This is a genomic window from Rhodoferax ferrireducens (assembly GCF_003347515.1).
Lineage (GTDB): Bacteria > Pseudomonadota > Gammaproteobacteria > Burkholderiales > Burkholderiaceae_C > Rhodoferax.
Map to the genome: position 1 here is coordinate 55539 of NZ_QEII01000284.1, position 54211 is coordinate 109749.

Annotated in this window: 57 protein-coding genes, 1 tRNA gene, 1 other RNA gene and 1 pseudogene (2 of these 60 only partly in view); 42 read left to right on the forward strand and 18 right to left on the reverse strand. The window is 59.5% G+C overall.

All coding sequences use genetic code 11. The features are described 5' to 3' along the window. The 14 genes from C5P05_RS16965 to C5P05_RS17030 form a co-directional block, all read left to right on the forward strand. Positions 1-545, forward strand: the 3' end of a protein-coding gene (locus C5P05_RS16965; protein ID WP_114971025.1) for a TrbI/VirB10 family protein. The gene continues 775 nt to the left of window position 1, outside the view; only the last 545 of its 1320 coding nucleotides appear in the window; its start codon lies off the left edge, out of view; the stop codon is at positions 543-545. Continuing rightward, positions 542-811, forward strand: coding sequence for a DUF2274 domain-containing protein (locus C5P05_RS16970; RefSeq protein WP_114971026.1), 270 nt, complete (start codon positions 542-544; stop codon positions 809-811). Before C5P05_RS16965 ends, C5P05_RS16970 begins: the two co-directional genes overlap by 4 nt. A gap of 357 nt (positions 812-1168) precedes the next feature. Further along, entirely contained in the window at positions 1169-1891 is a 723-nt protein-coding gene (gene ubiG / locus C5P05_RS16975) for a bifunctional 2-polyprenyl-6-hydroxyphenol methylase/3-demethylubiquinol 3-O-methyltransferase UbiG (protein WP_114971027.1), read from the forward strand. 14 nt (positions 1892-1905) lie between these two features. After that, positions 1906-2571: an HAD family hydrolase gene (locus tag C5P05_RS16980; RefSeq protein ID WP_114971099.1), complete on the forward strand. Its 666-nt coding sequence runs from the start codon at positions 1906-1908 to the stop codon at positions 2569-2571. Between the two features lie 12 nt (positions 2572-2583). After that, positions 2584-2970, forward strand: a transfer-messenger RNA (tmRNA) gene (ssrA, locus tag C5P05_RS16985). Positions 2971-3047: 77 nt separating this feature from the next. Next, complete coding sequence (locus tag C5P05_RS16990; protein ID WP_114971028.1) at positions 3048-4088, forward strand: adenosine deaminase; 1041 nt, start codon at positions 3048-3050, stop codon at positions 4086-4088. A gap of 108 nt (positions 4089-4196) precedes the next feature. Next, positions 4197-5291 carry a BMP family ABC transporter substrate-binding protein gene (locus tag C5P05_RS16995; RefSeq protein ID WP_114971029.1) on the forward strand — a complete coding sequence of 365 codons (1095 nt, stop codon included), beginning with the start codon at positions 4197-4199 and terminating at the stop codon, positions 5289-5291. A gap of 105 nt (positions 5292-5396) precedes the next feature. Beyond that, the gene (gene guaD / locus C5P05_RS17000; protein WP_114971030.1) at positions 5397-6734 is read left to right on the forward strand and encodes a guanine deaminase; all 1338 of its coding nucleotides are present in this window, start codon (positions 5397-5399) and stop codon (positions 6732-6734) included. A gap of 92 nt (positions 6735-6826) precedes the next feature. Next, positions 6827-7393 carry a dCTP deaminase gene (gene dcd, locus C5P05_RS17005; RefSeq protein ID WP_114971031.1) on the forward strand — a complete coding sequence of 189 codons (567 nt, stop codon included), beginning with the start codon at positions 6827-6829 and terminating at the stop codon, positions 7391-7393. 84 nt (positions 7394-7477) lie between these two features. Then, a complete protein-coding gene (locus tag C5P05_RS17010; protein ID WP_114971032.1) occupies positions 7478-8728 on the forward strand; it encodes a DnaB-like helicase C-terminal domain-containing protein in 1251 nt (416 codons plus the stop codon). A gap of 166 nt (positions 8729-8894) precedes the next feature. Then, entirely contained in the window at positions 8895-9185 is a 291-nt protein-coding gene (locus tag C5P05_RS17015; protein WP_114971033.1) for a nucleotidyltransferase family protein, read from the forward strand. Further along, complete coding sequence (locus C5P05_RS17020) at positions 9182-9541, forward strand: DUF86 domain-containing protein (RefSeq protein ID WP_114971034.1); 360 nt, start codon at positions 9182-9184, stop codon at positions 9539-9541. The genes C5P05_RS17015 and C5P05_RS17020 overlap by 4 nt, the downstream gene beginning before the upstream one ends. Before the next feature lie 48 nt (positions 9542-9589). Next, complete coding sequence (locus C5P05_RS17025) at positions 9590-10468, forward strand: neutral zinc metallopeptidase (protein WP_114971035.1); 879 nt, start codon at positions 9590-9592, stop codon at positions 10466-10468. 82 nt (positions 10469-10550) lie between these two features. Then, positions 10551-12092 (forward strand): DEAD/DEAH box helicase, encoded by a 1542-nt coding sequence (locus C5P05_RS17030; protein ID WP_420130758.1) that lies wholly within the window; start codon positions 10551-10553, stop codon positions 12090-12092. A gap of 33 nt (positions 12093-12125) precedes the next feature. Here C5P05_RS17030 and C5P05_RS17035 read toward each other — a convergent pair whose 3' ends face one another. Continuing rightward, the gene (locus tag C5P05_RS17035; RefSeq protein WP_114971036.1) at positions 12126-12980 is read right to left on the reverse strand and encodes a symmetrical bis(5'-nucleosyl)-tetraphosphatase; all 855 of its coding nucleotides are present in this window, start codon (positions 12978-12980) and stop codon (positions 12126-12128) included. Positions 12981-13004: 24 nt separating this feature from the next. Between C5P05_RS17035 and C5P05_RS17040 the strand changes: the two genes are divergently transcribed. Next, entirely contained in the window at positions 13005-14309 is a 1305-nt protein-coding gene (locus C5P05_RS17040) for a hemolysin family protein (RefSeq protein WP_114971037.1), read from the forward strand. 1 nt (position 14310) lies between these two features. Here the strand turns inward: C5P05_RS17040 and C5P05_RS17045 are convergent, their stop codons facing one another. Both C5P05_RS17045 and C5P05_RS17050 read right to left on the reverse strand, forming a co-directional pair. After that, the gene (locus C5P05_RS17045) at positions 14311-15843 is read right to left on the reverse strand and encodes a diguanylate cyclase (protein WP_114971038.1); all 1533 of its coding nucleotides are present in this window, start codon (positions 15841-15843) and stop codon (positions 14311-14313) included. A 447-nt stretch (positions 15844-16290) separates the two neighbouring features. Beyond that, on the reverse strand, positions 16291-16605 hold the full coding sequence (locus C5P05_RS17050; RefSeq protein WP_114971039.1) for a DUF805 domain-containing protein: 315 nt from the start codon (positions 16603-16605) through the stop codon (positions 16291-16293). 184 nt (positions 16606-16789) lie between these two features. Between C5P05_RS17050 and C5P05_RS17055 the strand changes: the two genes are divergently transcribed. From C5P05_RS17055 to C5P05_RS17070, 4 genes are all read left to right on the forward strand, one after another. Further along, positions 16790-17323, forward strand: a complete 534-nt coding sequence (locus C5P05_RS17055) for a glycine zipper 2TM domain-containing protein (protein ID WP_114971040.1) — start codon at positions 16790-16792, stop codon at positions 17321-17323. Positions 17324-17396: 73 nt separating this feature from the next. Next, on the forward strand, positions 17397-17621 hold the full coding sequence (locus tag C5P05_RS17060; protein WP_232834544.1) for a PepSY domain-containing protein: 225 nt from the start codon (positions 17397-17399) through the stop codon (positions 17619-17621). 23 nt (positions 17622-17644) lie between these two features. Continuing rightward, entirely contained in the window at positions 17645-18316 is a 672-nt protein-coding gene (locus C5P05_RS17065) for a response regulator transcription factor (RefSeq protein WP_114971042.1), read from the forward strand. Further along, entirely contained in the window at positions 18313-19674 is a 1362-nt protein-coding gene (locus C5P05_RS17070) for an ATP-binding protein (protein ID WP_114971043.1), read from the forward strand. The genes C5P05_RS17065 and C5P05_RS17070 overlap by 4 nt, the downstream gene beginning before the upstream one ends. Positions 19675-19831: 157 nt before the next feature. Here C5P05_RS17070 and C5P05_RS17075 read toward each other — a convergent pair whose 3' ends face one another. After that, positions 19832-20617, reverse strand: a complete 786-nt coding sequence (locus C5P05_RS17075; protein ID WP_114971044.1) for an IclR family transcriptional regulator domain-containing protein — start codon at positions 20615-20617, stop codon at positions 19832-19834. Positions 20618-20731: 114 nt separating this feature from the next. Here C5P05_RS17075 and C5P05_RS17080 point away from each other — a divergent pair, with 114 nt between their 5' ends. The 7 genes and pseudogenes from C5P05_RS17080 (at position 20732) to C5P05_RS17115 (ending at position 25531) form a co-directional block, all read left to right on the forward strand. Beyond that, complete coding sequence (locus C5P05_RS17080; protein WP_114971045.1) at positions 20732-21433, forward strand: 3-oxoacid CoA-transferase subunit A; 702 nt, start codon at positions 20732-20734, stop codon at positions 21431-21433. A gap of 2 nt (positions 21434-21435) precedes the next feature. Continuing rightward, positions 21436-22077, forward strand: a complete 642-nt coding sequence (locus C5P05_RS17085) for a 3-oxoacid CoA-transferase subunit B (RefSeq protein ID WP_114971046.1) — start codon at positions 21436-21438, stop codon at positions 22075-22077. A 38-nt stretch (positions 22078-22115) separates the two neighbouring features. Beyond that, positions 22116-23318 carry a 3-oxoadipyl-CoA thiolase gene (gene pcaF / locus C5P05_RS17090; protein WP_114971047.1) on the forward strand — a complete coding sequence of 401 codons (1203 nt, stop codon included), beginning with the start codon at positions 22116-22118 and terminating at the stop codon, positions 23316-23318. Between the two features lie 65 nt (positions 23319-23383). Further along, the gene (locus C5P05_RS17095) at positions 23384-23665 is read left to right on the forward strand and encodes a BrnT family toxin (RefSeq protein WP_114971048.1); all 282 of its coding nucleotides are present in this window, start codon (positions 23384-23386) and stop codon (positions 23663-23665) included. Further along, on the forward strand, positions 23649-23945 hold the full coding sequence (locus C5P05_RS17100; protein WP_114971049.1) for a BrnA antitoxin family protein: 297 nt from the start codon (positions 23649-23651) through the stop codon (positions 23943-23945). The genes C5P05_RS17095 and C5P05_RS17100 overlap by 17 nt, the downstream gene beginning before the upstream one ends. A 311-nt stretch (positions 23946-24256) precedes the next feature. Further along, complete coding sequence (locus C5P05_RS17105) at positions 24257-24568, forward strand: helix-turn-helix domain-containing protein (protein ID WP_114971050.1); 312 nt, start codon at positions 24257-24259, stop codon at positions 24566-24568. Positions 24569-24959: 391 nt separating this feature from the next. Next, a pseudogene (locus C5P05_RS17115) lies at positions 24960-25531 on the forward strand (hypothetical protein). Between the two features lie 184 nt (positions 25532-25715). Here C5P05_RS17115 and C5P05_RS17120 read toward each other — a convergent pair. From C5P05_RS17120 to prfB, 5 genes are all read right to left on the reverse strand, one after another. Next, positions 25716-25791, reverse strand: a tRNA-Thr gene (locus tag C5P05_RS17120). A gap of 25 nt (positions 25792-25816) precedes the next feature. Then, positions 25817-26824: a class 1 fructose-bisphosphatase gene (locus tag C5P05_RS17125; RefSeq protein WP_114971052.1), complete on the reverse strand. Its 1008-nt coding sequence runs from the start codon at positions 26822-26824 to the stop codon at positions 25817-25819. A gap of 84 nt (positions 26825-26908) precedes the next feature. Beyond that, complete coding sequence (pepN, locus tag C5P05_RS17130) at positions 26909-29644, reverse strand: aminopeptidase N (protein ID WP_114971053.1); 2736 nt, start codon at positions 29642-29644, stop codon at positions 26909-26911. Beyond that, a complete protein-coding gene (locus tag C5P05_RS17135) occupies positions 29628-30302 on the reverse strand; it encodes an HAD family hydrolase (RefSeq protein WP_114971054.1) in 675 nt (224 codons plus the stop codon). Before C5P05_RS17135 ends, pepN begins: the two co-directional genes overlap by 17 nt. Further along, positions 30302-31406, reverse strand: a protein-coding gene (gene prfB, locus C5P05_RS17140) for a peptide chain release factor 2 (protein ID WP_114971055.1) whose coding sequence is annotated in 2 segments (ribosomal slippage) — positions 30302-31324 and positions 31326-31406 — 1104 coding nt in all. Because the reading frame shifts where the segments join, the coding sequence is not laid out codon by codon here. Before prfB ends, C5P05_RS17135 begins: the two co-directional genes overlap by 1 nt. A gap of 434 nt (positions 31407-31840) precedes the next feature. Between prfB and C5P05_RS17145 the strand changes: the two genes are divergently transcribed. Continuing rightward, positions 31841-32191, forward strand: coding sequence for a putative quinol monooxygenase (locus tag C5P05_RS17145; protein ID WP_232834545.1), 351 nt, complete (start codon positions 31841-31843; stop codon positions 32189-32191). 49 nt (positions 32192-32240) lie between these two features. Here C5P05_RS17145 and C5P05_RS17150 read toward each other — a convergent pair whose 3' ends face one another. After that, positions 32241-33143, reverse strand: coding sequence for an alpha/beta fold hydrolase (locus tag C5P05_RS17150; RefSeq protein ID WP_114971101.1), 903 nt, complete (start codon positions 33141-33143; stop codon positions 32241-32243). A gap of 4 nt (positions 33144-33147) precedes the next feature. Between C5P05_RS17150 and C5P05_RS17155 the strand changes: the two genes are divergently transcribed. The 5 genes from C5P05_RS17155 (at position 33148) to C5P05_RS17175 (ending at position 38100) form a co-directional block, all read left to right on the forward strand. After that, a complete protein-coding gene (locus tag C5P05_RS17155) occupies positions 33148-34950 on the forward strand; it encodes an AMP-binding protein (RefSeq protein WP_114971057.1) in 1803 nt (600 codons plus the stop codon). Between the two features lie 74 nt (positions 34951-35024). Next, the gene (locus tag C5P05_RS17160; RefSeq protein WP_114971058.1) at positions 35025-36089 is read left to right on the forward strand and encodes an aldo/keto reductase; all 1065 of its coding nucleotides are present in this window, start codon (positions 35025-35027) and stop codon (positions 36087-36089) included. A gap of 17 nt (positions 36090-36106) precedes the next feature. Continuing rightward, a complete protein-coding gene (ybaK, locus tag C5P05_RS17165) occupies positions 36107-36592 on the forward strand; it encodes a Cys-tRNA(Pro) deacylase (protein ID WP_114971059.1) in 486 nt (161 codons plus the stop codon). Between the two features lie 92 nt (positions 36593-36684). Next, positions 36685-37386, forward strand: coding sequence for a glycerol-3-phosphate 1-O-acyltransferase PlsY (plsY, locus tag C5P05_RS17170; RefSeq protein ID WP_114971060.1), 702 nt, complete (start codon positions 36685-36687; stop codon positions 37384-37386). Between the two features lie 9 nt (positions 37387-37395). Then, positions 37396-38100 carry an amidotransferase gene (locus C5P05_RS17175; protein ID WP_114971061.1) on the forward strand — a complete coding sequence of 235 codons (705 nt, stop codon included), beginning with the start codon at positions 37396-37398 and terminating at the stop codon, positions 38098-38100. Positions 38101-38186: 86 nt separating this feature from the next. Here the strand turns inward: C5P05_RS17175 and C5P05_RS17180 are convergent, their stop codons facing one another. After that, entirely contained in the window at positions 38187-38675 is a 489-nt protein-coding gene (locus C5P05_RS17180) for a HugZ family protein (protein ID WP_114971062.1), read from the reverse strand. Positions 38676-38748: 73 nt separating this feature from the next. Between C5P05_RS17180 and C5P05_RS17185 the strand changes: the two genes are divergently transcribed. From C5P05_RS17185 to C5P05_RS17205, 5 genes are all read left to right on the forward strand, one after another. Continuing rightward, entirely contained in the window at positions 38749-39015 is a 267-nt protein-coding gene (locus C5P05_RS17185; protein ID WP_114971063.1) for a helix-turn-helix transcriptional regulator, read from the forward strand. Between the two features lie 3 nt (positions 39016-39018). Beyond that, positions 39019-40353, forward strand: a complete 1335-nt coding sequence (locus tag C5P05_RS17190) for a type II toxin-antitoxin system HipA family toxin (protein WP_114971064.1) — start codon at positions 39019-39021, stop codon at positions 40351-40353. A gap of 267 nt (positions 40354-40620) precedes the next feature. Further along, positions 40621-41085, forward strand: a complete 465-nt coding sequence (locus C5P05_RS17195) for an Lrp/AsnC family transcriptional regulator (protein WP_114971065.1) — start codon at positions 40621-40623, stop codon at positions 41083-41085. Positions 41086-41191: 106 nt separating this feature from the next. Continuing rightward, complete coding sequence (locus tag C5P05_RS17200; protein ID WP_114971066.1) at positions 41192-41440, forward strand: type II toxin-antitoxin system Phd/YefM family antitoxin; 249 nt, start codon at positions 41192-41194, stop codon at positions 41438-41440. After that, positions 41437-41868 (forward strand): type II toxin-antitoxin system VapC family toxin, encoded by a 432-nt coding sequence (locus C5P05_RS17205; RefSeq protein WP_114971067.1) that lies wholly within the window; start codon positions 41437-41439, stop codon positions 41866-41868. The genes C5P05_RS17200 and C5P05_RS17205 overlap by 4 nt, the downstream gene beginning before the upstream one ends. A gap of 142 nt (positions 41869-42010) precedes the next feature. Here C5P05_RS17205 and C5P05_RS17210 read toward each other — a convergent pair whose 3' ends face one another. Continuing rightward, positions 42011-43039, reverse strand: a complete 1029-nt coding sequence (locus C5P05_RS17210) for a nucleotidyl transferase AbiEii/AbiGii toxin family protein (RefSeq protein ID WP_198674760.1) — start codon at positions 43037-43039, stop codon at positions 42011-42013. Beyond that, positions 43032-43622 (reverse strand): DUF6088 family protein, encoded by a 591-nt coding sequence (locus C5P05_RS34045; protein ID WP_198674761.1) that lies wholly within the window; start codon positions 43620-43622, stop codon positions 43032-43034. Before C5P05_RS34045 ends, C5P05_RS17210 begins: the two co-directional genes overlap by 8 nt. 152 nt (positions 43623-43774) lie before the next feature. Between C5P05_RS34045 and C5P05_RS17215 the strand changes: the two genes are divergently transcribed. The 3 genes from C5P05_RS17215 to C5P05_RS17225 all read left to right on the forward strand — a co-directional run bounded on the left by C5P05_RS17215 (position 43775) and on the right by C5P05_RS17225 (position 47902). After that, a complete protein-coding gene (locus C5P05_RS17215; RefSeq protein WP_114971069.1) occupies positions 43775-44224 on the forward strand; it encodes a hypothetical protein in 450 nt (149 codons plus the stop codon). Next, complete coding sequence (locus C5P05_RS17220) at positions 44221-44517, forward strand: type II toxin-antitoxin system RelE/ParE family toxin (RefSeq protein WP_114971070.1); 297 nt, start codon at positions 44221-44223, stop codon at positions 44515-44517. The genes C5P05_RS17215 and C5P05_RS17220 overlap by 4 nt, the downstream gene beginning before the upstream one ends. Positions 44518-44773: 256 nt before the next feature. Further along, positions 44774-47902, forward strand: a complete 3129-nt coding sequence (locus tag C5P05_RS17225; protein WP_114971071.1) for a DUF3427 domain-containing protein — start codon at positions 44774-44776, stop codon at positions 47900-47902. Positions 47903-47924: 22 nt separating this feature from the next. On the opposite strand, the gene C5P05_RS17230 is transcribed toward C5P05_RS17225, so the two are convergent. The 4 genes from C5P05_RS17230 to C5P05_RS17245 form a co-directional block, all read right to left on the reverse strand. Further along, positions 47925-48362, reverse strand: coding sequence for a hypothetical protein (locus C5P05_RS17230; RefSeq protein ID WP_114971072.1), 438 nt, complete (start codon positions 48360-48362; stop codon positions 47925-47927). Positions 48363-48512: 150 nt separating this feature from the next. Beyond that, on the reverse strand, positions 48513-49472 hold the full coding sequence (locus C5P05_RS17235) for an HD-GYP domain-containing protein (RefSeq protein ID WP_114971073.1): 960 nt from the start codon (positions 49470-49472) through the stop codon (positions 48513-48515). 9 nt (positions 49473-49481) lie between these two features. Beyond that, positions 49482-50126, reverse strand: coding sequence for a retropepsin-like aspartic protease family protein (locus C5P05_RS17240; RefSeq protein WP_232834549.1), 645 nt, complete (start codon positions 50124-50126; stop codon positions 49482-49484). Beyond that, on the reverse strand, positions 50126-50611 hold the full coding sequence (locus C5P05_RS17245) for a YajQ family cyclic di-GMP-binding protein (RefSeq protein WP_114971103.1): 486 nt from the start codon (positions 50609-50611) through the stop codon (positions 50126-50128). Before C5P05_RS17245 ends, C5P05_RS17240 begins: the two co-directional genes overlap by 1 nt. A gap of 125 nt (positions 50612-50736) precedes the next feature. Between C5P05_RS17245 and murB the strand changes: the two genes are divergently transcribed. Both murB and C5P05_RS17255 read left to right on the forward strand, forming a co-directional pair. Further along, the gene (gene murB, locus C5P05_RS17250) at positions 50737-51795 is read left to right on the forward strand and encodes a UDP-N-acetylmuramate dehydrogenase (protein WP_114971074.1); all 1059 of its coding nucleotides are present in this window, start codon (positions 50737-50739) and stop codon (positions 51793-51795) included. Between the two features lie 54 nt (positions 51796-51849). Next, positions 51850-52863: a complex I NDUFA9 subunit family protein gene (locus C5P05_RS17255; protein WP_114971075.1), complete on the forward strand. Its 1014-nt coding sequence runs from the start codon at positions 51850-51852 to the stop codon at positions 52861-52863. An 11-nt stretch (positions 52864-52874) separates the two neighbouring features. On the opposite strand, the gene argG is transcribed toward C5P05_RS17255, so the two are convergent. Then, positions 52875-54211, reverse strand: partial view of an argininosuccinate synthase gene (gene argG, locus C5P05_RS17260; RefSeq protein WP_114971076.1) — the 3' portion only. The gene runs 7 nt beyond the window's last position; the window shows 1337 of its 1344 coding nt (coding positions 8-1344); its start codon lies beyond the right edge, outside the window; it ends in the stop codon at positions 52875-52877.

Genomic DNA, 54211 nt, shown 5'->3' on the forward strand with positions numbered 1-54211 from the left:
TCAAGTCCGACCTGCCGGGCGATGTGATCGCCACGGTGACGGAGCCGGTCTACGACACGGCCACTGGCAAGTACGTGCTGATCCCGCAGGGCTCGCGCCTGCTGGGCAAGTACAACAGCCAGGTGAGCTATGGGCAGAGCCGCGTGCAGGTGGTGTGGAGTCGGGTGATCCTGCCGGATACTTCCTCGTTCCAGCTCGACAAGCTGGTCGGCACCGATCCGGCGGGTTATGCGGGTCTGGAAGACGGGGTGGACTGGCACTGGGATCGCGTGTTCGCCGGTGCTGCGCTCACCACCTTGCTGGGCATCGGCGCCGAGCTGGCCGCACCGGAGAATCGCAATGGCGGCGATCGCGTGATCATCGCCGGACGCGACAGCCTGAAGGATTCTGTGAACCAGGTAGGCCAGGAGATGACCCGGCGCAATATGAACATGCAGCCGACGCTGACCGAGCGACCGGGTCTGCCGGTGCGCGTCATCGTTAATCGGGATCTGGTGCTGCGGCCTTACCAGCCACTTTTCTTTGTGCGTGGGGGATTGCGATGAGTACGCCTACAAAGAAGCTGAGACTCGGGCCGCTGCCATCCAGTACCAGCACCAAGCTGACCTTCACATGCCCGGCCAGCTTGAAGGCCGACCTCGACCACTATGCGGCGCTGCACGCCCAAGCCTACGGCGAAACAGTGGATGCGGCGACGTTGATTCCGCACATGCTGGAAGCGTTCATGGCTGGAGACCGGGGATTCAAGAAGAGGGACGCATCAAAGCCGACGTTGCAGAAGTCACCCCAGCGAGAAGCAACGCCTCCGTAGGCAAAGTCACAGCCAAGCACCCTTGAACGCGCAGTCTCCGAACTGCGCGTTCGCATTTTGGGGATCAGCCTTATGTATTGCTCGAATATGATTGCGGAGGAAGTGGCCGACGCCTGCATCTATGTTGCCCGCCCTGGCACGCCAAGACCCGCAACCGCAAGGCTCCTATGTGGCCCCCAGCCGGCAAACCTACAGCAGGCCAAAGTCCCCAGGAAATACCCTAAACTGTTGCTGTATATAGGGTTTTCGCGTCGTGTCCGCCATCAAAAAAGGCTTGACAGCGGACATTTTTTATTTCCGTCGATTTTGTACCGCCTGTCTTAGCAACGGGCTTTATGTTTTGCCGATAATCACCCCATGACCTCAACATTGAACGCTGATCCGGCCGAACTGGCTAAATTTTCTGACCTCGCTCACCGTTGGTGGGACATGAATGGTGAGTTTCGTCCACTGCATCAAATCAATCCCTTGCGGCTGGACTGGATCAACGGTATTTGCCCGGTGACAGGCCAGCAGATTCTTGACGTCGGTTGTGGCGGGGGTATTTTGGCGGACGCCATGGCGCGCCTGGGTGCCCATGTGACGGGTATTGATCTGTCCACCAAGGCGCTACGGGTAGCCCAGTTACACGCCCTTGAGGCGCAGACCCCGAATGTGCAATACCGTGAAGTCAGCGTCGAAGCCTTGGCCGTGCAGCAGCCTGGCGGCTTTGACGCAGTCACCTGCATGGAAATGCTGGAACATGTGCCAGACCCGGCCTCGGTGGTGCGGGCCTGCGCCGCATTGGTCAGGCCGGGTGGTTGGGTATTTTTTTCGACCCTCAACCGCAGCCCTAAATCGTTTTTGTTGGCCATTGTGGGCGCCGAGTACGTGCTCAATCTGCTACCGCGTGGAACGCATGAATATGCCAAGATGATCCGGCCCAGCGAGCTGGCCGGTTACTGCCGAGTCGCCGACCTTGATTTGCGGCACACGCGGGGCATGGAATACAACCCGCTCACCAAGCGTTACTGGTTGAGCGCGGACACCAGCGTCAACTACCTCTTTGCACTTCAAAAACCGGCGGATGCGGTCCTGTGAGCGGGGATTTCGATATGTTTACGGACGTGCAGGCCGTACTTTTCGATTTGGACGGCACCTTGATAGACAGCGCGCCAGACTTGGGTGCCGCTGCGGACAAAATGCGGGTGGATCGGGGCCTGCCTTCGTTGCCACCGGAGCGCTATCGTCCTATGGCTGGCGCAGGGGCGCGAGGGATGATTGGCGTGGCGTTCGGGCTGACGCCCGAGCACGCAGATTTTGCCGCTTTGCGCGAAGAATTCTTCACAAATTACGAACAATGCATGACGCAAAGCACCTACGTCTTTGAGGGTGTGCAGGAATTGATTGCCCATTTGGTGGCTGCTGACCTGCCCTGGGGCGTTGTGACCAATAAATCGGCTCGTTTTACCGATCCCCTGACGCGTGCCATGCCGCTGTTTGTGTCGGCCCGGACGGTGGTCAGTGGTGATACCACCCCCCACGCCAAGCCGCACCCCGAGCCCTTGTTTGAAGCGGCGCGGCGGCTCGCCGTTGCGCCGGCACACTGTGTCTATGTAGGGGACGACGAACGAGATATCGTGGCCGGCTTGGCTGCCGGCATGCGCACGGTGGCTGCCACCTATGGTTATCTCGGCCAAAAGGCTGATCCGCTCCAGTGGGGCGCACACGCCATCATTAATTCTCCGGGGGCCCTATTGCAATTGCTGGAGAAGGCCTAAAATAGCGGACATGGGGCTGCACTGGTTTCGACGTGGGTTCGGACGCGGTGTGGTGCATGTCGAGCTGAATGCGCTCGTAAAACAGATTCAAACAAACTAACTGCAAACGACGAACGTTTCGCACTCGCTGCTTAATTGCCAGTGAGCTTTACAACAGCAGGCCGATGGGCTGGGCAAGGGGTTTTTAGCGCAAGTTAGAGGCTCCCGGCTGTAAAGATAATTTTATCGGCTGGCTCCGGGCTGGGTACCTTAACCCGGGGCAAGAAAATAGGGTGCTGGCGTCCTGTGTAGCGTGTGGCTGCGCGACACAGGTGGCGAGACTCAAATCAGACCACTAAACATGTAGATCTGCCCGAACAAGGCTTGCGGACGGGGGTTCAAATCCCCCCAGCTCCACCATACCGCATGAAAAAGGCCTCCAAGTAGCGATACTCGGAGGCCTTTTTCTTTGCAAATTCCGATTAACAGGAGCGACCATGCTGAAAGTAAAACCCATCTCTGCCGACCGCTTGCCCGATCTGTTGCGACTCATGCCCAAGGCGGAGTTGCACATCCACATTGAGGGCTCGCTGGAGCCGGAGCTGATGTTTGCACTGGGGCAGCGCAACAGCGTGGCCATGGCCTATCCCGATGTGGAATCGCTGCGCAGCGCCTATGTGTTTGACAACCTGCAGGACTTCCTGGACATCTACCACGCTGGCACCCTGGTACTGCGCACTGAGCAGGATTTCTATGACATGACGCATGCGTATCTGGCCCGCGCGGCGGCAGACAATGTGGTTCATGCCGAGATCTTTTTCGATACCCAGACGCATACCGGCCACGGTTTAAGTACAGACATCGTCATCAACGGGCTGCACCGCGCCTGCGTCGATGCCCGTGCCGAATTTGGCATGAGCGCCTCGCTGATTCTGTGCTTTTTGCGTCACTTGAGCGAGGATGAGGCGTTTGAATGCCTGGAGCAAGCCCTGCCGCTGCGTGACAAGCTGGTTGGCGTCGGTCTGGCGTCGAGTGAAATGGGCCATCCGCCTGAGAAGTTTGCCCGGGTCTTTGCCCGCGCGCGCGAGTTGGGTCTGCGGTTGGTGGGCCATGCCGGCGAAGAGGGCCCGCCGGCTTACATCTGGAGTGCGCTGGATGTGCTCAAGGTCGAGCGCATTGATCATGGCGTGCAGGCCCTGAAAGACCCGGCGCTGATGGCGCGTCTGGCCAAGGACCGGATTCCGCTCACGGTTTGCCCGCTCTCGAATCTGAAGCTGCGTGTCTTCCCGACCCTGGCGGCACACAATCTGGGGCGCATGCTGGACGCAGGCATCGTGGCGACGGTCAACTCGGACGATCCGGCTTACTTCGGTGGCTACATCAACCAGAACTTCACCCAGACCTTCGCCGCCCTGGGTCTGACGGCCCAGCATGCCTATCAGCTGGCCCACAACAGTTTCGAGGCGAGTTTCATTGATGACACGCTGAGACGGCAGTACGTCGACCGATTGACGGCCACATTCGAGTCGTTCAACTGAGAGCGTTTCACTGACGGGCCGCAACCCGTGCCCCGTTAAAATCAGTCGCAAGGCCCGCTGCTCCGGCGGGCCTTGTTTTTATGTTTCGGAGCCATGTAGAGGACCACCATGTACAAAAACCTCGTAGCCGCGCTTGCGGCCGCCTGTTTTATTTCCCCCGTTTCTTCGCAAAATTCCTCGCCAGCCGTGACTGCCAAGGAGCCACTCAAAGTCGGCTTTGTGTACGTGGCGCCGCTGACCGATGCCGGCTGGGTGCGCCAGCATGACGAGGGCCGTCGGGCCGTTGAGGCGGCCTTGGGTGCCAGAGTCAAAACCACCTATGTCGAGAATGTGGCCGAAGGCGCTGATTCGGAGCGCGTGATTCGCGATCTCGCCGCCACCGGCCACCAACTGATCTTCACGCCCAGCTTCGGCTACATGGAGCCCACGCTCAAGGTGGCGCAGGAATTTCCCGACGTCAAATTCGAATCCATCACCGGTTACAAGACAGCGCCCAATGTGGCCGTGGCTAACGCGCGCTATTTTGAGGGTCGTTATCTGGCGGGCATCGCCGCCGGGCGCATGACGCACACGAATGTCGCCGGCTATGTGGCGGGTTTCCCCATTCCGGAAGTGCTGCAGGGCATCAATGCCTTTGCGCTCGGCATGCGTTCGGTCAATCCGAAGGCCGAGGTCAAAGTGGTCTGGCTCAATGTCTGGTTCGATCCGACGCGTGAGCGCGACGCCGCCATGACGCTGTTCAACCAAAACGTGGACGTGATTGCCTTTCACACCGGTTCATCGGCCGTGATGGTCGCGGCGCAGGAACGCGGCAAACTGGCCGTGGCCTACCACTCCGACATGCGAAAAATTGCACCTGACGCGCAGATCGTGGCCGTCACCCACCAATGGGGCCAGTACTACACGCAACGTGCGCAAGCCGTGCTGGATGGAAGCTGGAAGAGTGGTCACGTCTGGGGTGGTGTGCGTGAAGGCATGATTAAGGTCGATGGCTTTGGCTCCAAAGTGCCCAAGGCCGTGCAAGACGAGGTACTGGCGCGGCAAAAAGACATTGCCGCCGGCAAGTTGCACCCCTTCCACGCCGGACAAGCGGTGCTGGATAACGAAGGCCGGCAAGTGATTGCCAAAGGCCAGACCTTGATCGACGAACAGATTCTCAAGATGAACTGGCTGGTGCAAGGCGTGCAAGGCAAGTTGCCCTGATTTTTTACCTTCCTCCCGGCCTGAGTCGGGATGACACGGCGCGAATAGTGCTTATTCGGCACCTTGTATGCGCTTGATAGCGGCAAGCGGTTAAGCTCATTTCCCATGAAAGCTTACCGCGCCGCCATCCTTCGCTTCGCCCCTGGGCGTGAGCCGCGCCGCTCGGCCATTTTTGAGGAAGACGGCTTGCTGGTGGTGGGGCCAAACGCCACCGGCATGCAGGTGGTGCAAGCCGTGGGCCCGTATCGCGATCTGAAGGATACGTTCCCCAGTGTGGCGATAGAACACCTGCCGGGGCGCATTATCGCCCCCGGCTTTGTGGACATGCACATCCACTTCCCGCAGACGGATGTGATCGGCTCACCTGCCGACGGTTTGCTGCCGTGGCTGGAAAACTACACATTTCCTGAGGAAAAACGCTTCTCAGCCATCGAATACAGTGCGCAGGCTGCTACTTTTTTTGTAGCGGAATTGCTGCGCAATGGCGTCACCACGGCGCTGGCTTTTGCCACCTCGCACCGCGAGTCGGTCGACGCCCTGTTCACCGAGGCGCAGACCCAGCGCATGCGCCTGATCACCGGCCTGTGCCTGATGGACCGCAACGCCCCGGCTGATGTGCTTAATCGGGCCGCGCCCGACGGATCGTCGGATGCCACCGAACAGAGCCTGATCGATTCCGAGGACTTGCTGCGAAAGTGGCACGGCACGGGCCGTCTGGGTTACGCCATCACGCCGCGATTTGCGCCCAGTTGCAGTGACGCCCAGCTGCGCGGCGCGGGCGAGCTGGCCGCCAGATACCCCGAGGCGTGGATTCAGTCGCATGTGGCGGAAAACATGGATGAAATTGCCTGGGCGCGGCAGCTGTTTCCGGCCTCCCGGAGCTACCTAGCCACTTACGATGACTTCGGCTTGATGCGCGAGCGCGCCATCTACGCCCATTGCATTCATTTTGACGACGACGACCGCGCCCTGATGCGCGCTACCGGCGCGGCCGCCGCCGTCAGTCCCACCAGTAACCTGTTTCTGGGCAGTGGCTTTTTTGACTATGCGGGCGCGGACCGCGTCGGCTTCCACTACGGACTTGCCAGCGACGTGGGTGGGGGCACCAGTTTCAGTCCATTTCACACCATGCTGGCAGCCTATTACGTAGGACGCGAGGGGCAGACCAAACCGGGGCTGTCGTTGTCGCCGCAGCACCTGTGGTGGCAGCACACAGCGGGCGCGGCGCAGGCGCTGGGTCTGGATGGCCAGAACGGTCGTCCGGCGGTGGGCAATCTGCAGCCGGGTTGTGAAGCTGATTTTGTGGTCTTGAACCCGCAGGCCACGCCCTTGCTGGCGCGCCGAACGGCCCGTGCCAACAGCCTGGACGAACTGCTATTTGCGATGATCGTGCTGGGCGATGACCGGTTAATTGAAAAGACCGTTATTTCTCAAGCCTTTTAGGCCTCTAGCCCCCGTCTATATTGCGCAAGTAGCTATTTAATTGATAGCGTTTGTAGCGCTTACAATCTGGCCAACCCAGGAGTTCCGTTCCCATGACTATCAAAAGTGACAAATGGATTCGCCACATGGCCGAGACCACCGGCATGATCGAGCCCTTCGAGCCGCGCCAGGTGCGCGAGCGCGACGGCAACAAGATCATCAGTTATGGCACCAGCAGCTACGGCTATGACATTCGCTGCGCTCCCGAATTCAAGGTCTTTACCAACATTCACAGCACGGTGGTGGACCCGAAAAACTTCGACGAAAAGAGCTTTGTCGATTTCCACGGCGACAGCTGCATCATCCCGCCCAACAGCTTTGCCCTGGCCCGCACCATGGAGTACTTTCGCATTCCGCGCAACGTGTTGACCATCTGCCTGGGCAAAAGCACCTACGCCCGCTGCGGCATCATCGTCAACGTGACGCCGTTTGAGCCGGAATGGGAAGGTTATGTGACGCTGGAATTTTCGAACACCACGCCACTGCCCGCCAAGATCTATGCGGGCGAGGGGTGTGCGCAGGTGCTGTTCTTCGAGAGCGACGAGGTCTGCGAGACCTCGTACAAGGACCGCGGCGGCAAGTACCAGGGGCAGGTTGGGGTGACGTTGCCGAAGGCTTGAAAAAACGCAGTATGACCAAACCAGTCAACTGTTTCGTCTCGTATGCCCATGCAGACGAGGCCTTTGTCCAGTCATTTTTGAAACATGCCAGCCTTGCTGGAACGCGACGGTACGCTTTGTGTTTGGCATGACCGTAAGATCCCCGCCGGTCAATCGCTGGATGATTCCATTGATCAGAACCTGCGAGACGCTGAAATTGTGCTTTTTTTCATAAGCGCTGATTTCTTGGCCTCTGAATATTGCGTTGGTATTGAGCTCAAGAAGGCTCTTGAAAGTCATGCGCTGGGTCTTATCAGCGTGGTTCCGATAATCGTTCGACCATGTGATTGGATTCGGTCACCCCTTGGGAAATTGATGGCGCTTCCACAAGATGCCAAAGCTGTTGCAAGTTGGCCAAGTCAAGACGACGCATGGACTGATGTCATCAAGGGGTTGGTTCGTGTTCTTGTGGGTTTGCCAAAAATTGCAGGCGAGCAAGCAGATCTGCACGTTACTGGACTTGATGAGGGAATAGTTGCTGAATTGGATAGGTTGGTGGAAAGGACCGATTCGGCGTACACGACCGCGGGGCTGCCAACTGGTTTGCATGAGTTAGATATGCTGACTGACGGGTTTGCAGTTGGTGATTTGGTGGTCGTTTCATCTGCCTCAAATATTGACCGGTTTGACTTGGCGCTCACGTTCTCGCGGCATTCCGCAGTAATTGAGCGTTTGCCAGTTCTTATTTTTACGCCAGAACCGACAGATTCTGTATTCAGGCGTCTGATTGCCCAAGTTGGAAGAATTTCGCCGGAAAGTATAAAACGTGGGTGCTTAACTGATGAAGAGTGGCCGAGACTGACGGAGTCGGTTGAGATGCTTCGCGAAGGTGTCGTTGATATCGTTGATTCGTTTGATGCGACGCTGCCTCAAGTTGAGAAAGCGATGCGGGAGTTTTCGTCGAAATACGGTGTAATTGGCATATGCATTGTTGACTGCCTTGATCAGTTGCGCGGCACCGACTTTCGGGAGAAACTGAAAGGATTGAAAAAATTGGCGAGGGACCACAAAACGGTTGTGCTTGCTACTCATTCACTGTTTAAAGACCCGCTGCTCAAAATTGACCCTCGACCTGTTATCTCGGAGTTGTATCTGAATGCGGATTTACAAGAATTGCTTGATTGGGTCATTTTTATCCATGTAGATTCGCTTTGGAAAATGGATGACGAGGCCAACGCTGAATTGATCCTTCGAGGGAAGTACAACAGGCTCGTCACCACGATAAATGTGATGTACGACCGTCGTGTTCGTTCCTTTGGAAATGTGATTAAGCACAAGAAAGACATTGTTGAGTGAGTTTATTTTGGCCAAAACTTCAAAATCAACCTCGGATAGTTCCAGATAAATTGCAAACAATAACGGGACTGCCGGGGCACTTTGACAATGGCAGTCCCTGTAATCGTCAGCCAAAGAAAATTGAAGTCCCAGTCCGTTTAGCACCCGTCGTAAACTCGCCATCAACATGAAACCTTCTGTACTTCTGAACAAATACCGCCACCAAGTGCGCGACATCGCGCTGCGCCATCGGGTGGCCAGTGTGAAGGTATTTGGTTCGGTGCTGCATGGCGAGGACACAGACGGCAGTGATCTGGATTTGCTGGTAGAGCCCACGTCGCAGACCACAATGTTTGACATTGGTGGCATCCAGTTCGAGGTGTCCGAGTTGCTGGGTATCCATGTTGATGTGTTAACGCCCCGCGCATTGCCCGAGTCGTTTAGGGCTCAAGTGCTAGCGGAGGCTAGGCCACTATGAACAAGGCCCTGCGTGTGCAGGATTATCTGGGGCACATTCTCCAGGCTATAGACCGCATTGATGGATTTTCAGCTGGTTTGAACGAAGTCAGTTTCATGGCTGACCTCAAGACGCAGGATGCGGTGATCCGTAACCTGGAAGTGATCGGCGAGGCCTGTAGCAATATTCGAAAGTTGGCCCCTGCGTTTACCAAGGCTCATCCCGAAGTGCCGTGGGGCAGCGCGATAGGCAATCGCAATGCGCTGTCGCACGGGTACTTCTCTGTTGATCTCAGTTTGATTTGGGCAACGATGCAGAACGATTTGCCTGCTCTTAAGGCGTCCGTGGAACGTCTCGATGGGCAGGACGGTAGGTGAACAATTGTCTTATCCGCGTTTGAACAACAGTTCACCAGGAGTCACGTCATGAAATGGGAAGGCAATCGCGAATCTGACAATGTGGAAGATCGCCGGGATGAGGGCGGTTCTTCTGGCGGGGGCGGCGGCTTTGGCGGGCGCGGCATTGGCATCGGGTCGATTGCCATAGCCCTGGTGGCATCCTACTTTCTGGGCGTCAACCCCATGACGGTGCTCAGCCTGCTCAGCGGCGGCAGCCCGGCGCCGCAGTCCCAGCAGGCCCCGGCCCACAAACCGCCAGCGGATGATCAAATGGCCAAGTTCGTGTCCACCGTGTTGGCTGATACTGAAGACGTGTGGAAAGACGTGTTCAGCAAGGGTGGGTCCACCTACCAGGAGCCCAAGCTGGTGCTGTTTCGCGGTGCCATCCCGACGGCGTGCGGACAGGGGCAGGCGGCGATGGGACCGTTTTATTGCCCTGGCGACCAAAAGGTTTATATCGACCTTGATTTTTACAAAACGCTCAAAGACCGGCTTGGTGCGCCGGGCGACTTTGCCCAGGCCTATGTGATCGCCCACGAGGTCGGCCACCATGTGCAGAATCTGCTGGGCATCAGCGCCAAGATGGACCAGATGCGGGGGCGCGTCAGTCAGACCGAATTCAACGGCTTGAGTGTGCGGCTGGAGTTGCAGGCCGACTGTTTTGCCGGCGTGTGGGCTAACCACGCGCAGGCAGCCCGGCAGTTGCTGGAGCAGGGTGATGTGGAAGAGGCCATGAACGCGGCCGCCAAGATTGGCGATGACGCTTTGCAGCGCGCTGGTGGCGGTGCCGTGGTGCCCGACAGCTTCACCCATGGCACCAGCGCGCAGCGCCAGCGTTGGTTCGATAACGGCCTGAAAAATGGCAGCATCAAGCGCTGCGACACGTTTTCCGCACGTCAATTGTGATATATGGGGGATAATAGGGGTTTGCCCCAGTCCGTGGGGTGCAATTAGCTATCGAATTGATAGCATTTGACCTTGGCTATGAATGACCGATTTAAACTCTGACCTTACCGCTGATTTGACCCTTGATACCTTGCCCATGGCCTTTGCCCAGCTGCAATTGGCTGCACCACTGGCCCGCGCCGTGGCTGACATGGGCTACGAGTCCATGACTCCCATCCAGGCTCAAGCCATTCCGGTGGTCTTGCAGGGTCGTGATGTGATGGGCGCCGCCCAAACCGGTACCGGTAAGACGGCCGCTTTCGCACTGCCTCTGTTGCAGCGCATGCTCCGCCACGAGAGCAGCTCGACCTCACCCGCCCGTCATCCCGTGCGCGCACTGGTGTTGCTGCCTACGCGCGAACTGGCTGACCAGGTTGCGCAGGCCATCAAGGATTACGCCAAATACACCCAGTTGCGCAGTGCCGTGGTGTTCGGTGGCATGGACATGAAGCCCCAGACCATCGAGCTGAAAAAGGGCGTGGAAATTCTGGTCGCCACACCGGGCCGTTTGCTGGATCACATTGAAGCCAAGAATGCCGTGCTCAACCAGGTCGAATATGTCGTTCTGGACGAGGCCGACCGCATGCTGGACATCGGTTTCCTGCCTGATTTGCAGCGCATCCTGAGCTACCTGCCCAAGCAGCGCATCACGCTTTTGTTCTCGGCCACGTTCTCGTCCGAGATCAAACGTCTGGCCAGCAGCTACCTGCAGGACCCGGTAACCATTGAAGTGGCGCGTTCCAACGCCACCGCCTCCACCGTGGAGCAGCACTTCTACAGCGTGGGCGACGACGACAAACGTCACGCTCTGCACCAGATACTGAAACAACGCGGCATGAAGCAGGCCTTTGTGTTTGTCAACAGCAAACTGGGCTGCGCCCGCCTGGCCCGTTCGCTGGAGCGTGAAGGCCTAAAAACCACCGCACTGCACGGTGACAAGAGCCAGGATGAGCGGTTAAAGGCCCTCGACTCCTTCAAGAAAGGGGAGGTCGATTTGTTGGTGTGCACTGACGTGGCCGCCCGCGGGCTGGACATCAAGGACGTGCCTGCGGTGTTCAACTTCGATGTGCCCTTCAATGCCGAAGATTACGTCCACCGCATTGGGCGCACGGGGCGCGCCGGTGCAGCAGGTCTGGCGGTCACATTCGTTTCCAAGAGCGATGCCCGACTGGTGGGCGACATCGAGAAGCTCATCAAAACCAAGATTGAGCTTGAGGCCGTCGAGTTTGACGAAGATGTGCCTGACATCCGCAAGCAGGGCCGCATCAACGACGGTCGTCGCATGTATGCCGAAGGTGCGCAAGACGACTCTCGCGCCGGTGGGCAGCGGTTGAGCGCCGTTCGGGATGTGGCGCATGAAGGGCAGTTTGCCCGCCAGGAGCGTCCCCCGCGTCGTGATTACTCGCGTCCCGCCCCAGCGTCGCGCGATCCGTTCTTTGACAAGCCGTACGAACCGGCACCTGCTGCCGCGACTGCCCCTTCCTGGGAAGCGACCGCAGCCCATCACGGCACGCGCAGCATCTCGGCCAACATCAAGCCGAAGCGCCGGGTGGCCGCCTTGTTCAAGGCCGAACTGACGTCTTGATGTGAAAGCTGGCCCGGCTAACGCGCCGGGACCTTAACCCGGTTTTTGGGCTTGTTCACACTTCACTTGAATCAGCTCTTGCGTTAGTGTGGCGCCGGTCTTGGTGCCACCCAAGCGCAGCGCGCTCAGACAGCCACCCCAAACGCAACCGGTGTCCAGTGACAGGACATCGGGCCGATTCAGCCAGCCCAGTGTCGACCAATGACCGAATGCCACGGTGATGTCGGCCGTCTTCCGCCCTGCAATGTCAAACCACGGCAGGTAGCCCTCAGGTGCCGAGTTGGCGCCATCCGTAGTGGTGAACTCCATTTGTCCATCCGGTGTGCAAAAACGCAACCGGGTGAGTGCGTTCACCACCGCACGCAGCCGGGCGGCACCCGTCAGCGAGTCATCCCAGCGGTCTGACTCGTTGCCATACATCTGGAGCAGGAAGTCGCCCAGGTCCGGGCTGCGCAACACTGCCTCCACCTCGGCGGCAAGCGCTATTGTTTTGGTAGCTGTCCACGCAGGCAGGACGCCGGCATGGACCATTAATACCTCATGACCGGCCACGTCTTGCAGAATCGCCATGCGTTGCCAGCGCAACCAGTCCAGCATCGCCTGCCGGTCGGGGGCGTCCAGAATGCCATTCAAGGTGTCTTTTCGACTCAGTTTACGCACGCCATGGGCAATGGCCAGCAGGTGCAGGTCGTGGTTGCCCAGCACACACTGCACTGCCGCACCGTAGCCCATCACGCGGCGCAGCACGCCAGCCGAGTCCGGTCCGCGGTTGACCAGATCACCGAGCAGGTAAAGCGTGTCCCGGCTCGCCGAGAATGAAATTTCGTCCAGCAGCCGCTGCAGGGCGCTGTCGCAACCCTGTACGTCGCCAATAAGGTAGAGTGCCATGGTGTTTATTTTCGCTTCTGTTTCATGGAATTTTTGCTGATTGTTTTTCTCACCCTGCTCAATGGTGTGTTTGCGATGTCGGAACTGGCCCTGGCCGCGAGCCGCAAAGCGCGGCTCAACGGCATGGCCGAGACCGGTGACAAAGGGGCGCAAGCGGCGCTGACGCTGCTGGGTAATCCCAACCAGTTTTTATCAACGGTGCAGGTCGGCATTACCTCCATCGGCGTGCTCAATGGCATTGTGGGTGAGGCTGCATTCAGTCCCGGCGTAGCAGCGTTGCTGCACGGAATAGGCTTGACCGAAAAGATGGCCGCTATTTCCGCCACCGCCATCGTGGTCACGTTGATCACCTATACGACCATTATTTTTGGTGAATTGGTCCCCAAACGCATCGGCCAGCTCTATCCCGAGCCGGTAGCCCGCTTAATGGCGCGGCCCATGTTGTGGTTGGCCACGGGTGCCAAACCATTTGTGAAATTATTGTCGGGTTCCACTGCGGCGGTTCTCAAGTTGCTGCGCATTGACACCACGGCGGTCCGCACCATGACGGAAGAGGAGATCACGGCCAGCCTGGAAGAAGGCGTGGATGCGGGCGTGATTGAGCAGCATGAGCACCAGATGGTGCAAAACGTGTTTCAGCTCGATGATCGGCCACTGACCTCGCTGATGGTGCCTCGGTCCGATGTGGAATGGCTCGATGCGACAAATACTGTAGTCCAAAGCTTAAAAATAGCGGGCTCAGGGGGTCGAAATGGGGCCCATTCCTGGTACCCGGTTTGCCGTGGCTCGCTCGATGACGTCGTTGGAAAGATCAGTATTGGGCGCTTGCTGGAATTGGGCCCCGAGACGCCGGGCTCGATTGAGGCTTACGTCACACCGGCTTCTTTTGTACCTGAGACCCTGAGCGGCATGGAATTGCTGGAGCAGTTTCGCGCCAAGGCAGGCCGGTTTGTGCTGGTCGTGGATGAATATGGCGTGGTGCAGGGCTTGCTGACGCCGCGAGACTTGCTGGAGGCCATTACCGGTGAGTTGCAGCCGGGGGCACAGATTGATGCCTGGGCCACGCAGCGCGAAGATGGCTCGTGGCTGCTGGATGGCGTCATGCCGGTGGGCGAACTCAAGGTGCGCCTCGATATTGAAGATCTGCCCGAGGAAGACCGTGGCCGCTACAACACGGTGGCGGGTCTACTCATGTCGGTCTCGGGTCATCTGCCATCCATCGGTGAGCGCATCGAGTGCGAGGGCTGGCTGTTCGAGGTCGTTGACCTGGACGGCAAGCGCATTGACAAGGTGCTGGCGACCCCGCTTGCCGGGCTGGGCGCGGCCTGATTCAAACGCGCGTGATCACGCAGTTGCGCCCGCTGTTTTTGGCGTCATAGAGTGCCTCGTCGGCTTCCTTGATCAGTGCTTCTGCGTTGGCCGGAACGCTGAGCTGGGACACACCGGCGGAAAAAGTGGCGTCAAACCAGGTGTCCCCAAGGGCGTACTGGATCAGGCTGAAATCGCGACGAATGAGGTCGAGCCTCTCAAAGGCCTGATCGGCGCTGGAGCCTGGCAAAATCACCAGGAACTCCTCGCCGCCATAGCGACCCACGAGATCAGTCTTGCGTAGGCGCTGCTTCAGGATCCAGGCCAGGCTTCGGATCACCTGATCGCCCATGGGGTGACCGTATTTGTCATTGACGGCTTTGAAATGATCAATATCGATCATGGCCACCGCCAGCTGTCCCTTGGTGGCGCTGGCAGCATTGACAGCTGCCGCCAGTCGTTCTTTGACGGTGCGGTGGTTGAGCAGGCCGGTCAGCCCGTCATGCAGCATGGAACGGCGCAGCGCCCGGTAGCGTTCTATCTTGCTCTTCACAACCGCGTTCAGGAACACCGGGTTGAACGGTTTGGTGAGAAAGTGATCCCCGCCCATGCGCATCGCGTCCACCTGCAGCGCCATATCGCCATCGCCGGACAGATAGATGACGGGCGTTGACAGAAACTCGGCATGCTGGCGGATTACGCGCGTGGCTTCCACGCCGGTACAGTCCGGCATGTACATGTCCATCAGGATCAGGTCCGGCTGAAAGCTTCGCAGTCCGGTCAGGACCTCGGCCGGGTTTGTCACGGCAAGCGATTCAATCCCACTCTGGCTCAGCGTGCGCTGAATGGACTTGCTGGCCGTCAAGGAGTCCTCCACCACCAGTACGCGGTAGGGTGGCTCTTCCTCATTGCTGCACAACTCGATGATCTTGGCCAGGATGACCGCCTGGGGCGTGGCGACCGCAAAGCAGAAGTCGCAACCCGCCTTCAGCGCGGCCTTGAGGCTGTTGAAATCAGTGAGGAACTTGGCGGCAATCAGCTTGCTGGCCGCGAAGCGGGTGCGCGTGGCCTTGATGTGCTCGCACGCTTCGTCCAGCGTCATGCCTTGCGTGTCCAACAGCACGATAGTCGGCTCTTCGGCATTGGGCGGGACCCTTTGCCAAGGGTAAGCCTCGGCCCGGATGCTGAAGTATTCAAGCTGAGTCATCAGGGCGCGCCATTGGCTGGCCATGTTGCCGACCACCCAGACCCGGTGGGTTGGCGTCAGATCGGACGAAATTTCAGTCTCATGGCGTGCACGCCGATGCTCGATCGGACGGCTGTTGCTGCCAATGAACTGGATGACCCGCTCGGTGAGCCCTTCGATCTGGCTGCGCAAACCGTCCAGCGTGCCTGGCGCTATCTGGTGCCTGTCGGCATCATCAAACAGCGCCAGCACTTCCTGCTCCAGGCGGTGTGACATTCGGTACAGGCCCGACAAGCCCTTACCCTGCAGAAACTCGGAGAAGCTGGACAGACAAACCGCGAACTCGACAAACAGCTCAAAGCTGGGCAACGCAATATAGGTCCGCCATTTGAGGTGAAGTTCATCGCTTTTTTTCTGGAGCTCAGCGGGGGGGGCATGCCATTGGTTTTTATTGTCCAGACGTTAAGCGGTGAATTATGGCAGTGCCTTGATCAGGCCCGCCTGGCAACAAGATCACAACTCCAGTCAGTGGCTGGGTGGCGAACGAAGCAGTTTGGAGGCGAGAAACATGGGAATAGATTCTCGCTGAATTAGCTGCCTTGAATCGGGCAGATCATTGCGTCAGGTCAACGGACCCCCGCGATCGTTCTGACCCAGGCAATTTAGACGGGGTGGTGGGTGCATAAACTCCCTCCCACCGACCCCTCGCCGAGACGCAATAGAAATGCGTCATGACTGTGTACAGTATTGGTGAAACCTCCGGCTCACAAGATGCGAAAACTCAAAAGTCCATCAACTTTCAGGTGTGATCTGGCATTACGTTTCAGTTCCAGCTTGCCCCTCTTGGGCCAACAAGAACAGCAAGACAATGAAGCCAACCAAAGGCACGAGTACAAGCAATTGCCACCAGCCAGTCCGGTTGGTGTCGTGCAGTCTTCGGGTTGCCGCTGCAATGGAAGGAAGCAACGTCGCCAGCGTAAACAGGGCACTCAGTTTGGGACTGATCACGGAAGCTGCCGCACTGACCAGGAAAATGAAGAGAACAAACCACCAGTATTCGGAGCGGGACGCTCGACCGCTGAAATCAGCGTACTTTGCGAAGCAGACCTTCACGGATTCTTGGAATGTCATGGCGTCTCTTTGGTGAATTTGCGTTGTTGATATTCGTGCCAGTTTAACGATAGCGCATTGCATTGTGGTGACGCAACCGAGCAAGGGTCGGTCCGCTGGACAGGCAGACTATCTCGATTCTGTTCAGCCTCGGTTCATACAGGCACGCGCAAACTGCGTTCCATACCAACCCAAGGAGCTATTCATGAAACGTCTTGTCATTGCCAGTTTGTTTGCTACCAGTCTGCTCGGCGCCCACGCTGAAACCTATGTCGACAATGCGCGAGTTCGCAGTGCTGAACCCCAGTACGAAAACATCAATGTCCCGCGCGAAGAGTGTCGCAGTCATTGGATCAATGAACAAAGCAGCCGTCACGAAGAGCCGCAGGCTCGTCAATATGGCGGTGCCATTGTTGGTGGCCTGGCCGGTGGTGTTCTGGGGCATCAAGTCGGCGGGGGTCGCGGCAAAGACGCCGCAACCGCGTTGGGCGTGGTGCTGGGCGCCATCACGGGCGACCAGTTTCAAAACCGGGATCAGCGTGCCCAATATGACAATGCCCAGTACGAAAATGTTCAACGGGAAGTCAAGCGCTGCCGTACCGTCAACGAAACGCAATCACGCATCACCGGCTACCGCGTGGCCTATGAATACCGGGGCCAGAACTACACCACCTTCATGCGTAGCAACCCCGGCAACAGCTTGCCGGTACGCGTGACGGTTGATCCGGTTCTGCAATAGTCAGCGATGGAGAGGGCAGAGTACCATTGCCTCAACCTGCTCCTTCTGACCTCACCACACCATGAAAATGTTTATGACCCTGATCAGCGCCTTCCTGATGGCGCTGGCCCTGCCTGCTTGGGCGGACGTCAGCCGCGATGACGCAGCGAGCAAGGCGCAGCAAGCCAGTGGCGGGCGCGTCCTGGCGGTAGAGAAAGCAGAGCGCGATGGTCGCCCGCTCTGGCGCGTGAAGGTGCTCACCCCAAAGGGTGAAGTCAAAGTGATCCTGATCGACGCCGCCAGCGGGCGCTCGCTCTAGGCGAGTCCGGGGCCAGAGGTTTTATGCGCTTGCTAGTGATTGAGGACGATGCGGTGTTGCGACTTGGCCTGAAGCGCCAACTCGAAGCGGACGGCTACCGTGTCGATATGGCCGCCGACGGCGAGGACGGTTTGTTTCAGGCCCGCGAATACCCTTTGGATCTCGCCATCGTGGACTTGGGTCTGCCCAAGGTGAACGGCTTGACGGTGGTGCAGACCCTGCGCGCCGAAGGCCGAACCCTGCCGATCTTGATCCTGACCGCACGCGGCAGCTGGCAGGACAAAGTGCAGGGTCTCGAAGCGGGCGCCGACGACTATCTGGTCAAACCGTTTGAGTACCCGGAATTGGCGGCTCGCGTCAAGGCATTGCTGCGGCGCTCGCTCAAAGCCACATCGGATGTACTCAAGCTGGGCGCTTTGAGCATTGATTTTTCGGCCCAAACCGCCCGGCTCCATGAGCTGGCTCTTGAACTGACCACCTTCGAATACCGGGTGCTGGAATACCTGGTGCGTGAGCGCGCCAGGGTGGTGAGCAAGCAAGAGCTGTCGGACTACCTGTACCCGCACGACGAAGACCGTGACAGCAATGTGCTGGAAGTTCTGGTGGGGCGGCTGCGGCGCAAGCTCGATCCCGAGGGCACGCTTGTGCCGATTGAAACGCTGCGCGGGCGCGGTTACCGCTTCGTGCTGCAGTGAAGGCCCCACTCTCCATCCGCGCGCGCCTGGTTTGGGGTGGATTTCTGGTGTTGCTGGCCTTTCTGGCCGGGGCCGGCTGGGCTGTGCAACAGGCTTACATTGACAGCGTACGCGCAGCCCGCTTTGCCCGTTTGCAAACCACGGTTTATCTGCTGATGGCCGGTACCGAACTCAATGCAAAGGGTTCGCTGGTCATGCCCGCGACGCTGGCCGAGCCGCGCCTGTCCTTGCCTGCCTCAGGCTTGTACGCCAACATTGCCAACGTGGACAAAAATGAAGAGTGGCAATCCTCGTCCACACTGGGGCTCAATCTACCGTTTCAGCGCCAGCAGGCGGCGGGCCAATGGCACTTTGACACCGTCGTCGCGCCCCAAGCGCAGAGCGCCGACCAAGGCAAAACAGGCCGCGCATTTCTGGCCGCAAGTTACGCCGTCAAGTGGTCTGTCAACGACCGGGTGGCACCCCTGGTTTTTTCCGTGCTGGAAGACGCGACCGAGTTTGATCGCGAACTGCAAGCCTTCGCGCGCACGCTATGGAGCTGGCTGGGCGGCACCGGGCTGCTGCTGTTACTCACCCAGGCTTTGCTGCTGCGCTGGGGTCTGGCTCCCTTGAGGCGGATGACACGGGAGATCCAGCACATTGAGAAAGGCGAGCAGGCCAAGGTCGAGGGCTCATACCCGAGCGAACTCGCCGGACTCACCCACAACCTCAATGTCCTGATGGACCAGGAGCGGGCGCGGCAAACACGCTACAAAGATGCGCTTGACGACCTCGCCCACAGCCTCAAAACACCGCTCGCGGTATTGCGCGCCGCGCTCAACGAACCCGGCGAATTGCCCAGCATGGTGGCGCAACAAATCACCCGCATGGATGACATCGTCGTGCACCAGCTGGGCCGGGCTGGCGCCAGTGGCGCTGCGCGCTTTGCGCCGCATCTGGCGCTGGCGCCCATCCTGAATCGGATACGCGACACGCTGGCCAAGGTCTACGTTGAAAAGAACCTGGTCTTTACCGTGGATTGCCCGGCGGAGTTGACTTGGCGGATCGACGAAGGAGATGCCTTCGAAATCCTGGGCAACGTGCTCGACAACGCGGCCAAGTGGGCCAGACAACATGTGTCGGCGCACATCTGGCTTGACAACAAGCGCCTGTGCATCCGCGTCTCGGACGATGGTCCGGGGTTTATCGATCCACAGGCCGTGCTGCAGCGGCGTGTGCGGCTGGATGAGCGGGTACCCGGTCATGGCATCGGTCTGGCCGTGGTCAGAGACCTGGTCGCCAGCCATCAAGGCGAACTAGCGATTTCGCACGCCGAAGCGGGTGGCGCACAGCTGGACATTGTCTTGCCAGCGGCATGAACTGGTCGCTATGTGCGCTGGCGTCCAGACTTGAATTGTGATGGCAGCTACATTTCAAACGGGTCTCCAATCCCCCGCCTTTGTTCCTCTGTCAAAAGCGTGGCCCGAAAGGGCTTAAGTCCAGTCTGAACCGCTGGACTTTTTTTTTGTCTTGGCTTTAGTTCAACATCCGCGAGATGCGGCGGGCACTTGCGAGCAAGGCGGGCAGTAGGCTGTCCTGGGCCTCTTGGGCATTGGTACGATTGGCTTGCCCGCTGACATTGATGGCCGCAATCGTGCGCCCGGCGCGGTTGGTAATGGGCGCTGCAATCGAAATCAGGCCTTCTTCGAGCTCCTGATCGACCAGGCACCAGCCCTGCTGGCGCGTTTGCTGGATTTTGGCCAGCACCGCATCGAGTGCGGTGACGGTGTAGCGGGTGAGGGGTCGCCGGTCAGACGCTTGCAGGCGCACCATCAGCTCATCGTCCGGCAAACCGGCCAGCAACACCCGGCCCAGTGAGGTGCAATAGGCCGGCAGGCGCGAACCCACCCCCAGGGTGTTGCGCATGATCTTGTGGGTTGGCACGCGCAGCACGTAAACAATGTCGCTGCCGTCCAGCACGGCGGCGGAGCAAGACTCCTTGACCAGTTCCACCAACTCTTCCATCACCGGCTCGGCCAGGTTCCAGATCGGCATGGATGACAGGTAGGCAAAGCCCAGATCCAGAATCCGCGCGGTGAGCCGAAACAGCTTGCCATCGCTTTCCACATAACCCAGTGTTTGCAGCGTCAGCAGGATGCGGCGTGCGCCGGCACGACTCAGGCCGCTGCGCTCGGCCACCTGGGTCAGGGTTTGCTGCGGCGCCTGCGCGCTGAACGAGCGGATCACCTCCAGCCCGCGCGCGAAGGACTGCACATAGCTGTCGCCAGGTTGGGGCGAGGGCGGGTTGGCGAGGGTTTGCATGGTGTTTTTAAAATCGTTTAAAATTCATTATACGAACATTTGTTCTTTAGGTGAACAAATGTTTGCCACTTAGCCAGTCCGCTGGCGTCAAGTCGAACCCTCTGGAGACTGTGCATGATCAACAAAATCGCCACCTCGGTGGCCGACGCGCTGGCCGACGTCAAGGACGGCGCCACCGTCATGATTGGCGGCTTCGGCACTGCCGGAATTCCCAATGAGCTTATCGACGGACTGATCGCGCAGGGGGCGACCGACCTCACCGTGGTGAACAACAACGCCGGCAACGGCGACGCCGGGCTGGCGGCGCTGCTCAAGGCCGGGCGCGTGCGCAAGATCATCTGCAGCTTTCCGCGCCAGGCCGACAGCCAGGTGTTCGACGCGCTGTACCGCAGCGGCCAGCTGGAGCTGGAACTGGTGCCGCAAGGCAATCTGGCCGAGCGCATCCGGGCGGCGGGCGCCGGCATTGGCGCCTTCTTCACGCCGACCGGCTACGGGACCGAGTTGGCGCGGGACAAGGAAACGCGCGAAATCAATGGCAAGCACTACGTGCTGGAGCACCCAATTTACGGCGATGTGGCCCTCATCAAGGCCGAGTGCGGCGACCGCTGGGGCAACCTGACGTACCGCATGGCAGCGCGCAATTTTGGCCCGGTAATGGCCATGGCCTGCAAGAAAACGGTGGCCACGGTGCATGAGATTTCAGAATTGGGCGAACTCAATCCCGAGCACATCGTGACCCCCGGCATCTTCGTCCACCAGATCGTCAAGATCGAACGCCAGGCCACGCAGGCCGGTGGTTTCAAAAAGGCGGCCTGAGCATGAGCTACCAGAAACGAAGCAAAGACCAACTCGCCGCGCGTGTTGCGCAGGACATTCACGAGGGCGCCACCGTCAACCTCGGCATCGGCATGCCCACGCTGGTGGCCAATCACATTCCCGCCAGCCGCGAGGTGCTGCTGCACAGCGAAAACGGCATTCTGGGCATGGGCCCGGCCCCCGCTGCCGGCGAAGAAGATTACGACTTGATCAACGCCGGCAAGCAGCCGGTGACCCTGCTCAAGGGCGGCTCCTACTTTCACCACGCCGACAGCTTTGCCATGATGCGCGGCGGCCATCTGGACATCTGCGTGCTGGGTGCCTTTCAAGTGTCGGCCACCGGCGATCTGGCCAACTGGCACACCGGCGAGAAAGACGCGATTCCCGCCGTGGGCGGCGCGATGGATCTGGCGGTGGGCGCCAAACAGACCTGGGTGATGATGGATCTGCTGACCAAGGCGGGCGCGAGCAAGGTGGTGTCGGCCTGCACCTATCCGCTGACCGGCATCGCTTGTGTCAAGCGCATCTATTCCGATCTGGCCACGCTGGCATGCACACCACAAGGGTTGAGGCTCATCGACAAGGTGGACGGGCTGGAACTCGCCGAACTGGAACAGCTGCTGGGCCTGCCGATCGGCCTTTGAAGTCACGCAACACATACTCACAACGAAACGAGGACCTTATGAACCAAGCTTTTATCTGCGACGCCATTCGCACCCCCTTCGGCCGCTACGGTGGCGCCCTGAGCAGCGTACGGGCCGACGACCTTGGCGCCATTCCGTTGAGGGCCTTGATGGCGCGCAACCCGAACGTTGACTGGCAGGCCGTGACCGACGTGATTTATGGCTGCGCCAACCAGGCCGGCGAGGACAACCGCAATGTCGCGCGCATGTCCGCCTTGCTGGCGGGGCTGCCGCTGGAGGTGCCCGGGTCAACTGTCAACCGCCTGTGCGGCTCGGGCCTGGATACCCTGGGCACGGCGGCGCGCGCCATCAAGGCGGGTGAGGCGACCTTGATGATCGCCGGCGGCGTCGAGAGCATGAGCCGCGCGCCCTTTGTCATGCCCAAAGCCGAGAGCGCTTTCAGCCGCGCCAATGCGGTCTATGACACCACCATCGGCTGGCGTTTCGTCAACAAGTTGATGAAGGCCCAGTACGGCGTGGACAGCATGCCAGAGACGGCGGAGAACGTGGCGACCGAGTTCAAGATTGAACGCGAAGCGCAAGACTTGATGGCATTCAACAGCCAGTCGCGCGCAGTTGCAGCGCAAAAGGCCGGCCACCTGGCGCGCGAAATCACAGCGGTGAGCATCGCGCAGAAAAAGGGCGAAGCCCTGATCGTGGACCAAGACGAACATCCGCGCGCCACCAGCCTGGACGTGCTGGCCAAGCTCAAGCCCATCGTGCGCCCTGACGGCACGGTGACCGCCGGCAATGCCAGCGGCGTCAACGACGGCGCCTGCGCCTTGCTGCTGGCCGATGAGGCCACCGCCGCCAAAAATGGCCTGACGCCAAGAGCCCGCGTGGTCGGCATGGCCACGGCCGGCGTGGCCCCGCGCATCATGGGCATCGGCCCGGCACCCGCAACGCAAAAGGTGCTGGCGCTCACCGGCCTGACAATTGACCAAATGGACGTGATCGAACTCAACGAAGCTTTTGCGGCGCAGGGCTTGGCGGTGCTGCGCATGCTCGGCCTGCGGGACGACGACCCGCGCGTCAACGCCTGGGGCGGCGCGATTGCGCTGGGCCATCCACTGGGGGCCTCCGGCGCCCGGCTGGCCACCACGGCCATCAACCGCTTGCACGCCACTGGCGGGCGCTACGCCCTGTGCACCATGTGCATTGGCGTGGGACAGGGCATTGCCGTCATTCTGGAGCGGGTGTGACGAGTATGAAATATCGTAACTACAAATAAGCCTTGCATTCTTAATAATCGTAACTACAATAAATCATGAATGTGACGTTCGACCCGGCCAAAGATGCAGCGAATCTGGCAAAGCATGGCTTTTCCTTGCTGGATGCTGCTGATTTTGAATGGGAGGCTGCTTTAGTGTGGCCTGACGAGCGCCGGGACTATAACGAGGCCCGCATGGTTGGCTTGGTTCCTATCAATGACAGACTATTTTGCGTCGTGTTTGTCGACCGCCCGCCAGAGCAGCCGACTGAACGCCGCATTATCAGTTTGAGAAAAGCCAATATCCGAGAGGTGAAACGATATGCAAACAACGACTAAGACCCGCAGCGGGCGCGTGCTCATCTTGCCGACGCCTGCGGAGGATGCTGCAATCACTGCCGCCGCAATGTCTGACCCGGACGCTGTGCCGTTCACGGATGCCGAATGGGCGCAAGTCAAGCCACTGGTGCGCCGTGGCCGCCCGCTTGGCAGTGGTACCAAGACACAAGTAACGCTACGCCTGGATGTGGACGTGGTGGATAAATTCAGAGCAACGGGCGAAGGTTGGCAAACCCGTATCAATGACGCTTTGAAAAGCTGGGTGCAGACACACGCATGAAATAAGGCGAAGCCTTGACGCGATTCACACGGCAAAAAATACGGGGCTGGTAGGTGGTTGAACACCGCGTCAACCCTTGACAGAAGCTGCCGCCGAATTTCTGGAGGAAACCAGCCGCACGCGGACGCACGAATTGGACGAGTCCATGTTGCGCTAATTACCGCTCGCGCAGTGTGGATGCGTTGAGGCCATACCGTACGTTGATTGAAGTGAAATTTTTGGAACAGGCCGGGATTGTGTTTGATACCACGGCCCCGCCAAGTGCACTGCGTGTGGCAGCTTCATAACTTCGCAACAAGTGAAAAAACTCAATGACATACAAGCAACGATTCACCAGCGTTTGGGATGCGCTGGAAGACACCCCGCAACAGGCGGGCAGTACGCGTGCACGTTCTGAATTGATGATGAGCCTGAGCGAAATCATCCGTGAACGTGGCATGCTCCAGAGCGAGGCTGCTGCCCTGTTTGGAGTAACGCAACCCCGCATTTCGGACCTGACGCGCGGCAAGATAAACCTGTTTTCTCTCGACACCCTGATTGACATGGCCGCGACTGCCGGCATGAGCCTCACTGCTAGGTATCCAAGCCAAAGACCTTGCGGCATAAGCGCGTCAAGCGCATGACTGCATCGGAACCGATGGCCGCATGAAATAACGCGAAGCCCTGGCGCGGCTATCAGTTCAAAACAGACGGGGCCGGTAGGTGCAAGCCGGTTGTGCAGGTGAATACGAAGGCATGGCGCAACGCCCTGCATTGGGCTGGTATTGAGGGCTTTCGCTGGCATGAGCTGCGGCACACCTTCGCCACATGGCATTGGGAGGCCGGAATTCCCACGCACTAACTGCACCCGTGGGTGGCTGGAAAACCTAGTCCACGGTAGAGCGCTGTGCGCACGTCGTGCCTGAAAGTCTGCAATTCGCGGCCAGTCGGCTAGACTCGTTTATACAGACTTGCGGGGTTTTTCCTGTGATTTATCAAACTAACGGAAGGTCGAAATGGACCGAGAAACATCGAATGAGTGATCAGTGGAATTCCATCGAAGTGACGAAACTGGTTGCCAGCTTGCTTACACCTTTACTGGTCGCCGGCTTTGGATGGTTCATCAGCAGGCGCTTGAAGCGCTTGGATCTGTTGCAGTGGTCGAACCAGAAACTCATTGAGAAGCGAATCGCACTTTACGAGTCTATAGCCCCACAACTGAATCGACTCTTTTGCTTCTATACCTGGGTTGGTCACTGGAAGGACATTTCGCCCGCAGATATCTTGAGAATAAAACGAGAGTCGGACAATGCATGCACATCTACCGGCACCTCTTTGCCAGTGACGTGTTCGAAAGGTATGAAGAGTTTATGCACGTGCTCTTTGAAACCTATCAGGGCGCAGGGGAAGATGCAAAAATATGCTCGGCGGTACGCGGGCCGAAAGGGGATCGAACCGTACACTGTTCCTACGAGTGGTCGGATGCTTGGTCGTCAATATTCACCGCGAAATCGGAGGTGGCCTCCATTTCGGAGATTCAGCGAGCATATTTCGCGGTCATGGAAGCCTTGACCAAGTCGCTGGGCGTTACGGATGCTGATTCTTAACTGATCAGTCAACGCGGACGCACAAGTGCGTCCCGCCGCTGTGTCACCACCTGCACTTGGTCGCCGTTTGCTTTCACGCAATCGATCTTGAAGGAATAGTCATCCATGGCCCATGATGAGTCATTGGTTACGCGTTAGCCACGTGGAAAAGCCCCTAACCATGACAGCAAGGGGCTTTTGCATTTGGTGCCGGAGAGATGAATCGAACACCCGACCTTCTCATTACGAATGAGCTGCTCTACCGACTGAGCTACACCGGCTAAGCGTCGAATTATAGCCGGCTCTTTAGGCCGCTTCGCCGTGGTAGCGAGTGGCGCGGTCCACTTCGTTTTTGGAGCCCAGCATCACGCTCACGCGCTCGTGCAGTTTGGTCGGCTCGATGTCCAGAATGCGTTGCTTGCCGTTGGTGGCGGCGCCGCCGGCTTGCTCGATGAGCCAGCTCATGGGGTTGGCTTCGTACATCAGGCGCAGCTTGCCGGGCTTCTCGGGCTCGCGTTTGTCCCAGGGGTACAGGAAGACGCCGCCGCGCGTGAGGATGCGGTGCACGTCGGCCACCATGCTGGCCACCCAGCGCATGTTGAAGTCCTTGCCGCGCGGGCCGGCTTTGCCTTCCAGGCATTCGTCGATGTAGCGCTTCACCGGGGCGTCCCAGTGGCGCATATTGCTCATGTTGATGGCAAATTCCTGGGTGTCTTCAGGAATCATCACGTTTTCTTCAGTCAGGATGAAGGAGCCCTGCTCGCGGTCGAGCGTGAACATGGCCACGCCGTCGCCCACGGTCAGCACGAGTGTGGTTTGTGGCCCGTACACGCAGTAACCGGCGGCCACTTGCTTGGCGCCAGATTGCAAGAAGTCCTGCTCGGAAACACCGGCGCCTTCAGGCTTGAGCAGCACGCTGAAGATGGTGCCGATGCTGACATTGACTTCGATGTTGCTGGAGCCATCCAGGGGATCAAACAGCAGCAGGTATTCGCCCTGCGGGTAGCGATTCGGCACCACGTAGATACCCTCCATTTCCTCGCTGGCCATGGCCGCCAGGTGACCGCCCCATTCGTTGGCCTCGATCAGCACTTCGTTGGCGATGATGTCGAGCTTTTTCTGCATCTCGCCCTGGATGTTTTCACTGTGTGCGCTGCCCATCACCTCGCCCAAGGCCCCCTTGTTGACGGCCTGGCTGATGCTCTTGCAGGCGCGGGCCACGACTTCCAGCAGCAGGCGCAACTGCGACGGAATATGGCCGTCCATGCGCTGCTGTTCCACCAGGTAGCGGGTGAGAGAAATTTTCTGAGTCATCAATGTTTTCCTTTGCTGTTTGCTCTGAATGGGGTCGCTTGGCGGCGGTGACGGTAGGGCTTCGACAGGCGCAGTCCTAATGGCTCAGTCGGCCAGCGCGCGGCTGATCACCTCACGCACGTCATTGCTCAGGTCGCTTCTGCCCGCAACGCGCCCGATGGCGTCGCGTGCGGCGCTGCGGTAGGGTTCGGCCAGTTTTTTCCAGCGGTCCAGGGCGCGTGCCAGTCGCGCGGCCACTTGCGGGTTGATGCTGTCGAGCTCGATCACGCGTTCGCTCCAGAACTGGTAGCCCGCGCCATCGGTGCGGTGGAAGGCGCCGGGGTTGGCGTTGCAGTAGCTGAAGATGACGCTGCGCGCCCGGTTCGGGTTGCGCAACTGGAAGTCGGGGTGGGCCATCAACTGGCGCACGGCCGGCAGCACCTGGCCGCCGCGGTCGCAAGCGCCGGCCTGCATGGCAAACCATTTGTCGAGCACCAGTTCTTCATTCTTGAACTGGCTGTGAAAGCGTGCCAGTGCCGGGGTGGCGAGCGCGTGGCCGCCGCTCAGCAAGGCCGACAGCGCGTTGGCGCGGTCGGTCATGTTGCCAGCGTCCTTGAAGCGCTGGTAGGTCTTGCCCGGCCACACGCTGTCGGCGTTGTCACGCGCCGCCAGGCACAGCTGACTCAGCGCCATGCCGGCCAGGGCACGGCGGCCGGCGGACAGGGCATCGGGCCGGTAGGCGCCGTTGTCTTTGTGCGCCTCAAACGCCCACTGCCAGTCCTCGGCCAGGGCCGTGGCCAGCTGGGCGCGCATGGCTTCGCGCACGGCGTGGATGCGCTGCGGGTCCACCACGTCGAGCTGCTCGGCGATGTAGGTCTCGGAGGGCAGGGTGAGCACCAGTTCCTTGAAAGCTGCATCCAGGGTCGGATGACGCAGCACGCTGCGCATGGCTTCGATATAGGCATCATTTAAGCCTGTAGCCCCCGTGGTATCTGCGGAGGCAGCTATTGAATGAATAGCGCTGCGCAGCGCCAGCCGTTGCCCGGCTTCCCAGCGGTTGAACGGGTCCGGGTCGTTGGCCAGCAGGGTCAGAAGTTGGGTGTCGCTGTAGTCAAAGTCCAGCAGCACCGGCGCGGTGAAGCCGCGCAGGATGGAGGGCACGGGTTCTTCGTCGATGTTGACGAAGGTGATGGATTCGCTGGCCTGCGTCATCACAAACAGGTGGCTGTCGCCGGACGGGGCCGCGCTGTCTTGCACCTGCATGAGCAGGGCGGCACCGCTGGCGCTCACCAGACCCAGGTTCACCGGAATCACAAAGGGTTCCTTGTCGGACTGGCCGGGCGTGGCGGCGCAGCTTTGGCTGAAGTTCAGTGTGTAGCTGCGTGCCGCCGCGTCGTAGTGACCCGTGGCCTGCAGGCGCGGCGTGCCGGCCTGGCTGTACCAGCGCTTGAATTGCGGTAGCAGGCGCGCCAGCGCCGAGTCCGGGTTGGCGTCGGCAATGGCTTGCGCGAAATCGTCGCAGGTCACGGCCTGGCCATCGTGGCGTGCAAAGTACAAAGTCATGCCCTTGGCAAAGCCTTCCCGACCCATGGGGTCGTTTGAACTGGCCACCAGGGTCTGCATCATGCGCACGACTTCGGCGCCTTTTTCGTAGATGGTGACCGTATAGAAGTTGTTGATCTCGATGTAGCTGTCGGGCCGCACCGGGTGCGCCATCGGGCCGGCATCTTCGGGGAACTGGGCGGTGCGCAGCACGCGCACGTCTTCGATGCGCTTGACGGCGCGGGCGGAGGCGTCAGCGCACAAGTCCATGCTGAATTCCTGGTCACGGAAGACCGTCAGGCCTTCTTTCAGGGAGAGCTGAAACCAGTCGCGGCAGGTGATGCGGTTGCCGGTCCAGTTGTGAAAATACTCGTGGCCGACCACGCTTTCGATATTGGAATAGTCCGCATCGGTAGCCGTGGCCTGATTCGCCAGCACGTATTTGGTGTTGAAGATGTTGAGGCCCTTGTTCTCCATGGCGCCCATGTTGAAGTCGCTGGTCGCCACAATCATGAAGCGCTCCAGATCGAGGGGCAGGCCGAAGCGGGCTTCGTCCCACACCACCGAGGCCATCAGCGAGTTCATGGCGTGTTCGGTTTTGTCCATGTCGCCGGGGCGCACATAGACCTGTAGCAAATGGTCTTTGCCGCCGCGCGAAGTGATGCGCTGCTCGCGGCACACCAGCTGCCCGGCCACCAGCGCGAAAAGGTAGGACGGCTTCTTGTGCGGGTCTACCCAGGTCGCAAAATGGCGGCCTTCGTTGCCGACACCGGCCAGCGCGCCTGAGGCGACCAGGTTGCCGTTGCTCAGCAGCACCGGGTACTTGCGTTTGTCGGCGCGCAGCGTCACGGTGTAGCTGGCCATTACATCGGGGCGGTCCAGGAAGTAGGTGATACGGCGAAAGCCCTCGGCCTCGCATTGCGTAAAGAAGGAATCGTTGCTGACGTACAAACCGGTCAAACTCGTGTTCTTGACCGGGGCGCAGGTGGTGAAAATTTCCAGCTCGAACGTGCCGTCCGCCGGCAGGTTGTCCAGCACCAGTTGCTTGCCCTCCATCTTGAAGGATGCGCCCTGGCCATTGACCAGCACGCGCGCCAGGTTGAGCTCTTCGCCGTCGAGCTTGAGGCACTGCGCGGCCACGTCCGGGTTGCGGCGCAGTGTCATCTTGTTGAGCACGCGGGTCTTAAGCGGGTCCAGATCGAAGGTCAGGTTGACGGTGTCAATCCAGTACGCAGGCGCGGCGTAGTCGGCGCGGCGGATTACCGTGGTGGGGCCTTCGGCATCACGAAGTTGCAACATGCAGGTTCTCCAGAAATTTTGAGTTTATTAGTTCGTTGTAGTCGCGTACGCTGGCGACGACGTGAGGGCCGGCGAGCTGCGCCGGAGTGTGCGTGGTGCACACGGCCACCGCGCGCATGCCTGCACGGCGCGCCGCCTCAATGCCAAAAGGTGCATCTTCAAAAACAATACAGGCCTCAGCCCTCGTATTCATTCGCTTGGCTGCTTCCAGAAAAATAGCGGGCTCGGGCTTGCCGGGCAAGCCTTCGTCGCCACCGACCACGGTGTGGGGCGCGGTTTGCATTTGCAGATGCGAGAAGGCGAACGCAATATTGTGTTTGTCGCCCGCTGTGCCCACTCCCACCTTCAAGCCGCGTCCGAGTGCCTGCTGCGAGAACACTTTGAAGCCGGCAACTTCGGCGAAGACGGGCGCAAACATGGCCCGGTACAGCGTCTCTTTTTGATGAATCAAGTCCCAGGCCTCGGCCTCGGCGATGTCGCGCTGAAACAGCTCGCGCATGCACTCGGCCCCGGTGCGCCCGGTGGTGCGGCGCATCAGGTCATCCAGATCAATCGTCAGACCATGTTGCTGCGCGAACGTGAGCCAGCTTTGGGCGTGGTAGGGCATCGAGTCGATCATGGTGCCGTCCATGTCGAAAATCAGGGCCTGGACTTCCATCACACGCCCTGCTTTAGCGATGCTTCAATGAACTGGTCCAGATCGCCGTCCAGCACCTTCTGGGTGGCCGAGGTTTCGTAGTTGGTGCGCAAGTCCTTGATGCGGCTGTTGTCCAGCACGTAGGAGCGGATCTGGTGCCCCCAGCCGACGTCGGTCTTGGAGTCTTCCAGCTTTTGCTGCTCTTCCTGCTGCTTGCGCATCTCGAAGTCGTACAGGCGTGAACGCAGGCGCTTCCAGGCCACATCGCGGTTGCCGTGCTGGCTGCGCCCGTCCTGGCACTGCACCACGATGCCGGTCGGCAAGTGGGTCAAACGCACGGCCGAGTCGGTTTTGTTGATGTGCTGACCGCCCGCGCCGCTGGCACGGAAGGTGTCGGTGCGCACGTCGCTGGGGTTGATGTCGATAACGATGGAATCATCCACTTCGGGGTAGACAAACACCGAAGCAAACGAGGTGTGGCGCCCGCCCGACGAGTCAAACGGCGACTTGCGTACCAGCCGGTGCACACCGGTCTCAGTCCGCAGCAGGCCGAAGGCGTATTCGCCTTCCACCTTGATGGTGGCGCCCTTGATGCCGGCGGTGTCGCCGGCGGTTTCGTCTTCAATCGTGACGGCAAAGCCCTTGCGCTCGGCATAGCGCACGTACTGGCGCAACAGCATGCTGGCCCAGTCGCAGGCTTCGGTGCCCCCAGCGCCGGCCTGAATGTCGACAAAGGCATTCATCGGGTCGGCCGGGTTGTTGAACATGCGGCGGAACTCCAGGCCCTGGATGATTTCGCTCAGCTTGGCAGTCTCGGCTTCGATGGTCATGAGACCGTCTTCGTCGCCTTCTTCCTTGCTCATCTCGAACAACTCGGTGTTGTCGGCCAGCTCCGTGGTCAGGTTGTCGAGCGTGAGCACGACGCCGTCCAGCGCTTTTTTCTCGCGGCCCAGTTCCTGGGCGCGTTTGGGGTCATTCCAGACCGTGGGATCTTCGAGAGAGGCGTTGACGGTTCTCAGGCGTTCAGCTTTGGCAGGGTAGTCAAAGATACCCCCGTAAATCGAGCGTGCGGGCGCTCAGATCGGAGAGGAGGGTGCCGATGAGGTTGATGCGTTCTGCTTCCATGAGAAATTCCTTGTGTGTGGTGGCCGATTGGCTAGTCCGCCATTTTCTCATGCCTGCCCCGCTAACCCAGCCAGCGGCCGCTTTTGTTGGGCTTTGGCGCTCTTATCCCCCATTTGGGAGATGGACGCTGGCCGCATTACTCATCAAAATTTGTTGCGAAGCGCCTGTCACACGCTTATTTTTGCAAATAAGGGAGAGAAACATGAATATCGGAAATCTGAAGGTCTCGACGCGGTTAACCGCAGGACTCATGCCCCAAACCATCTATCCGTTGTTGGCATTGAGCGCGGTCATGCTTTGTGAAGCTGTGAGACACGGTTGGTGGCGTTGCGAGCGGTAACGAGTTTCAGGATGACCGCGTACTGCCGGGTCTTGCTGGTTAGCCACCAGGGCTGCGACTGGTCACCAGATCATAATCTTTGGCACCCATGGCCTTGAGCCGCTCAAACGTCGCCTCGATCGCTGAAAGGATCACAATGACCGCACTTGCACTCATCATCAAGCACAAGACGCAGCCTGGCAAACGCGAGGAAGTTCAAAGAATTTGGGAGAAGCACATGGCACCAGCCATTGCGTCCAACCCAGGCCATACCGCGTACTTCTACTGCTTTGACAATACCGACCCGGATTCAATTTGCGCATTCCAGCAGTATTCGAGCGTTGAAGCGTCCCAAGACTTCCTGAAAACGAGCAGCTACGCCGCGTATCTGAAAGACGTAGAGCCATTGCTGGCAGGTCCTCCTCAAATCACAACCCTGACGCCTATGTGGTCCAAAGTGGCCTAGCGTGTCGTTCGCCTCAGGGCTTGGCAAGACCGGCGCAGAACGGCTTTACTCAGGCGATGAAGCGCTCGATCAGACCGGCCACGATTTCCGGCTGGTCGTGGTGCAGCATGTGGCCGGCGTTCTCAACGCGGGCGATTTCGACTTGGGGCACATTCTTGAGACGCTCGTGGAACTGCGCCAGCGTGAACTTTCCTTTCCACCACAAACTCAGGCTGTCGCTGGATGCCTCCACCGACAGTAGCGGCATGCTGATGCGCCGGTAGATTTCCAGCAGCTCGTCCACCCGGTACAGCTGGGCGTTGGTGATCTTGTGCGAGGGGTCGCCCAGGATGTGCCACCTGCCCTCGGCGTTTTCCTGTGCCCAGTGCCGCGCCAGCCAGTTCGCCTTGTCGGACGTCAGGCGCGGATTGGTCCGCATCAGGCGGCGCGCCACGCCAGCCGCCGCGTCGTAGGACTTGAGGTCCATCTCGCCCCGGTGCAGTTTTTTGAGTTCGTCCATCCATCGGGCGAAGCGGCGCGGTGCCTCGTCGGGGGTGGTGGCCGGCATGCCGAAGCCCTCCAGGTTGACCAGGCGGCGGATGCGCTCGGGGCGCACCCCGGCGTACAGCATCGCCACGTTGCCGCCCATGCTGTGGCCCACCAGATTGACCTGGGCGCCAGGGGCGTAGTGGTCCAGCAAAAAGTCCAGATCGGCCAGGTAGTCGGGGAACCAGAAGTTGTCGGCGCCTCCGGACGGCGTCTGGCCGTAACCGCGCCAGTCGGGCGCCATCACGTAATGGTTCTGGCTGAGGGCGTCCACCACAAACTGGTAGCTGGCGGCCACGTCCATCCAGCCGTGCAGCAGCACCAGCGGGGTCTTATCGGGCGAGGGTTCGCCCCACACCCGGACGTGGTACTGCAGGCCGCGGATAGGGACAAACTCGCTGCGGGAAATTCGTTGGGCTTGGTACATTTGCATGATCATAAGGAGACACTGCGTGGCTGTCAGTCAATACAGAGACAACTATTCCCGGCTGCATGGCCGTTTTGAGTGGCTGGTGCCGGAGAAATTCAACATCGCCCAGGTCTGCTGCGCGCGCTGGGCCGCTTTGCCGGATGCTGCAAAAAGAGTAGCTATTCACGCAATGGATACGGGGGCTAGAGCCACATTTCACACCTATTCCGAGCTGCAGCAGCAGGCCAACCGCCTGTCCCATGTGCTGGCGGTGCTGGGCGTCGAGCGGGGCGACCGCGTCGCCATCGTGATGCCGCAGCGTTTTGAGACCGCCGTGGCCTATATGGCCGTGCTGCAGATGGGCGCGGTGGCGATGCCGCTGTCCATGCTGTTTGGCCCGGACGCACTCGAATACCGGCTGCATGACAGCGAGGCGGTGCTGGCGATCTGCGACGAAAGCTCGATCGCCAGCGTGGCGGAGATCCGCGAAAACTGTCCGCTGCTGCGTTGCGTGCTGGGCGTGGGCGCGGCCGCGGCGCAGGCCGACGTGGACTATGCCGATGCGCTGGCCCGGGTGACGCCCGAGTTCACCCCTGCCGTGACCGATGCCGACGAGGCCGCCGTGCTGATCTATACCAGCGGCACCACCGGCAACCCCAAGGGTGCGCTGATCCCGCACCGGGCGCTGATCGGCAACCTCACGGGTTTTGTCTGCAGCCAGAACTGGTTTGGTTTTGATGGGCAGGAGAATACCGCGACCGAGGCCGTGTTCTGGTCGCCGGCCGACTGGGCCTGGACCGGCGGCCTGATGGATGCGCTCCTGCCCACGCTTTATTTTGGCCGCCCCATCGTCGCCTACAACGGCCGCTTCAGCCCGCAAACCGCGCTGGAGCTGATGGGCCAGTTCGGTGTGACGCACACGTTTTTGTTTCCCACGGCGCTCAAAGCGATGATGAAGGCCTACCCCGGAACCGCCGGCACCGCCGCCGCCACGGTGCGCCAGCAGTTCAATTTGAAGCTGCAAGCCATCATGAGCGCGGGCGAGGCGGTGGGCGATGCCGTGTTTGACTACTGCCAGGCCCAACTCGGTGTCACCGTTAATGAGATGTTCGGCCAGACCGAGATCAACTACATCGTTGGCAATTGCTCCGTCCAATGGCCCCCGAAGCCCGGCAGCATGGGCAAAGGGTATCCGGGCCATCGCGTGGCGGTGATTGACGATGACGGCAAAGAATGCCCGGTGGGCGTGGCCGGCGATGTGGCGCTGAACCGCTTTGATGTGCATGGCCACCCCGACCCGATTTTCTTTCTCGGCTACTGGAAGAACGAGGCCGCCACGCAGGCCAAATTCACCGGCGACTGGTGCCGCACCGGCGACCTGGCCACGCGCGACGCCGACGGTTATCTCTGGTACCAGGGCCGTGCCGACGATGTGTTCAAGGCCGCCGGTTATCGTATCGGCCCCGGCGAAATCGAGAACTGCCTGGTCAAGCACCCGGCCGTGGCCAACGCCGCTGTCGTGCCCAAGCCGGACAAGGAGCGCGGCGCACTGGTCAAGGCCTATGTTGTTCTTGCTCCTGATTTTGTAGCTTCTCGCGCTTATGACTCGGGGGCTGGAGGCCAATTTGATATAAATTTGGTGGCCGAGCTGCAGGCCCACGTCAAAGGCAAGCTGGCGCCCTATGAATACCCGAAAGAGATCGAGTTTGTCGACGCCCTGCCCATGACCACCACCGGCAAGGTGCAGCGCCGCGTGCTGCGCCTGCAGGAAGAGGCGAGGGCGGCACAAGCCCTCGCCGTGGCAGCCTTGCCCGAGAAACCGTAAACTTATTCAACTTTTTGTCGCGCAGGCCCGTTCACCGGGCCGCGTCTGTTTTTATCTCATCACGAACCAACAATATGAAAACCATCCAGCTCGGCCAGAGCGATCTGCACGTTACCCCCATATGCCTGGGCACCATGACTTTTGGTGAACAGGTGAACGAGGCCACGGCCCACGCCATTCTGGACCGCTCGTTGGAGCGCGGCGTCAACTTTCTGGACACGGCCGAAATGTATTCCGTGCCCGCCAAGGCCGAGACCTTTGGCGCGACTGAAACCATCATCGGCAACTGGTTTGCCAAAAACCCCGGCGCACGCCAGAAACTGGTACTGGCCACCAAGGTGGCAGGTCCCGCCCGTGGCATGCCCTGGGTGCGCAAGGGCAGCCCGGATCTGACCGACGACGACATCGTGACGGCCTGTGAGGACAGCCTCAAGCGCCTGCAGACCGAGGCGATTGACCTCTACCAGATTCACTGGCCGGCGCGCCATGTGCCGGCCTTCGGCATGGTCTATTTCGACCCAGCCAAGGACAAGCCGGTGAGCTCGATCCAGGTGCAGCTCGAAGCCCTGGCGCGGCTGGTCAAGTCCGGCAAGGTGCGCGCCATCGGCCTGTCTAATGAGACGCCTTATGGCGTGCACGAGTTCGTGCGCGTGGCCGAGCAATATGGCCTGCCCCGCGTGGCCAGCATCCAGAACCCCTACTGCCTCGTCAACCGCACTTTTGAGAATGGGCTGGACGAAACCTGCCATCGCCTGGGCGTATCCTTGCTGGCCTATTCGCCGCTGGGTTTTGGTTTGCTGACCGGCAAATACGACGCCTCGGGTATCGAGGGGCCCGAGGCCCCGCAGGAAGCCCGCATTGCGCGCTATGAATCGGTGCGCAAGCAGCGCTGGGGCCGCCCCGAGGCGCTGGTGGCCGCACGCCGCTACAACGCCCTGGCGCGCGAACACGGCCTGACGCCGGTCCAGCTGGCGCTGGCCTTTTGCTACACCAAATGGCAGGTCGCCAGCACCATCATCGGCGTTACTTCGGTGGCGCAACTTGACGAAAATCTGGACGCCTGGGGCACCACGCTGGCGCCTGAAGCGCTGGCGGCAATCGACGCCATTCGCTGGGACATGCGCGACCCAGCGCTGTGAGCTGACGCCTTGTCGGTATGGCTAAACACGTTAGCGAAACCCCCGCCACCCAGTTGCTCAAACAGCAAAAGGTTGTATTTACCGAGCACTCCTACGAGTACCTGGAGCACGGGGGCGCGTTGCACAGTGCCGAGGTGCTGGGCTGGGACCCTTTCAGCGTGGTCAAGACGCTCATCATGCAGGACCAGGACGCCAAGCCGCTGGTGGTGCTGATGCATGGCAACCGCAAGGTCTCCACCAAGAACCTGGCGCGCCAGATCGGCGCCAAGTCGGTGGAGCCGTGCCAGCCCGAGGTGGCGAACCGGCACAGCGGTTATCTGGTGGGCGGCACCTCGCCGTTTGGCACACGCAAGAGCATGCCCATCTATATCGAAGCGTCGATTCTGGAGTTGCCCAAAATCCTCATCAACGGTGGACGGCGCGGCTACCTGGTGGGCATTGATCCACAAGTTTGCATCTCCTTGCTCGCCGCCAAACCGGTGCACTGCGCGCTGCTTGATTGATCCGCTATCGGTCACCCGTAGCGGGCTGGCAAAATACGCGCTTCATGCCCCCGGTCACCGGGCGCAATAGCTGGAGAAGCTTTTTGGTATCAATGCAATCTTTCCTTCCCCTGGTGGCCGTTCTGGCGGGCTACCTCATCGGCTCTTTGTCGTTTGCGGTGATCGTCAGCCGCGTCATGGGCCTGAACGACCCGCGCACTTTTGGCAGCAAAAACCCGGGTGCGACCAATGTGCTGCGTTCCGGCAGCAAGGGCGCGGCCATCGCCACGCTGCTGCTCGATGCCGCCAAGGGCTGGTTGCCGGTGATGCTGGTGAGGTGGTTCGGCAAGCCTTACGGCCTGGAGGACGGCACGATGGCCATGGTCGGGCTGGCGGCCTTCGTGGGCCATCTCTACCCGGTGTTTTTTAAATTTGTGGGCGGCAAGGGCGTGGCCACTGCCTTGGGTGTGCTGGTGGGTGTCAGCTGGATTCTGGGCCTGGCCGTCGGCGTCACCTGGCTCGTCATGGCTTACTTTTTCCGCTTCTCGTCGCTGGCTTCCTTGACGGCGGCGGTGCTGGCGCCGGTCTTCTACATTCTGGGCGATGGCGGTGCCTGGTACCTGAACAAGGGCGTGCTGCTGTCGCTGTCCATCATGTCCCTGCTGCTGATCTATCGCCATGCCGAGAACATCGGCCGGCTGGCCAAAGGCACCGAGTCGCGGTTGGGGAAGAAAGCAAAGCCTGAAACACGCAGTCACCTCCAGGATCATGCTCACAAAAACCCGCATGACCACACGCATAAACATAAACACTAAGCTCAGACCATGAAATTGTGCGTGCTTGACAACGATGTGCTCGACCCCGAGGTCGCACCGACCTACGCCAGCTACGGCGCCATGTTTGTGCGCCTGCTGGGCGATGCCGGGGCCGACTGGTCCTTCGATCTCTTCAACACCACGCAGGGCCACTACCCAGCATCCTTTGACGACTACGACGCCGTGCTGCTCACCGGCAGCCGGGCTGACGCGTTCTCGCAGGAACCGTGGGTGCTTGAACTGCGCCAGCGCGTGGAACAACTGCTGTACGCCAAGAAGAAGCTGGTGGGCGTGTGCTTTGGCCATCAGCTGATTGCCCTGTGCCTGGGGGCGCAAGTCGGGCGGGCGCCGCAAGGCTGGGGTACCGGGCGCATGCGTTACCAATGGCACGCGCCTGAGCTGTCACAGGCGCAGGGCCGCACGGAAATCGCCTTGCTGGCCAGCCACCAGGACCAGGTGTTTGAACTCCCCCCGGGCGCCACCTTGTTGGCCAGCAGTGAGTTTTGTCCGGTGGCCGCCTTTGCCGTGGGCAGCGACGTGTTTTGCGTGCAACCGCACCCCGAGTTTGTGGAGGACTACAGCGCCTACCTGCTCGACAAGCGCCGTGGCCCGCTGGGCGAGGAACACTACACCACCAGCCGCGACAGCCTGACCCTGGGCCATGACGGCTTGCAAATGGCCCGCATGATCGTGGCGTTTGTGGAGGCGGGCTGACGTCCCCGTCATTGCGAGCGTAGCGCGGCAATCCATGCCCCTTGGTGCGCGACGATGGATTGCCGCGCTACGCTCGCAATGACGATCTAGGCCAACGGCCGCAAAACGCTCTCTAAAGTCTGCGCATCCAGCGAGCGCGCCGCGCCAAAACCCGCCACCTGGCGCGCGCCAGCCAAGTGGATCGCCACAAACATGAAGTCGCCCAACTGTGTCATCGGCTCGGCCTCGGGAAAGCGCGCTAGATAAGCGGCGCGGCTCTGCGTCCATTCAGCGCTGTCGCGCTCCAATACCGTGGCTTGCCCGATCAGCGTGACGCGGGGCAGGGCGTGCACGGGCTCACCCGCCACCTCCGCCTGCATCACCAGCAGGGACACGTTGGGCGAGACCTGCAAATTGCGCGTGTGGACCGCCAGCCCGCTGACATGGATCACCAGACACGCACCGAGCGGCTCCACTGCAAAAGGCACCATCGAGACAAACGGCAGACCGTCTTCGCCCAGCGTGCCCAGGGCCGCAACGCGCTGGGTGTTGAGCAAGATGCGCAGATCGCGGCTGAGGCGGGGTTCGTGGGGCATAAAACAGCCTATCTTGTGTAAATCGAAAATACAGCTTAAGATTTGTAAATCTAATTAACAGCTTATGAACTGTATGAATGATTATCCAATCCGTAGCGAAAGCCAAGTATCGCTTTTACTCAAGAGTTTTCGTCAAGCCCGAGGCATGACCCAGGCCGATCTGGCGCGTGCGCTGGGCGTGACCCAGCAAACCGCTTCAGCTATGGAGCGCAATGCTTCAAAGGCCAGTGTGAGCAGCCTGATGCGCATGCTCTCGGCGGTGGGCGCCGAGTTGGTTCTTCGCGACAAGCAGCCACAAGACAGCGACATAGCGGTCAAGCCAACGCCTGCGGATTGGTAAGCCATGGGACGACGCTCGCTTACGAAACATCTAGACCTGTGGATGAATGGTCAACACGTAGGTGTCTGGTCGCGCCATGCGGCACGCGACACCCTGAGCTACGCAAAGACATGGTTCGATGCGCCACTGGGGCGGCCCTTGTCCTTGTCTCTGCCATTTCAGCCCGGCAACCTGCCGCATCAGGGCGAGACCGTACGCAACTACTTCTCCAACTTGTTGCCCGATAGCCAGCCCATTCTGGAACGGTTGGCCCAGCGTTTCAAGACCGGCAGCACCGAAGCGTTCGATCTGCTGACCGAGATTGGCCGCGACTGTGTGGGCGCGTTGCAGATCGTGCCCGAGGGGCAGAATCCGGGCGACCCTTTTGCCATCGAAGGTATGGCCCTTGATGACGCCGGTGTCGCCAGGGAACTCGCTGCCGCTGTCGCGCCAGGCACACGTCTGGGCGGGGGCGATGACAGCGCGGATTTCCGGATTTCGATTGCTGGCGCGCAGGAAAAAACGGCGCTGTTGCGCGTGGGTAGCCAATGGCTGCGGCCCACCGGCGCGACTCCCACCACACACATCCTGAAACTTCCCCTTGGCCTGGTCGGCAACCAGGCGCTGGATTTGCGTGACTCGGTCGAAAACGAATGGCTATGTGCCCAGATCCTGGCCGCCTATGGGCTGCCAGTGGCCGGCTGCGAACTTGGGGACTTCAATGGCACCAAGGCACTGATCGTGGAGCGTTTCGACCGGCGCTGGACACCCGACCGCAAGGCCTTGTTGCGCCTGCCGCAGGAAGACATGTGTCAGGCCACGGGTACGTCACCGCTCATCAAGTATGAAGTCGATGGCGGCCCGGGCATGGACCGGATTTTGAGCCTGCTGGCGACATCCGAACAGCGAGACCTTGACCGCACGAATTTTTTCCGGGCTCAACTGCTGTTCTGGCTGCTGTGCGCGCCCGACGGTCACGCCAAAAACTTCAGCATCCATCTGGCGCCGCGCGGCGCATTTTCGATGACGCCGCTGTATGACGTGTTGTCCGCCTATCCCATGCTTGGTAAAAGAGCAAATCAAATCAACCCCTTCAAGGTCAAGTTGGCCATGGCCGTGCGCGGAAAAAATCCGCACTGGAAGATGCGCGATGTGCTGCGACGCCACTGGAACGAAGCCGCCCGGCGTAACGGTATTGGCGACTCGGCTGAAAGCCTCATTGAGGAGATGCTGCAAATAACGCCAGCGGTCATTGAGCGGGTCCGCGCCGCACTGCCAGCGCAATTTCCGGCGCATGTGGCGGACAGCATTCTTGCCGGCTTGCAGGACGCCGCGGAGCGGATGGGGCGGATGAACTGAACATCGCCGAAAGACGTGACCCCGGGCGAATGTTTCGCCGGGGTACTGGTTTTGCATTGCAACCCTCGTGAGGTCAGCCTGCGCAACATTGGGCGGTAACCGGTTTGTTGCTTTTGCCCGTGGGTAACAGGTGAAACAAGTGTAGGTCGGGCAGTGCCGCAGCAGATTGCGTAGTTTTCATAAAGATCAAATTTATAACTGCATACTGCCAATGGACTGAATAATTTTGGAATAATCTGCCTTTGCATTCGAAAATTGAGGCAAACCATGAAACTCGACCGCTACGACCAGCACATTCTTGAAGTGCTGCAGCAAGATGGCCGTATCAACAACCAGGATCTGGCTGACCGCATCGGCCTGTCGCCGTCCCCGTGCCTGCGCCGGGTGCGCGCGCTGGAAGAATCGGGCCTGATCGTCGGTTACCGGGCGCTGCTGGACGCCAAGATGCTAGGTCTGACCCTGATGGCGCTGATCCACATCTCCATGGACAAGCACACGCCCGAGCGCTTTGCCAACTTCGAGGCCGCCGTGAGCGTGCTGCCCGAGGTGCTGGAATGCTTGCTGATCACTGGCCAGGATGCCGACTACCAGCTCAAGGTGGCGGTGCGCGACATGGATCACTACCAGTCCTTGCTGCTCAACCAGATCACGCGGATCGAGGGCGTGACCGGCGTGCATTCCAGCTTCGTGCTGCGCCGGGTGGTGAGCAAAACGGCACTGGCGGTGGGGTAAAAAATGGCTCAGGCACAGACCGCTTCCTCGCCGATTACCCGCGTCATTCATTCTGTCAGCGCATCTAAATTACAATCTGACTAGTCTGACCAGATTGGAGGTTCTCATGTCTACATGGCAATTGCAGGAAGCAAAAGGCAAGTTCAGCGAAGTGGTAAAGCGTGCACTGAATGAAGGGCCGCAGGGCATCACAGTACGCGGCGAGCCCGTGGCGGTGCTGATTTCGCGCGCGGAATACGCCCGCCTGACGCATCCCAAACCCGGGTTTGTCGAGTTCATGCGCCGCTCTCCCATGGTCGGGCTGGAGCTGGATACCGGGCGACCACCCGGCTTGACGCGCGAGATCGCGCTGTGAGCTATTTGATCGACACCAACGTGATCTCGGAGCTGGTGCGCCCGAAACCTGACGCCGCCGTGCTGGACTGGTTTGCGAATACGCCGGACGAGGCCCTGTTTTTGAGCGCCTTGACACTGGGCGAGATTCGCAAAGGTGTCGAGAAACTGGCCAGTCCCGAGGACACTCAGCGCCGCGAAAAGCTGCGCCTCTGGCTGGAGCACGATCTGCGCGATTGGTTTGGCCCGCGCATTTTGCCGATTGGTCCAGATGTGGCCGACCACTGGGGCCGGTTGCTCGCGCAAGCGGGCCGCCCCGTGCCCGCCATTGACAGCCTGCTGGCCGCGACGGCGCTACACCATGACTTGCGGCTGGTCACCCGCAACACCAAAGACTTTGACTATGCCGGACTGGAAGTCATCAACCCATGGCAGACAGCGGAGCGCTGAAAGGGCGGCTCAGGTACTGAGCCGCAAGTCGGTCTATTGCTGGCTGTAGCTCCCGTCTTATATGCGTAAGAAGCTACAAAAATTAGAGCAAATTCTGCAGGCGCCCCGGCAAGCTGATAAACGAATTTTTGCTCGTCGCCACCTACACGCTGTTCGCCCGTGTCTCGATCTCGCTGCAGGCGTGCATCAGTTGGTCGAAGGTGAGGGCGTGGCCGAGCATGATCTGGTCTTCAAGCATGTTCGCGTAGTCCTCGGCCAGCGCGGCGCGGGCTGCACCTACCGGGACAATTTTCAATAGTCCCGTGACAGCAGGCAGATAGTCGATGACGGCACCTGTGCTGTCCTTCTCCGGAAAGAAAAATGATTTGTGTCGACCCACGGCATGGGCCACAAGCCGGTCCGCAATAGCACTTGCGAAGTAATGACTGCGCCCGATGGCGGCCAAGTCGTGCCAATGGCGCGCGTAACGTTCGCTGCGGATTCGTCCCTGTGCGCAATAGACATGCGCTGCGGTTGCCTTTTCCCAAAAGGTGCGCGCCACACTCATTACTTGGGGCAATGCGGTGGGAAATAAAACATTCAAAACATGTCCGTCCATGTCACATGTGACCGGCAGCACCTGGTGCGGCTCCCCTGTGGCGCGCCCGCCGAACTCCAATGCCACGACAGGAGAGACATAGCCCGTGCCAGCTTTGACTGCCGGGTAGTGCAGCAGCAATTGGTCATTTTCCTTGCCACCGATTTCCAGGTTCGCTTCCAGCCCGTCTCGCAGTAACGCCGCCTCAAGGATCGGCCGCACATTCGATGCGATCCAATCGGGCAAGCGCTCGCGCACCGCCTTGGTCCATTTGTTCGCCTGACTGCGATTGGTTGGTAAGGCCCCGCCTTCGTCGCTCAGGTCCCCGACCAATTCCGGGATCAGCTTGCGGATGTCATAGGTAAGGTCAATGTCCTCGGAGAACCGATCAATGACCTTGTACGCTTTGGACAGGGATGTGCCGCCCTTGAAAGTCAGATCAGCAGCCAGCGGTGAATCAAAGAGAGCGCCCAGAGTCCAGACGACCCACACGTCCTTTTCCAGCAGATGCGTTGGGCGATCCGTTTTCTCACGGGCAACTTCCAGAACTTCGCGCTGATCGTCCCGGTTGAGCGCCAGGAAGGGTTCAGCCACGGGCCGCTTCCTCGCCGATGGCCCGCGCCATCCAGGACGGTAGCACCGCGCGCGAAGATGCCAGCGTGCGCCATTCCGTCGGCGGCAGGTTCCGGCGCAGGACCGCCAGCGACTCACCAACATGCGCTTGACCCATCCATGCCAGGGCGCGCACCGCCGCGCCAGCTGGGCCAGTACCCAAGGCCAGCATCCAGCGCGGCACATGTTTGACCAGCACCTCGGAGCGGCCAAGCTTGAGCTTGCGGGTACGACCCGACGTCAGGTAGACCTCGCGGATGGGCACCTGCTGGGTGAGCCCCAAGGCGTTGGCGGCGGTGGCGCCGTGCGGGGCGACCACTTCACCGTTTTGCGCCGCCAACGATTCCACGACTTTTTCCGGTGCGGGCGAACGGACGCCGAACCGGCTGGATATGGGGGCGACATAGGTCCCGCGTGCTACCCGCAAAAGTTTGCCTTCTCTGGACAGCCGGGAAAGCGCCTGATCAATGGCTGCGCGGCTGCCCAGATGCAGGAACTCCTTGGGCGACAGCACGCCACCCTCGGGCAGGGACTGGGCGTGCAGCAGGATGGTTTCTGGGAGCATATTTGCAGGAGAATTCGTAGATTAGTTAGAAATGTATCACTGTTTCTGACATTTCACCATGGCCTGCGCGTTTGCAGGAAGCTGCTCTCCGAATCACATGGATTCCATAAATAACGTATAGACTACCAACAAACAACGTTAATCAGACATAAATGCAAACCCTGACCCAATCCCAATTCCAGACGGCGTTTGAACATGGCGCGGTTCAATCGGTGGAGATTGAACCGATAGGCGCCTGGTTTGCCGTGAAATTCCTCACCCTCAAGGGCGACGCCATGCTGGTGCAGGCGCGCAAGTCGGAACCCCGCCTGTTTGGCACGGTGGACAGTGCCCTGAAACTGCTGCACAAACTGGGCGTGCGCCGCATCGTGCTGGATCGGCTGGAGCGCTGGCAGCCCGAGCAAGCGGGGCTGGCGCGGCGCAGTCGGCCCGACCGGGCCGAAGCCCTGACCCGCGCCGCCGAATACGACCGCTGGGTTCGCGCCAAAGTGGAAACCAGCCGCGCCGACCCTCGCCCCGCCATCGCCGATGACGAATGGCAGCGCATCCGCGCCGCGAAGCTGGCAGAACGCGAGGCGGTACAAGGCGACAAGGCCGCATGAGCTGTGCCATCTGGCGCGTCATTCGCCGCCCTGAATACCGGGAAGACCTCGACGCCATTGAAGCCTGGATTGCCCAAGACAACCCAGGCGCCGCCATCGACATGTGGCTGCTGATCGATGAGCAGGTGGATCAACTCGCCGACCCCAACTTTCCGCGCCGCGCAAGCACCCGCGTGGCGGGCGCCTTTGAGTTGGTGGCGCATGAGAATTACATCGTGTACTTTGATCAGGATGAGCGCGATTGCAGCGTTACTGTCCGGGCGGCGGTGCATGTGGCCAGGCTGTTTCCTTGAAAAGTTACCAGTAGGTGAACAGAAAAAAGAAAAATTTACTGAGCGCCTTGGACTTACTGCGAAAGTAACTTCGCCCATTGAACCGCCATCGCCGGCAGTCACGCGAAAAATTGTTGCTGCATCGCGCTCACTGAAAACTAAGAGTTGAATTCCTCCTGCAGCTCCTGCTCATACGATTTTCCATGAATAAGTCCCTGGACTAGACTGGGAGCTTCACAAGAAATTATTCGCCACAAAAAAGTGGTTTCAGGAAAAAATGGCGACTCTTCCTCATAGCTTATACGACAGACTCGTCTACGAGGATGAAGTTGGCGAACTTACTCGCCTGGGAAACCAAAATCGGGCCCTTCTCAAAGAACCTACATCTCACCAACGCCGAGAACTAATTGTTGCGGAATTAGTTCGGCGCTTGCCGGAGTTGCTGGACGCTGCTGCTGGAGATGCTGAAGCCAGCGAAAAAGCAAAAGCTGAGATCCAGTTGATGCGGCAAATATTGGTATCCCTGCGCGTCCGTGATGCAGAAGATGACCGCGTAATTGCCATCCCGCCACAGGTACTCCGTTCGATCCACAACTCAAGTGCAGATACCGTTTCTCCCAGCACAGGCTTGCGTCATCCGTGGCTTTTCACCTCAGCCAAATCAGATCCCTCCATGCTCAAGGAGCTACGCGCCGAGCTTCAATCCGTTGATCGCGTGGATATTCTGGTCAGCTTTATCACTTGGAGTGGTGTACGAAAGTTACTTGACGTCCTGACCCGAATTACGGCCTTGGACGCTGTCGGAAAGCCAAAAACAATATTCAGAATACTAACGACTACCTATATTGGCGCAACAGAAGTTCGTGCGGTTGATGCATTTGCACGGCTGCCAGGTGTTGAATTGAGGGTATCACTGGACGGACGACGAACCCGGTTGCATGCCAAAGCGTGGATATTCCACCGCAAGACAAGTTTTGGAACGGCTTTCGTCGGTAGCGCGAACCTATCCGAATCGGCACTGATCGGCGGTATTGAATGGACCGTGAAATTTACCCAGTTTGGTGATCCATTGCTTTTTTCCGCCGCTGTTGCAAATTTTGAAACCCTTTGGAATGATCAGGAATTCCAGTCGTATGACCCTTCAAACGAACTCCATAGAGAGGCACTGAAACAGGCCTTGGCCGAACAACGGGGCTATGGCAAGAGTTCGTCAGATGGTCAGGTCGTCGCCATTCAAACATGGTTTGATCTGCGTCCCAAATCCTACCAACAGGAAATGTTGGACCGGTTGTCGGCAGAGCGCCGACTTGGGCGTCGTCGCAATTTGGTCGTTGCCGCGACCGGAACAGGCAAAACGGTGGTGGCCGCTTTTGACTACCTTCGTCTCAAGGAAGAGGAAGGGGGCGCTCCCAGGTTATTGTTTGTCGCGCACCGTACGCAAATTTTGTCGCAAGCACTTTCGACGTTTAGACAGGTTTTGCGTGATCCTGCATTTGGTGAGCTCATGGATGGCCAGAATGCGCCCAATCAATATGGACATCTATTTGCCACCATCACTACCCTTCATAGTCGCCAATTGGTTGAGCGCTTGGGTGCTGATTTTTGGCGGATTGTCATCGTTGATGAGGCACACCATCTGCCGGCAACAACGTTTGATCAATTCATGAAATTGATTCAACCGTACTATTTGCTAGGTCTTACGGCGACGCCAGAGCGTTCAGATGGTCAGAGTTTGGGAATTTACTTTGATGCACGTCCAGATGGCTCGCCCGCAGTGTCTTTGCGACTATGGGACGCGCTTGATCAAGAGCTATTGGCGCCTTTTGAGTACTACGCAACGGCCGACGATACTGATTTCTCATCCGTCGAATGGCGCCGCGGTGATGAAACAGCTCAGCTGTCCAAAATCATTTCTGGCAATGACGTTCGCGCACGTAGCGTTTTGAATGCTGTCTTGTTGTACGTATCTGATCCAAGCAAACTCAAAGGGCTTGCGTTTTGCGTCAGCGTTGCGCATGCAAATTTCATGGCTGCGTATTTCTCTCGCTCGGGTCTACCTGCCATTGCTCTGTCAGGTGCTGATTTGCCAGATGCGCGCATCGCAGCCGTTAAAAAACTTCAGACTGGCGACATCAAAGTAATTTGCAGCTGTGACGTGTTCAATGAAGGTGTTGACATTCCCGACGCCAACGCAGTCTTTCTTTTGCGTCCTACGCAGAGTCCCGTCATATTTCAACAACAAATTGGCCGTGGGCTTAGATTGGCAAAAGGGAAAAATGCATGTTTGGTGTTGGATTTCGTAGGCTTGTATGGCAATGATTTCCGGTTTGATATTTTGTTGCGCTCTATTACCGGCTTGTCTCGCAAAGGGCTGGAAGTCTCGGTAGATCAGGGATTCACGAACTTACCTGCCGGCGTGCATATTCAGTTTGACCGCGTGGCGCGTGCTCGCGTATTGGACAACCTGAAGTTGAGTCTGAATCTCAATGTTGTTCGGCTTCGCGCAGAACTGTCGGCTTGGGCAGCTCTGCAAAACGGGGTGTCAGTCACCTTGAAATCCTTTTTGCTTGACTGCCAATTGGAGTTGGCAGATGTTTATGCCAATGGGCGTTCGTGGACTAGTTTGAAGCGAGATGTGGGGCTTGAACGACGTGCGGTTGGCGAACGTGAGTCAGATATGGTTCGCCGTGTCACGAGCATTCTTCATGCTGATGACCCAAGGGTCTTATGTGCATGGCGCAACGCATTTTCTGAACAACCAGCCGACGAAATATGCATTCAAATGCTCGCGCATGAGTTGTTGCCATCGCGAAATGCGTTGATTACCAGTCATGATTTTCTTGATCTTCTGAAAAGCAATCCAGTCGCACTGGATGAACTGAAAGAGCTTTGTGAAATTCTGTACGAACGCAGTTCTTTGAATTCCGTTTCACTTCCGGGTGCTCCGACTTCATGGCCGCTGACGCTTCATGGGCGTTACACACGCAGTGAAATATTGACAGCCGTGGGATATTCAACGCCTCTTGTTCGTCCTCTGGCAGATGGAGGATGTGTGCCGTTGAATAGCTGCAAGATCGAAATATTGTTCGTCACACTGGACAAAAGCGAGGGGTTTTCTGAGAACGTCCAGTTCAAAGACTACGCGATCAGTCCAGAACGGTTTCACTGGCAGACACAGAATCGCGCAAGTGCAAATAATCAAACAGGTCGTCGGTATACAGAAAGTCCAGGCAACGGCTGGGAATTTCAGTTATTCGTTCGCGAAAATCGTGGCATGCCCTATGTCGCAGTCGGGCCACTTGACCTACTCTCGCACGAAGGAGACCGCCCGATATCAGTTACTTGGGGTCTAACCGCGCCTTTGTCTGCCGAGTTATTTCGAAAGTTCAGCGTACTGCGCGGCTAGGATAAGTATTTCTTGCCGGAGCCTATGCGTGTTGTCTGTCGGAGGTCTTCTGATGGCTGCTCACATTCGTCGAGTGACCATACAACGAATGCTGGGCCCGAGGGACTTTTCGAAACGTGTCCTGCGGCAGCGCGCAGTCATCTTCCCCCACATAAAACACGGTCCAGTCGCCGTAGAACTTGCTGTCGAAAAGCACCATGTCGTCACTGACCGTCAGCATGGTGTCGGTTTGAATCGGAAAGTAGCGCTTGGCATCGATGTCCGTCTCAAAGCCCAGTTTGATATTGCTTGTGTAAGTGGTATGGACAAAGATCAAAGGCCCGATCAATGGGCCATTGAACCCCCAGTCGACCATTTGATCAGTGGGATCGTGCCGACCGTGAAACAGGCCAAGGTACAAGCCCGGCCGTTCGGGCTTTGTGCCGTAGTCGGGGACGGTTGCGTTGGCGGCGATGTGCATGAAGTGCTCCTATGGGAAAGAAGCCTCAGCTTACGCAAAAGAACCGTTTTTGTAACCCAGGGCTTTACCTGGGTTCACCGCATAAATTTATAACAAATCAGCCTCTAGCCCCCGCACAATAAGCGCAGATAGCTATAAAAACAATAGTATTTAAGGATGCAGCGCCGCATACGCACCCATCTGCAAAATCAGATGGTGGTTAAGGCGTTCGCGCACCGCAGCGGCCGCCAGCGCGGACTTGATGCCGGGGCCGCCATTGGCGGTGCGGTGCAGGCGGGGCGGGTTCATCAGCGAGCCGGCTTCGTTGATGACGATGGCGACAAACGGGTGGTTGGGTTGGCTGCTGCGGCGCATCACCACGGCCACTTCTCTGTTGTCCAGGCGCACATAGGTGCCCGGCGGGCATAGCCCGACGACGCGCACCAGCGCATGGCCGACCTCGTCAAGGCGCTCGGCCGAGTTGGTGATGATGGAGCGTGCCGAATCGGTGGCGCTGCGACCTTCCCGATTTTTCCGGGGGCTGATCATGGCCGCGTAACGGTCCACCGCGCGCAAAATCCGCGCCAGCCGATTCACCGCGGGTATGTCGCGCAACTCACCTTGATCGGTGCTTTCATCATGGTGGTGGCTGATAGTGTCCAGCCACAGCCCGTCGCGCACCCCCATGCTGGAGAGCATCAGGGCGCTTTTGACGGCATGCACGCGAATGGCTTCTTGTTGCTCGGCGCTCGGCTTTTCAATTTGTCCGGCCAGTTGGTCTTGCAGGGCGGTCATGGCAATGTTCATGGTCAGGGCCGCATGCACCAGGTTGTCGCGCTCGGTTTGAGGCAGGCCCAGCTCGACGGCAATCAGGTGGCACAGGACGGCGCTGACCAGCGCGTGCGAGGCGCTGTAGCCCACGGGTGAGTTGGTCGCCAGTTGAAACAGCAGGTACAAGCCCACGTCGGTGTCGCGTTTCAGCAGGCCTTGCATCCAGCGGTCGTACTGCCACACGCGCTGCTCAAACTCCTGAATGCTGGCGGGGCTGCCCAGAATGATGCCCAGGCCCGATTCCAGGTCGGACCACAGGCCGAGCAGGTCTTCGTATTCGTTTTCGGTCTGGACGGTCACGCGGGGGCCTCAATAACGCTTTTCAAGGACCATTTGTTCATTGGTTCGCGTCATCTGGAAGCGCGCCAAAAAACTATTGCCCAGCAAAACATAAGGCATGGCGCCCGACGACACGATCGCATCGACGTCGTACACCACCACATCGCCGATCCGCACCGAGGCCAGCTTGAGCCGCCAGCCGGGGATGACGCCATTGGCGGTGCTCATTTGCACGGCCTGGCCCGCCTTGTAGTTGAGTCCGACGCGTTGGGCGTCCGCCACGCTCAGGGACACCATGGTGGCGCCGGTGTCCACCACCAGCTGCACGGCCCGGCCATTGATCTGGCCTTGGGTAAAAAAGTGGCCGCCGCTGCCGGCGCTCAAGACCACCCTGGTGCCGCCGGCCTCGCCACCCGCACTGCCTCCGACGCTGGCCGGCGCTTCACCGACGCGCAGCGTGTGCCGTTTGCCGGCAATCTCCATCACCGCCTGATCACCCTGGGTTGAGACGATCTTGACGCCGCGAAATGCCTCGCCCACCGCCACAGTTTTAGGCGGACTGCCATCGACGATCAGCAGCGCCTTGCCGCCCAGCATGCCCGACAAGGCCACGGTCTGGGCCATTGCCAGCGGGCCGAGGGTCAAGAGCGCGAGCAGCAGGGCGGTGGTTTTCATCAATCGCGAAAGTTGTCGAAGGTCAGCGGGATATCGGTCATTTCTTTCTTGATCAAGGCCATGGCCGCCTGCAGGTCATCGCGCTTGACGCCGGTGACACGCACTTTTTCTTCCTGGATGGCGCCTTGCACCTTGAGCTTGCTGTCCTTGAGCAGGCGCTGGATCTTCTTGGACACTTCCGTCTCGATCCCGCTGCGCACCTTGATGAGGCGCTTGACCTTGTCGCCGCCCATTTTCTGCACATCGCCCATGTCCAGAAAACGCACGTCCACATTGCGCTTGGTGAGCTTGTTGCGCAGGATGTCTTCGATCTGGTTGAGCTGGAACTCAGCATCGCCAATCACGGTGATTTCCTTGTCCTTGAGTTCAATCGAGGCGGGCGTGCCTTTGAAGTCAAAGCGGGTGACGATTTCCTTGGTGGTGTTTTCCACCGCATGTTTGACGTCCACCATGTTGGCGTCGCAAACTGTATCAAAAGAGGGCATGTAGGCGTCCAAAAAAATCCGCTGGCCCTGAGCCTGTCGAAGGGCTGCACGCAGTTTATAGATAAGGGCTTCGACAGGCTCGGCCCGAACGGGGGTGAGGACACCCCCAATGCGACAATCCCGTCATGTTAGTCGAGAAAAACGTCCCCCTCCAGGCTTTTAATACCTTCCACATCGTGGCCAAGGCCCATAGGCTGGTGCACATTGCCAGCGAATTGGACGTGCACGAGTTGCTGCAGCACCCCGCATGGGGCGCCGAGCCGAAGTTCGTGCTGGGCGGCGGCAGCAACATCGTGTTGACAGGTGATGTGAAGCCGCTGGTTCTGAAGGTCGAGATCATGGGCCGGCGGCTGGTGCAAGAGACCGCCAAAGCCTTCATTGTGGAAGCGGGTGCTGGTGAAAACTGGCATGATTTTGTCGCCTGGACGCTGGCGCAGGGTTACGCCGGTCTGGAAAACATGGCGCTGATTCCGGGCACGGTGGGCGCCTCGCCGGTACAAAACGTCGGTGCTTACGGTGTGGAGCTGCAAGACCGCTTCGAGGCGCTGGATGCGGCGGACCTGCAGACCGGCCAGGTCTTCACCCTCGACGCCGCGCAATGTGGGTTTGGTTACCGCGATTCGGTGTTCAAGCATGGCGCCAGCGGCCATCAGGGGGTGGGCCTGAAGGGCAGGGCCCTGATTTTGCGCGTGCGTTTTAGTCTGCCCAAGCTCTGGAAGCCGGTGCTGGGTTATGCCGATATTGACAAGAAAATGCTCGAACACAGCTGTACCCACCCGACGGCGCAGCAAATGTTTGACTGGGTCTGCGAGATTCGCCGCGCCAAGCTGCCGGACCCGGCGGTCATCGGCAATGCGGGCAGTTTTTTCAAAAACCCCACGGTGACGCCGGAGCAGTGTGCTGACATCATTGCGCGCGACCCCAAGGTGGTGCACTACCGTCTGGCCGATGGCTCGGTCAAGCTGGCGGCGGGCTGGCTGATTGATTCCTGCGGCTGGCGCGGCAAGTCGGTCGGGCTGGCCGGGGTGTATGACAAGCAGGCGCTGGTGCTGGTCAACCGGGGCAGCGGGCACGACGGCGACAGCGCCAGCGGCGGCGAGGTGATGACCTTGGCCCGCGCGATCCAGACCAGCGTTTACGAGCGCTTTGGCATCCGCCTGGAGATCGAGCCGGTCGTGGTGTAGGCCTTCTTGACAATTTGCAGGGTTCGGGCCTGAACAAAGCGCTAGATTGGCTTTATGGAAAAAATTCTGGTCTTGGGCGGCAGCGGCTTTGTTGGCACCCATGTGTGTGAAAAACTGGTGCGCAAGCAGGTGCACGTCACCGTGCCGACCCGGCGCTTGGCACATGCCAGGAATCTGCTGATTTATCCCTTTTTGACCCCGTTGGAGCTGGACGTGCACGACGAAGCGGCGCTCACGCGTGCCGTGGCCGGTCATGATGCGGTGGTGAACCTGATTGCCATCCTGCATGGCGATCAGGCAGCGTTCGACAAAGTGCATGTGGCCTTGCCGCAAAAGCTGGCGCGTGCCTGCATTGCCGGTGGCGTCAAGCGACTGGTGCACATCAGCGCACTGGGTGCCGATGCCCTGCAAGCCCAGTCGGCGCCTTCCATGTACCTGCGCAGCAAGAGTCAGGGCGAGGCGGTGCTGATGCAGGCAGCGATCGGTGCCGGTGCTGGACTTACGGCGCGCGCCGGGTTTGACCTGACCATTCTGCGGCCCAGTGTGATGTTTGGCGCCGAAGACAAGTTTCTCAACCTGTTCGCCCGGCTGCAAAAGCACCTGCCTATCATGCCGCTGGCAAACGCCGATGCGCGGTTCCAGCCGGTCTGGGTGGAAGATGTCGCCAACGCCGTGGTGAAGTGCCTGGAGCGTGGCGGCATCGCCTCCCCCGACAACGCGCCGCATGTGCTGGAGCTGTGCGGGCCTGATGTGTTCACGCTGAAGGAGCTGGTGCAACTGTCGGCGCAACTCAGCGGTGTGCGCCAGGGGCGGGGCCGCCCGGTGATGGCGCTGCCCCGCTGGCTGGGGCGCCTGCAGGCGCGGCTGATGGAGCTGGCACCGGGCGGGCCGCTGATGAGCCGCGACAACCTGGACTCGATGCAGCGCGACAACGTGGCCAGCGGCAAGCTGCCCGGCCTGCAGTCGCTGGGCATCACGCCCAGCGCGCTGCTACCGATTGCGCAAGATTACCTCACGCAAAACCAGCCGACCCAGGGTTTACTGGCGATTCGCCAGCGCTCGCACTGACCGGCCGGGCTTTATTTACCGCTATCGTTGCTCAGGTTGAGAAAGTCGCCGCCTTCGCCCAGTGACAGCAGGCCCGACTTGGCATAGATGCCCAGCTTGGCGCGGGTGTCCACAATGTCCAGATTTCGCATGGTCAGCTGGCCGATACGGTCCAGCGGGGAGAAGGGCGCGTCTTCTACCTTTTCCATGCTCAGGCGCTCAGGGGCGTAGGTCAGGTTGGGCGACTCGGTGTTCAAAATTGAGTAGTCGTTGCCGCGACGCAGTTCCAGCGTCACTTCGCCGGTGACGGCGCGTGCCACCCAGCGTTGCGCGGTTTCACGCAGCATGATGGCTTGCGGGTCGAACCAGCGGCCCTGGTACAACAGGCGGCCGAGTTTGCGGCCGTTGTCGCGGTACTGCTCGATGGTGTCTTCGTTATGGATGCCGGTCACCAGGCGCTCGTAGCAGGCGAACAGCAGCGCCAGACCGGGGGCTTCGTAGATGCCGCGGCTCTTGGCTTCGATGATGCGGTTTTCGATCTGGTCGCTCATGCCCAAGCCGTGGCGGCCGCCGATGCGGTTGGCTTCCAGAATCAGGCTCACCAAGTCAGGGTATTCGACGCCATTCAGGGCCACCGGGCGGCCTTCTTCAAAGCGCACCGTGACTTCTTCACGCTTAACTTCGACGTCGTCCTTCCAGAAGGCCACGCCCATGATGGGGTTGACGATTTTCATGCCGCTGCTCAGCAGCTCCAGGTCTTTCGCCTCGTGGGTAGCGCCCAGCATGTTGGAATCGGTCGAGTAGGCTTTTTCGGCCGACATCTTGTAGCCAAACCCGTGCTGCGTCATGAACGCCGACATCTCGGCGCGGCCGCCGAGCTCGTCGATGAAGGCCTGATCCAGCCAGGGTTTGTAGATCTTCAGCGACGGGTTGGTGAGCAGACCGTAGCGGTAAAAACGCTCGATGTCGTTGCCCTTGAAGGTGCTGCCGTCGCCCCAGATGTTGACGTCGTCCTCTTTCATGGCTGAGACCAGCATGGTGCCGGTCACGGCGCGGCCGATCGGTGTCGTGTTGAAGTAGGTCACGCCACCGGTGGAGATGTGAAAGGCGCCGCTTTGCAGCGCCGCCAGACCTTCGGCGGCCAGCTGGCTGCGGCAGTCGATCAGGCGTGCCAGTTCGGCGCCATATTCCATCGCTTTGCGCGGGATTTCGTCGTAGTCGGTCTCGTCAGGCTGGCCCAGGTTGGCGGTATAGGCGTAGGGCAGGGCACCTTTGAGTTTCATCCAGTGCAGGGCGGCGCTGGTGTCCAGACCTCCGGAGAAGGCGATGCCGACTTTTTGACCGATGGGTGTGTTTTGCAGGATGGTGT

Excerpts from the sequence above, each read along its gene's own strand:
- C5P05_RS16970 (WP_114971026.1), top strand. The coding sequence starts at position 542 with ATGAGTACGCCTACAAAGAAGCTGAGACTCGGGCCGCTGCCATCCAGT.
- ubiG (WP_114971027.1), top strand. The coding sequence starts at position 1,169 with ATGACCTCAACATTGAACGCTGATCCGGCCGAACTGGCTAAATTTTCT.
- C5P05_RS16980 (WP_114971099.1), top strand. The coding sequence starts at position 1,906 with ATGTTTACGGACGTGCAGGCCGTACTTTTCGATTTGGACGGCACCTTG.
- C5P05_RS16990 (WP_114971028.1), top strand. The coding sequence starts at position 3,048 with ATGCTGAAAGTAAAACCCATCTCTGCCGACCGCTTGCCCGATCTGTTG.
- C5P05_RS16995 (WP_114971029.1), top strand. The coding sequence starts at position 4,197 with ATGTACAAAAACCTCGTAGCCGCGCTTGCGGCCGCCTGTTTTATTTCC.
- guaD (WP_114971030.1), top strand. The coding sequence starts at position 5,397 with ATGAAAGCTTACCGCGCCGCCATCCTTCGCTTCGCCCCTGGGCGTGAG.
- dcd (WP_114971031.1), top strand. The coding sequence starts at position 6,827 with ATGACTATCAAAAGTGACAAATGGATTCGCCACATGGCCGAGACCACC.
- C5P05_RS17010 (WP_114971032.1), top strand. The coding sequence starts at position 7,478 with ATGCCAGCCTTGCTGGAACGCGACGGTACGCTTTGTGTTTGGCATGAC.
- C5P05_RS17015 (WP_114971033.1), top strand. The coding sequence starts at position 8,895 with ATGAAACCTTCTGTACTTCTGAACAAATACCGCCACCAAGTGCGCGAC.
- C5P05_RS17020 (WP_114971034.1), top strand. The coding sequence starts at position 9,182 with ATGAACAAGGCCCTGCGTGTGCAGGATTATCTGGGGCACATTCTCCAG.
- C5P05_RS17025 (WP_114971035.1), top strand. The coding sequence starts at position 9,590 with ATGAAATGGGAAGGCAATCGCGAATCTGACAATGTGGAAGATCGCCGG.
- C5P05_RS17030 (WP_420130758.1), top strand. The coding sequence starts at position 10,551 with ATGACCGATTTAAACTCTGACCTTACCGCTGATTTGACCCTTGATACC.
- C5P05_RS17035 (WP_114971036.1), bottom strand. The coding sequence starts at position 12,980 with ATGGCACTCTACCTTATTGGCGACGTACAGGGTTGCGACAGCGCCCTG.
- C5P05_RS17040 (WP_114971037.1), top strand. The coding sequence starts at position 13,005 with ATGGAATTTTTGCTGATTGTTTTTCTCACCCTGCTCAATGGTGTGTTT.
- C5P05_RS17050 (WP_114971039.1), bottom strand. The coding sequence starts at position 16,605 with ATGACATTCCAAGAATCCGTGAAGGTCTGCTTCGCAAAGTACGCTGAT.
- C5P05_RS17055 (WP_114971040.1), top strand. The coding sequence starts at position 16,790 with ATGAAACGTCTTGTCATTGCCAGTTTGTTTGCTACCAGTCTGCTCGGC.
- C5P05_RS17060 (WP_232834544.1), top strand. The coding sequence starts at position 17,397 with ATGACCCTGATCAGCGCCTTCCTGATGGCGCTGGCCCTGCCTGCTTGG.
- C5P05_RS17065 (WP_114971042.1), top strand. The coding sequence starts at position 17,645 with ATGCGCTTGCTAGTGATTGAGGACGATGCGGTGTTGCGACTTGGCCTG.
- C5P05_RS17075 (WP_114971044.1), bottom strand. The coding sequence starts at position 20,617 with ATGCAAACCCTCGCCAACCCGCCCTCGCCCCAACCTGGCGACAGCTAT.
- C5P05_RS17080 (WP_114971045.1), top strand. The coding sequence starts at position 20,732 with ATGATCAACAAAATCGCCACCTCGGTGGCCGACGCGCTGGCCGACGTC.
- C5P05_RS17085 (WP_114971046.1), top strand. The coding sequence starts at position 21,436 with ATGAGCTACCAGAAACGAAGCAAAGACCAACTCGCCGCGCGTGTTGCG.
- pcaF (WP_114971047.1), top strand. The coding sequence starts at position 22,116 with ATGAACCAAGCTTTTATCTGCGACGCCATTCGCACCCCCTTCGGCCGC.
- C5P05_RS17095 (WP_114971048.1), top strand. The coding sequence starts at position 23,384 with ATGAATGTGACGTTCGACCCGGCCAAAGATGCAGCGAATCTGGCAAAG.
- C5P05_RS17100 (WP_114971049.1), top strand. The coding sequence starts at position 23,649 with ATGCAAACAACGACTAAGACCCGCAGCGGGCGCGTGCTCATCTTGCCG.
- C5P05_RS17105 (WP_114971050.1), top strand. The coding sequence starts at position 24,257 with ATGACATACAAGCAACGATTCACCAGCGTTTGGGATGCGCTGGAAGAC.
- C5P05_RS17125 (WP_114971052.1), bottom strand. The coding sequence starts at position 26,824 with ATGACTCAGAAAATTTCTCTCACCCGCTACCTGGTGGAACAGCAGCGC.
- pepN (WP_114971053.1), bottom strand. The coding sequence starts at position 29,644 with ATGTTGCAACTTCGTGATGCCGAAGGCCCCACCACGGTAATCCGCCGC.
- C5P05_RS17135 (WP_114971054.1), bottom strand. The coding sequence starts at position 30,302 with ATGGAAGTCCAGGCCCTGATTTTCGACATGGACGGCACCATGATCGAC.
- C5P05_RS17150 (WP_114971101.1), bottom strand. The coding sequence starts at position 33,143 with ATGTACCAAGCCCAACGAATTTCCCGCAGCGAGTTTGTCCCTATCCGC.
- C5P05_RS17155 (WP_114971057.1), top strand. The coding sequence starts at position 33,148 with ATGATCATAAGGAGACACTGCGTGGCTGTCAGTCAATACAGAGACAAC.
- C5P05_RS17160 (WP_114971058.1), top strand. The coding sequence starts at position 35,025 with ATGAAAACCATCCAGCTCGGCCAGAGCGATCTGCACGTTACCCCCATA.
- ybaK (WP_114971059.1), top strand. The coding sequence starts at position 36,107 with ATGGCTAAACACGTTAGCGAAACCCCCGCCACCCAGTTGCTCAAACAG.
- plsY (WP_114971060.1), top strand. The coding sequence starts at position 36,685 with ATGCAATCTTTCCTTCCCCTGGTGGCCGTTCTGGCGGGCTACCTCATC.
- C5P05_RS17175 (WP_114971061.1), top strand. The coding sequence starts at position 37,396 with ATGAAATTGTGCGTGCTTGACAACGATGTGCTCGACCCCGAGGTCGCA.
- C5P05_RS17180 (WP_114971062.1), bottom strand. The coding sequence starts at position 38,675 with ATGCCCCACGAACCCCGCCTCAGCCGCGATCTGCGCATCTTGCTCAAC.
- C5P05_RS17185 (WP_114971063.1), top strand. The coding sequence starts at position 38,749 with ATGAATGATTATCCAATCCGTAGCGAAAGCCAAGTATCGCTTTTACTC.
- C5P05_RS17190 (WP_114971064.1), top strand. The coding sequence starts at position 39,019 with ATGGGACGACGCTCGCTTACGAAACATCTAGACCTGTGGATGAATGGT.
- C5P05_RS17195 (WP_114971065.1), top strand. The coding sequence starts at position 40,621 with ATGAAACTCGACCGCTACGACCAGCACATTCTTGAAGTGCTGCAGCAA.
- C5P05_RS17200 (WP_114971066.1), top strand. The coding sequence starts at position 41,192 with ATGTCTACATGGCAATTGCAGGAAGCAAAAGGCAAGTTCAGCGAAGTG.
- C5P05_RS34045 (WP_198674761.1), bottom strand. The coding sequence starts at position 43,622 with ATGCTCCCAGAAACCATCCTGCTGCACGCCCAGTCCCTGCCCGAGGGT.
- C5P05_RS17215 (WP_114971069.1), top strand. The coding sequence starts at position 43,775 with ATGCAAACCCTGACCCAATCCCAATTCCAGACGGCGTTTGAACATGGC.
- C5P05_RS17220 (WP_114971070.1), top strand. The coding sequence starts at position 44,221 with ATGAGCTGTGCCATCTGGCGCGTCATTCGCCGCCCTGAATACCGGGAA.
- C5P05_RS17225 (WP_114971071.1), top strand. The coding sequence starts at position 44,774 with ATGGCGACTCTTCCTCATAGCTTATACGACAGACTCGTCTACGAGGAT.
- C5P05_RS17230 (WP_114971072.1), bottom strand. The coding sequence starts at position 48,362 with ATGCACATCGCCGCCAACGCAACCGTCCCCGACTACGGCACAAAGCCC.
- C5P05_RS17240 (WP_232834549.1), bottom strand. The coding sequence starts at position 50,126 with ATGAAAACCACCGCCCTGCTGCTCGCGCTCTTGACCCTCGGCCCGCTG.
- C5P05_RS17245 (WP_114971103.1), bottom strand. The coding sequence starts at position 50,611 with ATGCCCTCTTTTGATACAGTTTGCGACGCCAACATGGTGGACGTCAAA.
- murB (WP_114971074.1), top strand. The coding sequence starts at position 50,737 with ATGTTAGTCGAGAAAAACGTCCCCCTCCAGGCTTTTAATACCTTCCAC.
- C5P05_RS17255 (WP_114971075.1), top strand. The coding sequence starts at position 51,850 with ATGGAAAAAATTCTGGTCTTGGGCGGCAGCGGCTTTGTTGGCACCCAT.